The organism is Corynebacterium pollutisoli (assembly GCF_900177745.1).
Taxonomy (GTDB): Bacteria; Actinomycetota; Actinomycetes; order Mycobacteriales; family Mycobacteriaceae; genus Corynebacterium; species Corynebacterium pollutisoli.
This window is the reverse complement of sequence record NZ_FXAR01000002.1, coordinates 1-56035: the sequence shown is the minus strand read 5'-3', so window position 1 is coordinate 56035 and position 56035 is coordinate 1. Positions and strand designations below refer to the sequence as shown.

Annotated in this window: 55 protein-coding genes and 1 tRNA gene (1 of these 56 cut by a window edge); 34 read left to right on the top strand and 22 right to left on the bottom strand. The window is 68.5% G+C overall.

Features of this window, described 5'->3' with window-relative positions; translation table 11 throughout:
- Nucleotides 1–844, top strand: the 3' portion of a protein-coding gene (locus B9Y70_RS03525; protein WP_085548888.1) for a MarP family serine protease. It extends 350 nt beyond the left edge of the window; the window shows 844 of its 1194 coding nt (coding positions 351–1194); its start codon lies off the left edge, out of view; its stop codon occupies nucleotides 842–844.
- Here the strand turns inward: B9Y70_RS03525 and B9Y70_RS03520 are convergent.
- Both B9Y70_RS03520 and B9Y70_RS03515 read right to left on the bottom strand, forming a co-directional pair.
- The gene (locus B9Y70_RS03520; protein WP_085548887.1) at nucleotides 841–1749 is read right to left on the bottom strand and encodes an alpha/beta fold hydrolase; all 909 of its coding nucleotides are present in this window, start codon (nucleotides 1747–1749) and stop codon (nucleotides 841–843) included. The genes B9Y70_RS03525 and B9Y70_RS03520 overlap by 4 nt on opposite strands.
- 73 nt (nucleotides 1750–1822) lie before the next feature.
- Complete coding sequence (locus B9Y70_RS03515) at nucleotides 1823–2350, bottom strand: phage holin family protein (RefSeq protein ID WP_205410407.1); 528 nt, start codon at nucleotides 2348–2350, stop codon at nucleotides 1823–1825.
- 86 nt (nucleotides 2351–2436) lie between these two features.
- On the opposite strand from B9Y70_RS03515, the gene B9Y70_RS03510 reads away from it, so the two are divergent.
- Entirely contained in the window at nucleotides 2437–3129 is a 693-nt protein-coding gene (locus tag B9Y70_RS03510) for a hypothetical protein (RefSeq protein WP_085548885.1), read from the top strand.
- A 23-nt stretch (nucleotides 3130–3152) separates the two neighbouring features.
- Here the strand turns inward: B9Y70_RS03510 and B9Y70_RS03505 are convergent, their stop codons facing one another.
- Nucleotides 3153–3989, bottom strand: coding sequence for an HAD family hydrolase (locus tag B9Y70_RS03505; protein WP_085548884.1), 837 nt, complete (start codon nucleotides 3987–3989; stop codon nucleotides 3153–3155).
- A 451-nt stretch (nucleotides 3990–4440) separates the two neighbouring features.
- Between B9Y70_RS03505 and ssd the strand changes: the two genes are divergently transcribed.
- From ssd to B9Y70_RS03470, 7 genes are read left to right on the top strand one after another with little or no spacing between them, the layout of a single operon-like run.
- Complete coding sequence (gene ssd, locus B9Y70_RS03500) at nucleotides 4441–5511, top strand: septum site-determining protein Ssd (protein ID WP_085548883.1); 1071 nt, start codon at nucleotides 4441–4443, stop codon at nucleotides 5509–5511.
- Nucleotides 5508–6647 (top strand): TadA family conjugal transfer-associated ATPase, encoded by a 1140-nt coding sequence (locus B9Y70_RS03495; RefSeq protein WP_085548882.1) that lies wholly within the window; start codon nucleotides 5508–5510, stop codon nucleotides 6645–6647. The genes ssd and B9Y70_RS03495 overlap by 4 nt, the downstream gene beginning before the upstream one ends.
- On the top strand, nucleotides 6644–7408 hold the full coding sequence (locus tag B9Y70_RS03490) for a type II secretion system F family protein (protein WP_085548881.1): 765 nt from the start codon (nucleotides 6644–6646) through the stop codon (nucleotides 7406–7408). The genes B9Y70_RS03495 and B9Y70_RS03490 overlap by 4 nt, the downstream gene beginning before the upstream one ends.
- On the top strand, nucleotides 7405–7959 hold the full coding sequence (locus B9Y70_RS03485; RefSeq protein ID WP_240309122.1) for a type II secretion system F family protein: 555 nt from the start codon (nucleotides 7405–7407) through the stop codon (nucleotides 7957–7959). Before B9Y70_RS03490 ends, B9Y70_RS03485 begins: the two co-directional genes overlap by 4 nt.
- 10 nt (nucleotides 7960–7969) lie before the next feature.
- Nucleotides 7970–8155 (top strand): DUF4244 domain-containing protein, encoded by a 186-nt coding sequence (locus B9Y70_RS03480; RefSeq protein WP_085548880.1) that lies wholly within the window; start codon nucleotides 7970–7972, stop codon nucleotides 8153–8155.
- Nucleotides 8152–8424 carry a hypothetical protein gene (locus B9Y70_RS03475; RefSeq protein ID WP_085548879.1) on the top strand — a complete coding sequence of 91 codons (273 nt, stop codon included), beginning with the start codon at nucleotides 8152–8154 and terminating at the stop codon, nucleotides 8422–8424. Before B9Y70_RS03480 ends, B9Y70_RS03475 begins: the two co-directional genes overlap by 4 nt.
- On the top strand, nucleotides 8424–8717 hold the full coding sequence (locus tag B9Y70_RS03470) for an Rv3654c family TadE-like protein (RefSeq protein WP_085548878.1): 294 nt from the start codon (nucleotides 8424–8426) through the stop codon (nucleotides 8715–8717). The genes B9Y70_RS03475 and B9Y70_RS03470 overlap by 1 nt, the downstream gene beginning before the upstream one ends.
- Here B9Y70_RS03470 and B9Y70_RS03465 read toward each other — a convergent pair.
- Nucleotides 8692–11073 (bottom strand): DEAD/DEAH box helicase, encoded by a 2382-nt coding sequence (locus B9Y70_RS03465; protein WP_085548877.1) that lies wholly within the window; start codon nucleotides 11071–11073, stop codon nucleotides 8692–8694. The genes B9Y70_RS03470 and B9Y70_RS03465 overlap by 26 nt on opposite strands.
- A 267-nt stretch (nucleotides 11074–11340) precedes the next feature.
- On the opposite strand from B9Y70_RS03465, the gene B9Y70_RS03460 reads away from it, so the two are divergent.
- Complete coding sequence (locus B9Y70_RS03460) at nucleotides 11341–11544, top strand: cold-shock protein (protein WP_040084711.1); 204 nt, start codon at nucleotides 11341–11343, stop codon at nucleotides 11542–11544.
- Between the two features lie 125 nt (nucleotides 11545–11669).
- Here B9Y70_RS03460 and B9Y70_RS03455 read toward each other — a convergent pair whose 3' ends face one another.
- Entirely contained in the window at nucleotides 11670–12269 is a 600-nt protein-coding gene (locus B9Y70_RS03455; protein ID WP_085548876.1) for a DedA family protein, read from the bottom strand.
- A gap of 198 nt (nucleotides 12270–12467) precedes the next feature.
- Between B9Y70_RS03455 and topA the strand changes: the two genes are divergently transcribed.
- The 3 genes from topA to B9Y70_RS03440 are packed head-to-tail and all read left to right on the top strand — an operon-like array spanning nucleotide 12468 to nucleotide 16813.
- The gene (topA, locus tag B9Y70_RS03450; RefSeq protein WP_085548875.1) at nucleotides 12468–15455 is read left to right on the top strand and encodes a type I DNA topoisomerase; all 2988 of its coding nucleotides are present in this window, start codon (nucleotides 12468–12470) and stop codon (nucleotides 15453–15455) included.
- On the top strand, nucleotides 15456–16073 hold the full coding sequence (locus tag B9Y70_RS03445) for a lysoplasmalogenase family protein (protein ID WP_085548874.1): 618 nt from the start codon (nucleotides 15456–15458) through the stop codon (nucleotides 16071–16073).
- A gap of 14 nt (nucleotides 16074–16087) precedes the next feature.
- On the top strand, nucleotides 16088–16813 hold the full coding sequence (locus B9Y70_RS03440; RefSeq protein ID WP_085548873.1) for a lysoplasmalogenase family protein: 726 nt from the start codon (nucleotides 16088–16090) through the stop codon (nucleotides 16811–16813).
- 2 nt (nucleotides 16814–16815) lie between these two features.
- Here B9Y70_RS03440 and B9Y70_RS03435 read toward each other — a convergent pair whose 3' ends face one another.
- The 3 genes from B9Y70_RS03435 to B9Y70_RS03425 form a co-directional block, all read right to left on the bottom strand.
- Nucleotides 16816–17352: a hypothetical protein gene (locus tag B9Y70_RS03435; protein ID WP_085548872.1), complete on the bottom strand. Its 537-nt coding sequence runs from the start codon at nucleotides 17350–17352 to the stop codon at nucleotides 16816–16818.
- Between the two features lie 153 nt (nucleotides 17353–17505).
- Nucleotides 17506–18171, bottom strand: a complete 666-nt coding sequence (locus tag B9Y70_RS03430) for a YczE/YyaS/YitT family protein (protein ID WP_205410406.1) — start codon at nucleotides 18169–18171, stop codon at nucleotides 17506–17508.
- A 1-nt stretch (nucleotide 18172) separates the two neighbouring features.
- Nucleotides 18173–19699, bottom strand: a complete 1527-nt coding sequence (locus B9Y70_RS03425) for an adenylate/guanylate cyclase domain-containing protein (protein ID WP_085548871.1) — start codon at nucleotides 19697–19699, stop codon at nucleotides 18173–18175.
- A 71-nt stretch (nucleotides 19700–19770) separates the two neighbouring features.
- Between B9Y70_RS03425 and B9Y70_RS03420 the strand changes: the two genes are divergently transcribed.
- The 7 genes from B9Y70_RS03420 to B9Y70_RS03390 all read left to right on the top strand — a co-directional run bounded on the left by B9Y70_RS03420 (nucleotide 19771) and on the right by B9Y70_RS03390 (nucleotide 25308).
- Complete coding sequence (locus B9Y70_RS03420; RefSeq protein ID WP_338025216.1) at nucleotides 19771–20982, top strand: DNA polymerase III subunit delta'; 1212 nt, start codon at nucleotides 19771–19773, stop codon at nucleotides 20980–20982.
- Nucleotides 20983–21049: 67 nt separating this feature from the next.
- Nucleotides 21050–21125 (top strand) — tRNA-Thr (locus B9Y70_RS03415).
- Nucleotides 21126–21553: 428 nt separating this feature from the next.
- Entirely contained in the window at nucleotides 21554–22450 is an 897-nt protein-coding gene (locus tag B9Y70_RS03410; protein WP_085548869.1) for a transporter substrate-binding domain-containing protein, read from the top strand.
- An 81-nt stretch (nucleotides 22451–22531) separates the two neighbouring features.
- Complete coding sequence (locus B9Y70_RS03405) at nucleotides 22532–23344, top strand: amino acid ABC transporter permease (RefSeq protein ID WP_420838426.1); 813 nt, start codon at nucleotides 22532–22534, stop codon at nucleotides 23342–23344.
- A gap of 110 nt (nucleotides 23345–23454) precedes the next feature.
- Complete coding sequence (locus tag B9Y70_RS03400; protein WP_240309136.1) at nucleotides 23455–24060, top strand: amino acid ABC transporter permease; 606 nt, start codon at nucleotides 23455–23457, stop codon at nucleotides 24058–24060.
- 34 nt (nucleotides 24061–24094) lie between these two features.
- Nucleotides 24095–24862, top strand: a complete 768-nt coding sequence (gene ehuA, locus B9Y70_RS03395; protein WP_085548866.1) for an ectoine/hydroxyectoine ABC transporter ATP-binding protein EhuA — start codon at nucleotides 24095–24097, stop codon at nucleotides 24860–24862.
- Between the two features lie 20 nt (nucleotides 24863–24882).
- Nucleotides 24883–25308, top strand: coding sequence for a rhodanese-like domain-containing protein (locus tag B9Y70_RS03390; protein ID WP_085548865.1), 426 nt, complete (start codon nucleotides 24883–24885; stop codon nucleotides 25306–25308).
- A gap of 210 nt (nucleotides 25309–25518) precedes the next feature.
- Here the strand turns inward: B9Y70_RS03390 and B9Y70_RS03385 are convergent, their stop codons facing one another.
- On the bottom strand, nucleotides 25519–27168 hold the full coding sequence (locus B9Y70_RS03385) for an AMP-binding protein (protein WP_085548864.1): 1650 nt from the start codon (nucleotides 27166–27168) through the stop codon (nucleotides 25519–25521).
- A 217-nt stretch (nucleotides 27169–27385) separates the two neighbouring features.
- On the opposite strand from B9Y70_RS03385, the gene B9Y70_RS03380 reads away from it, so the two are divergent.
- Entirely contained in the window at nucleotides 27386–28255 is an 870-nt protein-coding gene (locus B9Y70_RS03380) for a GDSL-type esterase/lipase family protein (protein WP_085548863.1), read from the top strand.
- A 75-nt stretch (nucleotides 28256–28330) separates the two neighbouring features.
- Complete coding sequence (locus B9Y70_RS03375) at nucleotides 28331–29269, top strand: NAD-dependent epimerase/dehydratase family protein (protein WP_085548862.1); 939 nt, start codon at nucleotides 28331–28333, stop codon at nucleotides 29267–29269.
- 47 nt (nucleotides 29270–29316) lie between these two features.
- Here B9Y70_RS03375 and B9Y70_RS03370 read toward each other — a convergent pair whose 3' ends face one another.
- Both B9Y70_RS03370 and B9Y70_RS03365 read right to left on the bottom strand, forming a co-directional pair.
- On the bottom strand, nucleotides 29317–29691 hold the full coding sequence (locus tag B9Y70_RS03370; protein ID WP_084602700.1) for a DUF2304 domain-containing protein: 375 nt from the start codon (nucleotides 29689–29691) through the stop codon (nucleotides 29317–29319).
- Complete coding sequence (locus B9Y70_RS03365) at nucleotides 29688–30398, bottom strand: glycosyltransferase family 2 protein (protein ID WP_085548861.1); 711 nt, start codon at nucleotides 30396–30398, stop codon at nucleotides 29688–29690. Before B9Y70_RS03365 ends, B9Y70_RS03370 begins: the two co-directional genes overlap by 4 nt.
- 156 nt (nucleotides 30399–30554) lie before the next feature.
- Here B9Y70_RS03365 and B9Y70_RS03360 point away from each other — a divergent pair, with 156 nt between their 5' ends.
- Entirely contained in the window at nucleotides 30555–31619 is a 1065-nt protein-coding gene (locus B9Y70_RS03360; RefSeq protein WP_085548860.1) for a glycosyltransferase family 2 protein, read from the top strand.
- A gap of 19 nt (nucleotides 31620–31638) precedes the next feature.
- Here the strand turns inward: B9Y70_RS03360 and rfbA are convergent, their stop codons facing one another.
- From rfbA to B9Y70_RS03325, 7 genes are all read right to left on the bottom strand, one after another.
- Nucleotides 31639–32505 carry a glucose-1-phosphate thymidylyltransferase RfbA gene (gene rfbA, locus B9Y70_RS03355; RefSeq protein ID WP_042620626.1) on the bottom strand — a complete coding sequence of 289 codons (867 nt, stop codon included), beginning with the start codon at nucleotides 32503–32505 and terminating at the stop codon, nucleotides 31639–31641.
- Nucleotides 32506–32523: 18 nt separating this feature from the next.
- Nucleotides 32524–33879, bottom strand: coding sequence for a sugar nucleotide-binding protein (locus B9Y70_RS03350; RefSeq protein ID WP_085548859.1), 1356 nt, complete (start codon nucleotides 33877–33879; stop codon nucleotides 32524–32526).
- Entirely contained in the window at nucleotides 33880–34890 is a 1011-nt protein-coding gene (rfbB, locus tag B9Y70_RS03345; protein WP_085548858.1) for a dTDP-glucose 4,6-dehydratase, read from the bottom strand.
- Between the two features lie 9 nt (nucleotides 34891–34899).
- Nucleotides 34900–36165: a hypothetical protein gene (locus B9Y70_RS03340; RefSeq protein ID WP_085548857.1), complete on the bottom strand. Its 1266-nt coding sequence runs from the start codon at nucleotides 36163–36165 to the stop codon at nucleotides 34900–34902.
- Between the two features lie 19 nt (nucleotides 36166–36184).
- Nucleotides 36185–37567, bottom strand: coding sequence for a M1 family metallopeptidase (locus tag B9Y70_RS03335; protein WP_085548856.1), 1383 nt, complete (start codon nucleotides 37565–37567; stop codon nucleotides 36185–36187).
- Nucleotides 37564–39561 carry a prolyl oligopeptidase family serine peptidase gene (locus B9Y70_RS03330; protein ID WP_085548855.1) on the bottom strand — a complete coding sequence of 666 codons (1998 nt, stop codon included), beginning with the start codon at nucleotides 39559–39561 and terminating at the stop codon, nucleotides 37564–37566. The genes B9Y70_RS03335 and B9Y70_RS03330 overlap by 4 nt, the downstream gene beginning before the upstream one ends.
- Before the next feature lie 72 nt (nucleotides 39562–39633).
- Nucleotides 39634–40686: an alpha/beta hydrolase gene (locus tag B9Y70_RS03325; RefSeq protein ID WP_085548854.1), complete on the bottom strand. Its 1053-nt coding sequence runs from the start codon at nucleotides 40684–40686 to the stop codon at nucleotides 39634–39636.
- A 528-nt stretch (nucleotides 40687–41214) separates the two neighbouring features.
- On the opposite strand from B9Y70_RS03325, the gene lpdA reads away from it, so the two are divergent.
- Together lpdA and B9Y70_RS03315 are read left to right on the top strand one after the other, a co-directional pair.
- Nucleotides 41215–42624 (top strand): dihydrolipoyl dehydrogenase, encoded by a 1410-nt coding sequence (lpdA, locus tag B9Y70_RS03320; protein ID WP_085549141.1) that lies wholly within the window; start codon nucleotides 41215–41217, stop codon nucleotides 42622–42624.
- A 66-nt stretch (nucleotides 42625–42690) separates the two neighbouring features.
- Entirely contained in the window at nucleotides 42691–43764 is a 1074-nt protein-coding gene (locus B9Y70_RS03315; RefSeq protein ID WP_085548853.1) for a hypothetical protein, read from the top strand.
- Here the strand turns inward: B9Y70_RS03315 and ramB are convergent.
- Nucleotides 43761–45188, bottom strand: coding sequence for an acetate metabolism transcriptional regulator RamB (ramB, locus tag B9Y70_RS03310; protein WP_085548852.1), 1428 nt, complete (start codon nucleotides 45186–45188; stop codon nucleotides 43761–43763). The two genes, B9Y70_RS03315 and ramB, sit on opposite strands and share 4 nt — an antisense overlap.
- 410 nt (nucleotides 45189–45598) lie before the next feature.
- Between ramB and B9Y70_RS03305 the strand changes: the two genes are divergently transcribed.
- The 8 genes from B9Y70_RS03305 to B9Y70_RS03270 all read left to right on the top strand — a co-directional run bounded on the left by B9Y70_RS03305 (nucleotide 45599) and on the right by B9Y70_RS03270 (nucleotide 52647).
- Complete coding sequence (locus B9Y70_RS03305; protein ID WP_085548851.1) at nucleotides 45599–46354, top strand: succinate dehydrogenase cytochrome b subunit; 756 nt, start codon at nucleotides 45599–45601, stop codon at nucleotides 46352–46354.
- Between the two features lie 25 nt (nucleotides 46355–46379).
- Nucleotides 46380–48389 (top strand): fumarate reductase/succinate dehydrogenase flavoprotein subunit, encoded by a 2010-nt coding sequence (locus tag B9Y70_RS03300; protein WP_085548850.1) that lies wholly within the window; start codon nucleotides 46380–46382, stop codon nucleotides 48387–48389.
- Nucleotides 48389–49138 (top strand): succinate dehydrogenase/fumarate reductase iron-sulfur subunit, encoded by a 750-nt coding sequence (locus tag B9Y70_RS03295; protein WP_085548849.1) that lies wholly within the window; start codon nucleotides 48389–48391, stop codon nucleotides 49136–49138. The genes B9Y70_RS03300 and B9Y70_RS03295 overlap by 1 nt, the downstream gene beginning before the upstream one ends.
- 43 nt (nucleotides 49139–49181) lie before the next feature.
- Nucleotides 49182–49559, top strand: a complete 378-nt coding sequence (locus B9Y70_RS03290) for a hypothetical protein (protein ID WP_085548848.1) — start codon at nucleotides 49182–49184, stop codon at nucleotides 49557–49559.
- A gap of 190 nt (nucleotides 49560–49749) precedes the next feature.
- Nucleotides 49750–51066 (top strand): DUF445 domain-containing protein, encoded by a 1317-nt coding sequence (locus B9Y70_RS03285; RefSeq protein ID WP_085549140.1) that lies wholly within the window; start codon nucleotides 49750–49752, stop codon nucleotides 51064–51066.
- 23 nt (nucleotides 51067–51089) lie between these two features.
- Nucleotides 51090–51782 (top strand): CGLAU_01105 family protein, encoded by a 693-nt coding sequence (locus B9Y70_RS03280; RefSeq protein ID WP_085548847.1) that lies wholly within the window; start codon nucleotides 51090–51092, stop codon nucleotides 51780–51782.
- 8 nt (nucleotides 51783–51790) lie between these two features.
- Entirely contained in the window at nucleotides 51791–52078 is a 288-nt protein-coding gene (locus B9Y70_RS03275) for a DUF2516 family protein (RefSeq protein WP_085548846.1), read from the top strand.
- The gene (locus tag B9Y70_RS03270; protein ID WP_085548845.1) at nucleotides 52075–52647 is read left to right on the top strand and encodes a hypothetical protein; all 573 of its coding nucleotides are present in this window, start codon (nucleotides 52075–52077) and stop codon (nucleotides 52645–52647) included. The genes B9Y70_RS03275 and B9Y70_RS03270 overlap by 4 nt, the downstream gene beginning before the upstream one ends.
- Here B9Y70_RS03270 and B9Y70_RS03265 read toward each other — a convergent pair.
- Genes B9Y70_RS03265 through B9Y70_RS03255 form a run of 3 tightly spaced genes read right to left on the bottom strand, consistent with a single transcriptional unit; the run spans nucleotide 52610 to nucleotide 54733 of the window.
- Entirely contained in the window at nucleotides 52610–53365 is a 756-nt protein-coding gene (locus tag B9Y70_RS03265; RefSeq protein WP_085548844.1) for an LmeA family phospholipid-binding protein, read from the bottom strand. The two genes, B9Y70_RS03270 and B9Y70_RS03265, sit on opposite strands and share 38 nt — an antisense overlap.
- A gap of 20 nt (nucleotides 53366–53385) precedes the next feature.
- On the bottom strand, nucleotides 53386–54201 hold the full coding sequence (locus tag B9Y70_RS03260; protein ID WP_085548843.1) for a class I SAM-dependent methyltransferase: 816 nt from the start codon (nucleotides 54199–54201) through the stop codon (nucleotides 53386–53388).
- Nucleotides 54202–54229: 28 nt separating this feature from the next.
- Nucleotides 54230–54733, bottom strand: coding sequence for a DUF2505 domain-containing protein (locus B9Y70_RS03255; RefSeq protein WP_085548842.1), 504 nt, complete (start codon nucleotides 54731–54733; stop codon nucleotides 54230–54232).
- 24 nt (nucleotides 54734–54757) lie between these two features.
- Between B9Y70_RS03255 and B9Y70_RS03250 the strand changes: the two genes are divergently transcribed.
- On the top strand, nucleotides 54758–55876 hold the full coding sequence (locus B9Y70_RS03250) for a UDP-N-acetylmuramate dehydrogenase (protein ID WP_085548841.1): 1119 nt from the start codon (nucleotides 54758–54760) through the stop codon (nucleotides 55874–55876).
- Nucleotides 55877–56035 lie beyond the last annotated feature (159 nt).

Here is a 56035-nt window from a genome sequence, read left to right as displayed (position 1 = left end):
GCTCATCTCGATTCCGCTGGCCACGGGCCTGACGGGCAGCGTCAGCCAGGGGATCCGCAACTCGACGATCCTCGGGTTCGTCGACCGCAACACCCCGCCGGGGCTCGAGCAGCTGCCCGCCCGGATCACCGTGCTTCTCGACGAATCGGGTCTCCCGCCCATCTTCGCCCCCTTCGACGAGCCACCCGCCCGGGACGTCGCCGCCCCCAACATCCAGATCGACGACCACGCCCTCGTCGAGCGGGTGCGCCCCTCGGTGGTGCACATCCAGGGCGATTCGGACCAGTGCTTCCGCCGCCTCATGGGCTCCGGCTTCGTCACCGAGCCCGACTACGTCATCACCAACGCGCACGTCGTCGCGGGCACCCAGTCGGTGCGCCTGGACACGGTGCTGGGCGTCAAGGAGGCCGAGGTCGTCTACTACAACCCGGGCGTGGACATCGCCGTCCTGCACTCCCCGGGCCTCAACCTGCCCGCCCTGCCGTGGGCACCGGCCCCGGCAGAGTCGGGCGACGACGCCATCGTCATGGGCTTCCCCGAGTCCGGCCCCTTCGAGGCGGCCCCCGCGCGTATCCGCGAGCAGCTGCTCATCGCGGGCCCCGACATCTACGCGGAGGGGCGCGTCGAGCGTGACGCCTACACCGTCCGCGGCACCATCCGCCAGGGCAATTCCGGCGGCCCGATGCTCGACACCCAGGGTGCGGTGCTCGGCGTGGTCTTCGGTGCCAGCGTGGATCAGACCGACACCGGTTACGTCCTCACCGCCGAGGAGGTCCAGCGCCAGGTCGGCGACGTCGCGGCCCTCACCGCGCCGGTGGGCACCCAGGAGTGCGTCGCCCGTTAGGCGTGGTTGTCGGCGTTGTCGGCGTTGTCGGCGAACTCCGCGACCGTCTCGACGAAGGCCGACGGGTTCTCCACGTGCGGCAGGTCCCGCGTCCGTGCTACGTGCCGCACGGCGACGTCTCCGGAGATCCGCCGCAGGGAACGGCGCGCCAGGTGCCGCCACATCGGCAGCGGGGGCTGCAGGAGCAGGGTGGGGGCCGCGACGGTGGTGTGGAGCCAGCGGGCCGACACCGACGCCGTGAGCAGCCGGTTGGCCCGCAGCATCCCGGGGCGGGCGTTGCTGATCCGCGCCGACTGCAGCCGGAGGTGAAGCTCCTCGGCACACTCCGGGGAGTGCCGGAACTCCGGGGCGGTGGAGGCGAGGAGGTGGCGTCGATAAGCGGCGGTGCCGAGCAACGGCAACCCGGGCCGGGCCATGGTGCGCACGTGGTACCACGGGCGCGCCGCGATGGCGCGCCGCAGGTCGACGGGGTGGGCGGCGCTGACGGACACGAGCCCCGCGACCATGTCGGGGTAGTTCGCGGCCAACGCCCAGGCGACGGTGCCACCCGAATCCGCCCCGACGACGATCGCCCGCTCGTGGCCCAGGGCGCGGATGAGCCCGGCGATGTCCCCGGCGGCGGTGCGCAGATCATCCCCGGCCGTTGACGGCGGCTTGTCGCTGAGGCCGTAGCCGCGGGCGTCGACGGCCGCGACGTGGAACCCCCGGGCCGCCAACGGGGCGATGACCCGGCGGTACTCGAACCAGCCGCCGAAGGCACTGTGCAGCAGCACCACCAGCGGGTCCTGCGGGCGGCCGGCCACCGCCGCGTGGAGCCGGATCCCGCGGGTGTGCACGAGCTGGTGGCGGAAGGGGCCGTCGAGCTCCACGACGGACGGCGACAGCGGGCGGCGGCGCGGGAACACGGGGACTCCTCTCCGGTTGAGCAAAGAAAAATCCGCCCTCGCGGTGACTGCGCGGGCGGATGCGGGGGACGGGCTAGCTGTACATCCCGCGGTTGCGGGCCTCGAGCTTCTGCGTGGCCTGCCCCGGAACCAGGTTCTTCAGTTCGTTGACCGAGTTGATCGTCTTCTGCGGGGCGCCGACCGTCTTGACCTTCTTCCAGCCGAACAGGGCCAGCAGCGCGGCGAGCAGCAGCATGAACAGGAAGACAATGAGGAAGGAGGCCCAGCGCTCCAGCCAGGTGCTCAACAGCTCCGCGGCGAAGAAGAAGAAGAAGAAGGAGGAGTAGAGGGCGATAACACCGGCGACGCCGAACAGGCCGCCACCGATGGCGCCCTTCTTCGCCTCGCCGGCGAGCTCGGTCTTGGCCAGCTCCAGCTCGGCGCGGAACAGGGAGGACATCTGCGCGGTGGCGTTGGAGACCAGGTCGCCGATGGAGCCCTCGCCGGCGCGGGTCGTGTCAACGTCACTCAGCGGAATCGAGCTGACCCGCGGAGTGAAGTCCTTCGGTCCGTCGGTGAAAAGTCCCTTGTTGCTCACGATGTGCCTTCCTGCTGCTGTCATGCTGTCATATGGTGTCGGCTATTCCTGACCATGGTGCCACGGATTCACAGTGAATGTGCAACCCTCACAGCGCTATCGTAGTGGATATGTCCGCGGCTGACCCCCTGCAACCTCTTCTCCGACTCGGCGACGTCGCCTCGCTGGCCGACTCCGCGCAGCAGGCCGTCGCCGCCGTCCACCGGCGACCCGTGTCGCTGCGCCGCGCGGAGGTCACCGGATCGGAGTCCGTGCTGCGGGGTGCCCGCACGTCCGCGCTCATCGACGATCCCACCGTCCGCCTCGGCGACGAGCCGGTCGGGGTGCTCGGCGCGTCCATCTCGGTCTCCAGCATGCTGGCCCCCGATTCCCTGCAGGCGTCGGCGCGGGTCTTCGGGCGGGCACCACTGCAGATCCTCGCGCGGATGTCCGTCCTCGCCGGAGGCGGGGGCCGTCCGGAGGGCTCCCCGGAGCGGCTGCAGCGCCTGGCCGGGTGGTTGGCGGGCGGGACGCACGACGTGCTGCTGCCGCAGGTGGTGCACGCCGAGATCCTGGCGCACGAGCTGTTCGGGAACCGGTCCGGGCTGGTGGCGCGGGCCGCCGGGCGTCTCGCGGCGGTGACGACTGGCCTGGATCCGCGCGGGCTGGCCGTGCCGGAGACCTACCTTCTGCGGCACCGGGACGAATATCTGGCGGCGGCGCGGGCGTGGGCGCAGGGCAGTGCCGGGGAGTTCCTCGAGCTGTCGCTGCGGTCGTGGATCGCGGGCGCCGAGGAGGCGGAGGCCATCGCCCGGGCGCTGTAGCGGCAGGTGCTGTAGCGTCAGGTTCAGGCGGAGCCGCGGCGGCCGCGCTGCGCCCACCAGATGCCGCCGGCTGCGGCGGCGGAGATGACAGCCACGATCGACGCGCCGATGCTGATCTCGCGGGGCGAGGGCATCTGGAACAGCGGCACCGGGTCGCGGAAGGTGCGGATCTCCCACCCGTTCTCCAGGGCGGCCTTCTTCATGGCGCGGTCCGGATTGACGGCGATGGGATTGCCCACGGCCTGCAGCATGGGGATGTCGGTGGCCGAATCGGAGTAGGCGTAGCTGACGGAGAGGTCGTAGTTGTTCTCCGCCGCGAGGTCCGTGATGGCCTGTGCCTTGGCGTCACCCTTGCAGTAGAAGAGGATCTCACCGGTGAAACGGCCGTCCTCGACCTCCAGCTCGGTGGCGACGACCTGGTCGATGCCCAGCTCCTCCGCGATGAGATCGACGAGGTGGGAGGCGGAGGCGGAGATGATGATGACGTCGTGGCCGGCGCTGCGGTGGAAGGCGATGAGCTCGCGGGCCTCGGCGTAGATGGCCGGGGTGACCACGTTGTGCATCGTCTCGGAGGCGATGGTGCGGACCTGCTCGACGGACCAGCCGGCCACGAGGGCGGCGAGCTGGTCGCGGGTGGAGTCCATCTGCTCACTCGACTGGCCGGCGATCATGTAGGTGGCCTTGGCCAGGGACATCTGCAGGGCCTCGGAGGTGGTGATGAGTCCGTTGTGCATGAACTCGCGTCCGAAGGCGAAGGCGGAGGAGGTGGCGATGATGGTTTTGTCCAGGTCGAAGAAGGCCGCCACGCGCGGGGTGTCTGGCGTGGTGGCCTGCTTGCGTGCAGGAGACCCGGGGTTCATGAGGACACAGTGTAGACCTCCACCCTGTGAAACGTAAGGTGAATGTGGTGCAGGTGATACTGGTGGGGTGAAAGTGGTTGTCGAGTTGTGCTTGTCGGAAACGATTCGCGGCATAGAAAGCCTTTTCGAGAAAGTCGTCGCCCCGGTATTGTCATGAGCCGAAAGGTGTGCCATAATTCCTCTTGCAAGGCCCCGATATACAGTGCGGCCTGCCCCGGCAATCCCCCCCGATGCCGGGTTACAGACGGCCCGCGCACACCCCCCCCGAGGCGCGGGCCGTCCCTTATTTCTCCCCCGGGCGCCGTCAGTGTGACATGCCCACCGGCGCGCGACCACTCGGTGGCGGTGGTTATCCACAGAACGATGATGATCCGTCATCAGTCACCCAAGTTATCCACAGGCCGGGCGTCGTCCTCTTGTCCGGGGCCACGGCTCAGGCGATGGTGGGGCCATGACCAGCACCTTCATCCTCGTCGCCGTGAGTGATCCCGTCATCCACCCGGAGGCCACCCACGTGGCGGCGGCCACCGGCCACGACGTCATCGACACCATCGACCCCCGCGAGATCACCCGCCTGCTGCCCCGCGCGCACGCCGTGCTCGTCGACGCCGACACCGCCCGCCACGTCGCCACCCTCGACCGGCGGCCCGGCATCCACTTCCTCGCCGCCGACCCCGGGCCGGTCGACTGGCAGACCGCCCTGCAGGCCCACGCCGAGGACGCCTGGGTGCTGCCCGCCCAGGCCCCGGACCTGCTCGCGGCGGTGGGACACAGCCGGGTGCCCGCGACGCCGGGACCCGCCCCGGGCTCCCCGGGTGTCCTCCTCGCCGTCTGCGGGGCGGCCGGCGGGGCCGGGGCGTCGACTCTCGCCGCCGCCATGGCCCGGGTCGCCGCCGGCGCGCACCCGGTCACGCTCATCGACGCCGACGACCGCTCCGGTGGACTCGATCTGCTGCTCGGGCTCGAGGAGACCCCGGGGATCCGCTGGCCGGAACTCCGGTTGGGGGAGGGCACGGTGGACGGGGCGGATCTCCGGGCGGCCCTGCCGACCACCTCCGACGGCATCGCCTGCCTGTCCGCCGCCCGCAGCACCATCGCCGACCCCTTCCGCCTCACCCCGGGCCTGGTCGGGCCGGTGCTCGAGGCACTCCGGGCCGCCCCCGGGGTGACCATCATCGACATGCCCGGCGGCGGGGAGGTGGCGGACGCCGTCGCCGACGCCTGTCGGCACGTGGCGATCGTCGTCCCGGCCGAGGTGCGGCCCGCCGCCGCGGCCGCCGGACTCGTCGCGCGCTTCACCGCCCGGCGCTGCACCGTCGCCGGGGTGGTGCGGCACCGCCACTGGTCGGGCCTGGGCACCGGGGACCTGGAGAAGATCACCCACTGCGACATGATCACGCCCCTGGGCAACGTCCCCCGTCTGTCCCGCACCGTCGAGCTCGGGGGCCTGCCGGACCGCCTCCCCGGACAGCTGTCCGCCACCGCCCGCCTCGTGCTGGAGCACGCCGGGGTGACGCTGTGAACGACCTCTTCGAGAAGGTGCAGCGCCGCCTCGTCGACTCCCCCGCCGGCGCGGACGCGGCCGACATCGTCCGTCTCATCCGGGAGGAGGCCGGGGTCATCTCCGACGTCGACGTCCTCGACCTGCTGCGTCGGCTCCGCCACGACTCCACCGGCGTCGGCCCCCTCGAGCCCGTGCTCTCCACCGAGGGCATCACCGACATCGTGGTCAACGGGCCCGACGAGGTGTGGTTCGACCGGGGTCGCGGACTGGAACGCGCGGACGTGAGTTTCGGCGACGACGCCGCAGTCCGCCAGTTGGCCACCCGCCTCGCCACCTCCTGCGGGCGACGTCTCGACGACGCGCAGCCCTTCGCCGACGGCCGCCTCACCCGCGACGACGGCTCCATCATCCGCCTCCACGCCCTGCTGGCCCCGCCGTCCGCCCGGCACACCTGCCTCAGTCTGAGGGTTCTCCGTCAGGCCACCACCACCCTCGACGAGCTGGTCGCCCGCGGCACCGTGAGCGAGGAGATCGCTGCCGTGCTGCGTGGCCTCGTGCGCTGCCGCCGGGCCTTCCTCGTCGTCGGCGGCACCGGCACGGGGAAGACCACCCTGCTCGCCGCGCTGCTGGCCGAGGTGGGCCCGCAGGAACGCATCCTGTGCATCGAGGACACCGCCGAACTCCAGCCCCGGCACCCGCACGTGCTCAACCTGGTGGCGCGCGGCCGCAACGTTGAGGGTTCGGGGGAGATCACCATGGCCGACCTGCTCCGGCAGGCGCTGCGCATGCGCCCCGACCGCATCATCGTCGGGGAGATCCGCGGGGCGGAGGTCGTCGACCTGCTCGCCGCACTCAACACCGGCCATGAGGGTGGCGCCGGCACCATCCACGCCAACGCCCTCGCCGAGGTCCCCGCCCGCATGGAGGCCCTGGCCGCCCTCGGCGGGATGACCCGCACCGCGCTGCACTCCCAGCTGGCGGCGGCGATGGACGTGGTCGTCGTCATGCGCCGCGGCAGCGACGGCCGCCGCCGGGTCCACCAGATCGGCCTGCTGCGCGGCAACCCGGTGGAGGCCCACCCCGTGTGGGACGCCGACCACGGCGCGCTGCCCGGTTTCGCCGAGCTGCAGGCGGAGGTGACCGCGTCCACATGACCCCGCTCCTGCTGCTCGCCGCCCACCTGGCCCTGCCCGCCCCGTCGCCGTCCGGCCGCCTGCATGCCGTGGCACCCGACGCCCGCCTGCTCGGACTCCCCGTCCTCGGGGCCGGGGCCGTGCTGTTCATCCTGCTGGGCAGCGCCTCGGGCACCGTCGCCCTGCTCCTCGTGCTGGGCACCGCCGCGTGGGTCGGCCGGGACATGCGGGAGCGGGGGAGGAGGCGGCGTCGAGAAGCACACACCGCCGCCTTCCTCGGACTCCTCGACGGCGAACTGCGCGCCGGGCACACCATGTCCATGGCCGTCGATCACGCGGCGGGGAACCTGCCCGCCGACACCCCCACCGAGCTGGCGACCACCCTCAACCAGGTGCGCACCCGGGTCGGCCGCGGGTTGTCCGGGGCGGCCGTGCTGCTCGACGGCCCCGCCGAACTGGCACCCCTCGGCACCCTGTGGTCCCTGTCGGAACGCCACGGGCTGCCGCTCGCGCCGTTGGTGGAGCAGGCCCGCCTGCGTCTCGACGCCCGCCTCCGCCACCGCGCCGCCACCACCGCCACGCTGCAGGGACCGCAGGCCACCGCCGTCATCCTCACCCTCCTGCCGCTGGCCGGCGTGGGCATGGGCACCGCGATGGGGGCCGACCCCGTCGGGTTCCTCACCGGCGGCGGGCTCGGCGGGATCCTGCTGGTCACGGGCACCACCCTGGCCGCCGGCGGTTTCCTCTGGTCCCGCCACATCATCGGGAGGGCCGCCCCGTGACGCTGCTGATCCTCGCCGCCGTGCTCCTCCTGCCGCCCCCGCAGCTCATCCTGCGCCTGCGTGACCTCGGACCGAAGACCCCGCGCGACGGCCCGCGCCGCCGCGGGGACCCGGACCTGCTCGCCGTGGCCGCCGACATCGACCTCTACGCCGCCTGCCTGCAGGCCGGGCTCACCCCGGCGGCAGCCGCAGCCGCCCTCGTCGACGCCGGGGCCGATACGGGCAGCCGGGGCGCGTGGCGCACCATCGCGGCGCTGCTCGCCATCGGGGTGCCCGCCCGGCGCGCCTGGGCGGAGGCCGCCGACCTCCCCGGACTCCGGGACCTGGCCGGCCCGGCCGCCCTGTCGGGGCGCTCCGGCGCAGCCCTGTCCACCGCCGCCGGCCGCATCGCCGCCACCCTGCGCGACGACGCCGCCGCCCGGGCCACCGCCCGGGCCGAACGCGCGGGAGTGCTCATCGCGCTGCCGCTCACCCTCTGTTTCCTGCCCGCCTTCCTCATCCTGGGCCTGGCCCCCGTGGTCATCAGCCTGGGCACCCAACTACTCACCTAGGAGAAACACCATGACCCTCATCAACCACCTCACCACCACCCTCCGCGACGACAAGGGCATGTCGACGGTGGAGTACGCCATGGGCTCGCTCGCCGCGGCCGCCCTCGCCGCCGTGCTCTACGGCGTCATCAACGCCCCCGCGGTCGTCTCCGCCATCGAGGGGATCATCACCGACGCCCTCTCCTCCGCCCCGTGACCACGATCGAGACGGCGCTCGGCATCGGCAGCCTCGTCACGGTGTGCGGCCTCATCGTGGCGGGCATCGCGACGATGTCCGCGCACCTGGTGGCCGTCGACACCGCCGGGGCGGCGGCCCGCGCGTACGCCATCGGCGCGGACTTCACCCCACCCCGGGGCGACGTGGCCGTGAGCGAGTCCTCCGGACTGGCCACCGCCGTGGCGAGCGTGCCCTCCCCGCTGGGACCGCGCCGCCACGCGGCCGTCTTCCCGGTCGAGGTGCCCTGATGCCCACCATCGTCACCGCCGGCGCGGCGGCCGCACTTCTCAGCCTGTGCCTCGTGGTCATCGGGGTGGCCGGCCAGGTCGAAGCCCACCACCGGGCGCGGGTGGCCGCGGACCTCGCGGCCGTGGCGGGGGCCTTCGCCGTCTACCGCGGGGAGGACGGCTGCGTCGCAGCCACGCAGGTGGCGGGGCACAACGGGGCGTCGATAAGCACCTGCCGCGTGGCGGGGGCGGATCTCACCGTCACCGTTGACGTGCGCGGAAGGGAGGTCAGGGCGACGGCGGGCCCGGTGTAGCGCCCGTCATGGTCACCAGCGCGCCGAGCAGCTTCAGCGCGCCGGCCTTGTCCAGCGGATTGTTCCCGTTGCCGCACTTCGGTGACTGCACGCACGAGGGGCAGCCGGACTCGCAGCCGCAGGAGCGCACGGCGTCGAAGGTGGCCTCGATCCACTCCGGGAAGCGGGCGAAACCCTCGTCTGCGAAACCCGCGCCGCCGGGGTGGCCGTCGTAGACGAACACCGTCGGCAGCATCGTGTCCGGGTGCAGTGCCGTGGAGACCCCGCCGATGTCCCAGCGGTCGCACGTGGCGATGAGCGGCAGCAGCCCGATCGCCGCGTGCTCCGCCGCATGCAGCGTGCCCGGGGTGTCCCCCGCGGTGACCCCCATCGCGTCGAGCGCCAGCGGGTCGATCGTGTACGCCACCGCGCGGGTGACCAGGGTCTGCTCCGGCATGTCCAGCGGCACGTGGTCGGCGGTGGTGCCGTCGGGCAGCTTGACGATGTACCCCGTCACCCGGTCCGTCACCTCCACCTCGACGTTGGCCACCCACAGGCCGGGGGAGTAGTTCACCAGCTCGTCCGGCCCCGGGCGGCCGAGGATGCGGATGTCCGTCTCCGAGCGGGCGATCGTCGAGTACTCGGGCGTCTCCGGGCGGGCGAGGGCGATGCGGTCGTCGAAGTCGAGGTCGTCGATGACGAAGCTCTCCCCCTGGTGCAGGTAGACGGCGCCGGGGTGGACCTGTGCGGCGGCGCGGGCGGCGTCGATGGTGCCCAGCAGCCGCCCGTCGGTGACGTCGACGATGAGCACCTCCTCCCCGCTGCCGCCGCGCAGCTGCACGGCGGCGTGGGCGGTGTCGGGGGTGAGCGGGGCGTCGATGAGCGGGGCGGGGAACCAGCCGCGCGGGCGACGGCGCAGCAGCCCGGCATCGGTGAGCTCCGCGACGACCTCGTGCGCACCGAGGGCGTCGACGTCGGCCTCCGTGAGAGGCTTCTCGACGGCCGCGCAGTACACGTGACCCCGCAGCACATAAGGGTTGCGCGGGTTGAACACCGCGCGTTCCACCGGCCGGCCCAGCAGGGCCTCGGGATGGTGGACGAGGTAGGTGTCCATCGGCTCGTCCCGGGCGACGAGCACCACCACCGAGCCCTGGCCCCGGCGTCCGGCCCGGCCCGCCTGCTGCCAGAAACTGGCGACGGTGCCGGGGAAGCCTGCGGTGACGACGGCGTCGAGGCCCCCGACGTCGATGCCCAGCTCGAGGGCGTTGGTCGTGGCGACGCCGAGCAGGGTGCCGTCGTCAAGCTGCTGTTCCAGGCGGCGGCGGTCCTCCGCCAGGTAGCCGGCCCGGTAGGCGGCGATGCGGCGCCCGAAGTCCGGCCGCCCCAGGGAGGACAGCTCCTCCATCGTGCGGAGGGCGACGAGCTCGGCGGAACGGCGGGACCGGACGAACGTCAGGGTGCGCGCGCCCTCGGCGACGAAGGTGGCCATGATGCCGGCGGCCTCGGTGGCCGCGGCCCGGCGCACCGGCGCGCCGTTCTCCCCCTCCACGCCGTCGAGGAACCCGGGCTCCCACAACAGCACCGTCCGCGCGCCGGTGGGGGCACCGTCCTCGGTGACCGCCGTGACGGGGCGACCGAGCAGGTTCGCGGCGTGCGCGGCCGGGTCATTGGCCGTGGCGGAGGCGAGGATGACCGTCGGCGCGGACCCGTAGTGCTCCGCGATGCGCAGCAACCGCCGCAGCGCCAGGGCGACGTGCGCGCCGAAGACGCCGCGGTAGGTGTGGCACTCGTCGACGACGATGTAGCGCAGACGGCGCAGCAGACGGGCCCAGCGCTGGTGGTGCGCCAATAACGAGACATGGAGCATGTCCGGATTGGTGAACACGAAACGCGAGGTGTCCCGTATTCCGCTGCGCGCCTCGGTGGGGGTGTCACCGTCGTAGGGGGCGGGGTGGACGGTGTTCAGGCCCCCGATCGAGCGGGTCAGTGCGCTGACGGCCTGCAGCTGGTCGGACCCCAGTGCCTTCGTCGGCGTGAGGTAGAGGGCGCAGGCGGTGGGGTCGGCTGCCAGGTCGCTGAGAATCGGGAGGAGGTATCCCAGCGATTTCCCCGACGAGGTTCCCGTGGAGACGACCACATCCTCACCCTCGTGGGCCCGGTTCGCGGTCTGCGCCTGATGGGTAAACAGCGAGCTGATGCCGTGGTCCTCCAGATACCCCCGCAGCCCCGGATGGACCCACTCCGGCCACGGCGCGTGCCGGGCCGGACGGGCATCCTGGACGGTGGAGTATGTGCAGGTGGAGGCGGAGAAACGACGGGTGATCGCGGCGGCCAGCTCGGCGCCGAGGTCACTGCCCGGCGAGGAGGGAGTCGTCATTGTGATCACCCCTGTATGTGGGAGAGCGCAGGGATATTTCCCGCCCTGAAATGTGGTTAGACTATCGCGCCGGGCTAATCCGTGACACACTGGGTGCCGGTCGCTGTTTCTGTGCGTTACGTTTACGTGCTCGCAAGGGATTTATACGCGAGCACCCGAATCACCGCTCCAACCTGGGGATGGTGGTCCATCGGGGGTTCGATACGACCCGGCCGTCGGCAGATGTCGGCGCCGTACCACCTCCACATCAAGAAATAGGTTTAAAACATGGCACAGGGAACTGTGAAGTGGTTCAACGCTGAGAAGGGCTTCGGCTTCATCGCTCCGGCCGATGGCTCCGCTGACGTCTTCGTCCACTACTCCGAGATCCAGGGCTCCGGCTTCCGTACCCTCGAGGAGAACCAGCAGGTCGAGTTCGAGATCGGTGAGGGCGCCAAGGGCCCGCAGGCTCAGGCTGTTCGCCCGCTCTAAGCCTCACACCGAGCACTTCAAGAAAACTGGCGGCCGCCCAGGCTGAGTGAAAGTTTTCTCGCAGGACCGTCCACCCGTGACACGGGAGGGCGGTCGTTGTTGTTTCCGGGGTCGGTGCGGACTGCTTATCGACGCCCCGCCCACCGCGCCTGCAGCCGCTGAATAGCCACGCCCACCAGGCCGCCGACGGCGATGCCGACGATGACGCCCAGCAGCGGGTAGTCGGAGAAGTACCAGCCGCCCGCGTACCCGATGAGCACGGCGAGCAGGGCCCACAGCACCACGCCGATCGTGTCGTAGAGGAAGAACCACCGCCAGGGGTAACGGACGGAACCGAGCATGATCGTCATGAACCACCGGGCCCAGGGGATGAACCGGGCGATGATGATCGTGGCGGCCGCGTTGCGGCGGATGTTCTCCCGCACCCACGCGATGGCCTGCCCGCGGGCGGAGTCCTCCGGGGTGCGTTCCACAATGCCGATGAGCCGGGTACCCGCCAGGTAACAGATGTTGTCGCCGATGACGGCGGCGGTGACCGCGACGAGGATGATCATCCCCAGGTCGGGCACCCCGCGCGCGCCGGACCAGCTGCCGGCCAGGGTGAGGACGGCCTCGCTGGGGATCGCGGGCACGAGGGAGTCGGCCACCACCAGGGCGGCGAGGACCGGGTAGAAGACGGGCAGGGTGAGCAGGGTCTCCACCCACGTGATGATCTGCTCGGTCATTGTCGACACGATAATGAAGGCCCGCCCGGTGGGGCAGGGGAGACGGCTGTGAGGTTCCTGCGAATGGGTCGGCCACAGGAGGGCCATTAAATACTGTGTAACGTGTTGTCAGGAACCGGGTCTGGGCTAAAGTCTCCCGGAAGGACTGTTTTGTCCGTCGAATCGTGTCATCCAGCAGACGAGAGGGAAGATTCCCTAGTGGCAGAAGCGAAGGGATCAGGGAAGAAGACCCTGGTCATTGTGGAGTCGTCGACCAAGGCGAAGAAGATCCAGCCTTACCTGGGCAACGACTACATTGTCGAGGCCTCGGTCGGACACATCCGTGACCTCCCGCGCGGTGCTGCTGACGTCCCCACGAAGTACAAGAAGGAACCGTGGGCGCGACTCGGCGTGGACACGGAGAACGGCTTCACGCCGCTCTACGTCGTCAGCCCCGACAAGAAGAAGAAGGTCGCCGACCTCAAGGCGAAGCTGAAGCAGTGCGACGAGCTGCTGCTCGCGACAGACCCCGACCGCGAGGGTGAGGCCATCGCGTGGCACCTGCTCGAGGTGCTCAAGCCGACGGTGCCGGTGCGCCGCATGGTGTTCAACGAGATCACCAAGCCCGCCATCCTCGCCGCCGCGGAAAACACCCGTGAGCTCGATGAGAACCTCGTCGACGCGCAGGAGACCCGCCGTATCCTCGACCGTCTCTACGGCTACGAGGTGTCCCCGGTGCTGTGGAAGAAGGTTATGCCGCGACTGTCGGCGGGCCGCGTGCAGTCGGTGGCCACCCGCGTCATCGTCGAGCGTGAGCGCGAGCGCATGGCGTTCATCTCCGCTGAGTACTGGGACCTGTCCGCCGACCTCGACACGGGTAGGGACGGGGATGATCCGGAGAACCCGCGCACCTTCCAGGCGAAGCTGGCCACCATCGACGGTCAGCGTGTCGCCCAGGGCCGTGACTTCGATGACCGGGGCCGGCTCAAGGGTGAGGCGGTGGTCGTCGGTAAGCAGCAGGCGGAGGCTCTCGCCGAGGCGCTGCAGGGTGTCGACATGCAGGTGTCCGGGGTGGAGGAGAAGCCCTACACCCGCCGTCCGTACGCGCCGTTCATGACGTCGACCCTCCAGCAGGAGGCCGGCCGCAAGCTGCACTACACCTCGGACCGCACGATGCGTATCGCGCAGCGTCTGTACGAGAACGGCCACATCACCTACATGCGTACCGACTCGACCTCGCTGTCCGAGCAGGGCCTCACCGCCGCCCGCCAGCAGGCGAAGGAGCTCTACGGTGACGCCTTCGTCGCGGACTCGCCGCGCCGCTACGACCGTAAGTCGAAGAACTCGCAGGAGGCGCACGAGGCGATCCGCCCCGCCGGCGAGCGCTTCGCCACCCCCGGTGAGCTGCACGGACAGCTCGACGCGGAGGAGTTCAAGCTCTACGAGCTCATCTGGCAGCGCACCGTCGCCTCCCAGATGTCGGATGCGAAGGGTACCTCGATGAAGGTGACCATCGCCGGCACCGCCCGCACCGGTGAGCAGACCGAGTTCTCCGCGACCGGCCGCACCATCACCTTCCCCGGCTTCCTCCGCGCCTACGTGGAGACCACCCGTCTGGCCGACGGTCGAGATGTCGCCGACAACGCCGAGAAGCGCCTGCCCAACCTGTCGGAGGGTGACGCCCTCACCGCCACCGAGATCACTGCGGACGGTCACTCCACCAACCCGCCGGCCCGCTACACCGAGGCCAGCCTGGTGAAGAAGATGGAGGACCTGGGTATCGGTCGTCCGTCGACGTATGCGTCGATCATCAAGACGATCCAGGACCGTGGCTACGTCGTGCCGCGCGGCAACGCGCTCGTGCCCAGCTGGGTGGCGTTCGCCGTGGTCGGCCTGCTGGAGAACAACTTCACCCCGCTCGTCGACTACGACTTCACCTCCTCCATGGAGGATGAGCTGGACAACATCGCCGCCGGTGAGGAGGACGGCACCCACTGGCTGACCGGCTTCTACTTCGGTGACGCCGAGGCCGACGACAACACCGCGGAGTCCATCGCCCGCCACGGTGGCCTCAAGGCTCTGGTCGGCGAGAACCTCGAGCACATCGACGCCCGCGCGGTGAACTCCCTCCACCTCTTCGACGACGAGGAGGGGCGGGCCGTGTTCGTCCGCGTCGGACGCTACGGCCCCTACATCGAGCGCAAGGTCGGCGAGACCGCCGAGGGGGAGCCGGAGTACCAGCGCGCCAACCTCCCGGAGTCGACCACCCCGGACGAGCTCAACCTGGAGCTCGCGGAGAAGCTCTTCGCCACCCCGCAGGGCGGCCGTGAGCTGGGGGTCAACCCGGCCAACGGGCGCATGATCGTGGCGAAGGAGGGCCGTTACGGCCCGTATGTCACCGAGATCGTGCGTGACGACGAACGCGCCACCGCCGAGGCCGCCGCCGAGGACATCGTGGCGCAGGAGCGTGCCGAGGAGGACGCCCAGCGCGCCGCCGACGGCATGCGCGCCAAGAACTGGGGCACCAAGACCGCGGCGGCGCAGAAGGAGAAGCGCATCAACGCCCTGGTCGAGGAGAACCTCAAGCCGGGCACCGCCTCGCTGTTCAGCTCGATGGAGCCCGCCAGCGTCACCCTCGAGGAGGCGCTCAAGCTGCTCAGCCTGCCGCGTGAGGTGGGCGTCGACCCCGCCGACAACGAGGTCATCACGGCCCAGAACGGCCGCTACGGCCCGTACCTGAAGAAGGGCAGCGACTCCCGTTCCCTGGCCAGCGAGGACCAGATCTTCTCCATCACCCTCGACGAGGCGCGGCGCATCTACGCCGAGCCGAAGCGCCGTGGTCGCGCCGCCGCGCAGCCGCCGCTGAAGATGCTCGGCGACAACGACGTCTCCGGCAAGCCGATGTCCGTCAAGGACGGTCGCTTCGGCCCGTACGTCACAGACGGCACCACCAACGCCTCGCTGCGCAAGGGTGACAGCCCGGAGACCATCACCGACGCGCGCGCCAACGAGCTGCTCTCGGAGCGTCGCGCCAAGGAGGCCGCCGACGGCGGGTCCCCGGCGAAGAAGACCACCAAGAAGACCACCAAGAAGTCGGCGAAGAAGACGGCGAAGAAGACGGCCAAGAAGACCACCAAGAAGACCACCCGCAAGGCCCCGTCCCCGGGCACGAAGCGCGTGGTCAAGGCCGGTAACCGCAAGAAGTAGATGTCCCGGATCCTGCGCGCGGCGTACTGGCTCGCCGGCGGAGCCTACGCCGCCTCGCGGGCGGTGGGGTCGCGCCGTCTGCTGCTCGCGTCCAAGCCGGCGGTGGTCCCGTTGCTTCTCGACGCCCCCCTCGCCGCCCCCTTCCCGGAGCGGGAGGTGGGCCTGGTCGGTCTGGCCGGTGGCTGGGCCGGGGACGTGGTGTTGCTGCGGGAGAACAGCCTGCCGCAGGGGGCGGCGGCGTTCGCCGTCAATCAGGCGGCCTACCAGTGGCTGCTGTGGCGGCGCGGAGCCCGCTTCCGGCCGGGGCCGGTGGCGCTGCGGGCGGTGCCGTTCGCGGCCGCCGCGTGGCTCGGTAGGAGACACCTGGGCCTGGTGCTGCTCTACGGCGGCATGGTGACCGCGACGGCGGCGCTGGCCGCGGACCCGCGGCTGCGCGGGCGGGGTCTGGCGGGTCTGGCTGTCGGTGGTGATCTCTTCCTCCTCTCGGACTCACTGATCCTCGTGCGGATGCTGCTGCCGTCCCGTGATTCCGGGCTGGCGCGGGGTCTGGATGTGGCGGTGGCGGGCACCTACGTCACGGCGCAGCGGCTGATCGTCGACGGGTTGTTCCGCCGCTGACTACGCTGGAACCCATGACTTCCCCCGCCACCTCTCCCGTGAATGAACTGGTCACCCGCACCCGCGAGGGCGTCGACGCGCTGCGTGACTCCCTGCTCGCCTCCTTCCAGGAACCGGAGCGCATCGCCTACCTGGCGGCCGGTGAGCTGAGCATCTGGTCGCGCCTGTTCGGGTGGGAGAAGCCCGCTGCGGTGGCGATCTCGGCCACCATGCCGCCGCTGGCCGGAACCGTGGCCCGCCACGACGCCTCCCCGGTGCTGCTCGCGGGCCTGGCCGGCGGGTGGGTCGGCGATCTGGCCAAGCTGCGCAAGCCGGACCACACCCCGGTGATGGGCATGTTCGGCATCGCCGCCCAGCACGCCGCCTACTCCGCGAAGCTCTACGACCGGGGTGCCCGCCCCTCCCCGGCGCGTGTGGGGCTGCGGGCCGCCGCCTGGGCCACCGGCCTGGGGCTGGCGACGTGGCGGAAGAAGTCGCTCATCGCGCCGTCCGCGCTGGCCGGCGTGTTCGTCGCCGCCACCTCCACCCTGGCCGATGACCGCTCCCTGCAGGACGGCACCACCGTGCGCCAGGGACTCGGGCACGGCGGCAATCTGCTGCTCGTCGCGGAGGGCATCGCCCTGCTGCGCGAGACCGTCCTCACCGGTGATTCCCTTGGCCACCGGGCCCTGGACGCCGGCATGCGGGCCTCGCACGTCATCGGCAACATGCTGCTCGTCGACGGGCTGACGCGGGAGTAGCCTCACGCGGCCTGCACGGCGGCCGGCGGCCCGAAGACCACGCAGTGACCGATGAGGGCCTGCCGCGAGTATCCGGGGATGACCGCCGACTGCAGCCGGTACTCCGCCGCGGACAGCTCCGTGGCCAGGCGCGCCTCGTCCGCCGGGACCTCGGGTGGCCAGAAACCGAAGAGTGCGCCGCCGCGTTCCTGGATGCGGCAGGCTCCGTCGTCGTGCCAGTCGTCGGTCGCCTGGTCGACGAACTCCCCGAAATGGTGGCGGCACAAGGCACCGTGGATCCCCACCTGGGTGAGTGTCCCCTCGCGCAGCCGGACGATGCCGCTGAGGTAGCGACGGCCGTCGGCCCCGGAGGCGCAGCTGACCACGTCGCCGGAGACGAGCCCCAGGTCGAGGGCGTCGCCGAGCAGCTGGAAGGAATCCCCGCTGCGGCGGGCACGCAGGGTGCGGACGCGGGGTGGGGAGGTGGCGTCGGTCAGGGGGAGAGGGCGAACGGTGACGGTGGTCGTGGGTGGGGTGGTCCGCTTCTGTTTCTTGGCCATGCCCCCACTTTCGCAGCACTGTTCGAGGGGGTCCAGGCCCCGTGGTGTGGCCTGTGGATAACTCGCCCGAAGGGTGATGTGTCAGCGAAAATCTGTGGATAAACCCCGGAAAGTGCGCAGTTGCGCACTGCGCGGGCGTCGATAGGCAAGGGATCAGCGGCGGAAACGCTCCAGCGGCGGGCCGAGCACCGGCTGCAGCCGTTTGACGCAGATGCCGATGAGCAGTGCCGCAGCGACCGTGCCCTCGCGCACACCCACCACCTGGCCGGCGAACGCCAGACCCAGCACCACGGCGGAGAGCACGAGCGCGACGTCGAAGGCGATCTTGACGTAGCCGAAGACGAAGAGGCGACGCTCGCCGAACACGCGCGCCAGCTCGGTCGCGATGGTGAGCACCGTGGCCTCACCGGCCAGCATGATGGACCGCGCCGCGATCTGGAAGACGATGCCCACCGCGAGCACGACGATCGCCAGAAGAACCAGCACCCACTGCTGCCAGTACGCCGTGTGGCCCACCCACGACGTGGCCCACAGCGCGATGTCGTTGAGCACGCCGAACACCAGCAGCACCGGCAGCTGGAGCAGCTGGATCGGGCGGAAACGGCGCCTCAGCAGAAGAAACTGCAGGAACACGAGGCCGGAATTCACCAGGATCGTCGCCGTCCCCAGACTCAGCGCGGAGATGAGGCTGAGGACGTACGGGAGGGAGGAGATGGTCGTGGTACCCAGGTCGGAACGCACCGACAGGGCGATGCCGAACGACATGACGGTGAGCCCGGTCAGCAGGAGAAGCAGCCGCCGGGGAGCAAGGATCTCCACCTCAGGACCGGTCCGCCATGGTGGGTCGGATGGGGCGGGCCAGCTGGGTCATTTCCCGCCGCCCACGCAGCTCCACCGACTTCATGACGGTCCACCGCGCCTGCTCGGCCTCGTTGGCGCCGCGCAGGGTGGCGGCGTTGGTGAGCACCCGGCCGTCAGTGTCCTTGGCCAGCTCGGTGAGGCGGGCGGCCGAGTTCACGGCGTCGCCGATGACGGTGTACTCGAAGCGGTCGGAACCGCCGATGTGACCGGCGACGACGTGCCCGGCGGCCACCCCGATGCCGGCCTGCAGGGCCATGCCCTTGAGCTCCTGACGCAGCTCGCGGGCAGCGGTGAGCGCGTGGGAGGTGGAGTCGGGCAGGGAGATCGGGGCACCGAAGACGGCGAGCGCGGCGTCACCCTGGAACTTGTTGATGATGCCCTTGTTGCGGTGCACCACCTCGACGACGTGCTCGAAGAACTGGTTGAGCGCCTCGACGACCTCCTCCGGAGTGTGGTTGACCGCGAAGGTGGTCGAGCCGATGACGTCGACGAACAGGACGGCGACCTTGCGGTCCTCACCGCCCAGGGTGGGACGCTCCTCCAGGGCGCGCTTGGCCACCTCGGCGCCGACGTAGCGGCCGAAGATGTCACGCACGCGCTGACGCTCCTTGAGGCCGCGCATCATCTCGTTGAAACCGGCCTGCAGGACACCCATCTCGGAGCCGTCGTAGATGTCGACCTGCACGTTCGTGTCACCACGACGCACCCGGTTGATCGCCTCCTGCAGCTCCAGGACGGGGTCAACGACGCTCATGATGGCGAACGTCGTCCCCACGAAACCGGTGACCAGCGCCGTCAGTGACAGGGCGACGATGCCCGGGATGAGCTCGCCCGCGTTGCCCATGAAGAACCCGGCCCGCTGCCCCAGGGCCAGCAGCAGGATGCCCAGGACGGGCAGGGCGGTGGTCATGATCCACGTCAGGCGCAGACGCTGCGTGATCGGCGGCTCCAGCGTCGAATCCTCGAAGCGCCGCGCCAGGGCGGACGCCGCCACCGGTCGCACCAGACGCTCCGCCAGCAGGTAGGTGATGAGCACCACCACCATGCCTGCCAGGGCCGTCGCCAGGCCGATGACCAGCGCCAACCGCCCGCTTGCCGACGCCGCCGTCACCACCGCGATCGCAATACCGATCACCCACACCGCCGCGCACACCACCGCCTGATAGACGGGCAGCCGCATGACGAGGTTGCGCACCATGTTGGGGTCATGGTCATCCGGGTGCCGCTGCCACTCCAACACCGGCCGGAACAGGAACAGTGTGGCCACCACGCCGACGATCACCGCGAACGCGAGGTACGTCAGGCCGATGACCTCCAGGTGCGGGACCTCCGAGGTGAAGCTGCGGACCTCCGGCATGGGCACGAGGAAACGGATGAACGCCATGATCGCCAGGGCACCGATGAGGTTCGCCGCGAGCACCAGTGCGGCATACAGGGGCCACGACGTGCCCCACAGCCACTTGAACGCCCGCAACAGTCGACTCATGGTTCACTACTTTAACCCCCTCGGCCCTCCCGCGGGGGCACCGCATGGCCAGGGTGAATAGGGTGGGTGAGGTGAACAGCGTTGCCGAGCGGCTCTCCGACACCCCGACCGTCCGGGACACCGTCCTGGGTGCCGCCACGGCGGCCCGGGCCTTCGCCCGCGGGGAGGCCGCCGACCTCGGCAGCGCCATGGCACACGCCTGGATCCTCACCGGCCCGCCCGGGTCCGGCCGCTCCGTCGCCGCCCTCGCCTTCGCCGCCGCCCTCCAGTGCTCCGATCCCGGGGAGGTGGGGTGCGGGCGCTGCCAGGACTGCCGGGACGTGCTCGCCGACGCCCACACCGACGTCCTCCACATCGTCCCCGCCGGCCTGTCCATCGGCATCGAGGAGATGCGCGACATGCGCAGCGAGGCGTCGAAACTGCCCACCGTCGCCGATTGGCGCGTCATCATCATCGAGGACGCCGACCGTCTCACCGGCCCCGCCGCGGACGCCATCCTCAAGGTGGTCGAGGAGCCGCCGGAGCGCACCGTCATTCTCATGTGCGCCCCGTCGATCGACCCGGAGGACTTCTCCCCGACGTTGCGCTCCCGCTGCCGCCACCTCTACGTCCCCTACCCGTCGGTGGACAAGATCGTCGCCCTGCTTATCGACGACACCGGTGCGTCCCCCGCCGACGCCCGCCTCGCCGCCGTCGCCTCCGGGCGGCACATCGGGCGTGCCCGCCGCCTCGTCACCGACCCGGAGGCGCAGAAGCGCCGCGCCTCCGCCCTCAACCTCGCCGAGATGGTCTTCCACCGCGACGAGGCCTTCAAGGCGGCGACCGCGTTCCTCAAGAGCGTCGACAAGCAGGTCAAGGAGATGAGCGACGACGAGGACGCCACCGAACTGGCCACCCTCGAACGCTCCCTCGGCAAGGGCGGACGCGGCAAGGGCACCCAGAAGGCCATGGACGGCTCCGCCGGTGCCCTCTCCGAACTGGAGAAAGCCCAGAAGACCCGCCGCAACCGCCGCAAGCGCGACTTCATCGACCTCGCCCTCGTCGATCTCGCCGGCCTCTACCGCGACGCCCTCATGCTCTCCACGGGTGCCGACGTCGGCCTCACCCACCCCGACTTCGAGGGCCTCGCCCGCGAACTCGCCGACAAGGTCAGCGAACCCGGCCTCGTCGAATGCCTCGACGCCGTCACCACCGCCCGCGAACACATCACCGTCAACGTCACCCCCACCATCGCCATCGACGGCATGCTCGGCCGCATCCGCCTCGCCTCCCAGGTGTCCTGACCTCTGATTTCTCCGCGTGATCGGCGTGCGCTAAAATGACGCATCGGTGCTGTTTGCGCTGCACCACGCCGCCTTAGCTCAGTCGGTAGAGCATCTCACTCGTAATGAGAAGGTCGCGAGTTCGATTCTCGCAGGCGGCTCCACGACACCCACCTCCCTCCCCGGGGAAGTGGGTTTTTCCGTGCCGCTGATCCCTCATGTTGGGGAGACGGGGAGACTGTGACCATTCTGTTGCCATGGGGCCGGGCGGATGCTTCCCGGGGCGACTGTTCGGGTGGGGAACTCACCTGGGGCGGAACTGTCCGATTTCTGCGACGGCGCATGTCACCGGGGGTAAAACGCGCCGGTAGGGAGCGGGGACCGTCGTGCCGGAAGGGTGGGGGAAGGGCGCCCGCTACGGGGCCGGTCCGCGAGCCGGCCTCGGGCCCGGGGGCCGAAAACCGGTTGAGGCTGCCCTTTATGTGTGTCACGGTGGAAGAGTTCCCGGACCTGTCACGGGTCTGGAAAATTTCTGGGAATTCGCTTTGATCTGCGTCTTCCAGTTGCCCGCCACCGAGATGAGGAAACCGGAATGTTTGCACGGACCAAGAAGACCATGACCACCGCCGCCGTCGGCGCCGCCACTCTCCTGGTGCTCAGCGCCTGTGGAGACACCGGTAACGGGAACGGGGACGGCGACGGGGGAGAGACCTTCACCATCGGCATCGCCGGTGAGGTGCCGTACTCCTTCCTCAGCGATTCCGGCGATCCCGAGGGCGCCACCGTCGCCTTGGCCGAGCGCATCTTCGGCGAGGAGATGGGCTACGAGGTCGAGGCCGATCTCGTCGACTGGGACAACCTCATCCCGGGCCTGCAGGCCGAGCGTTTCGACGCGATCTCCGCCGGCATGTCGATCACCCCGGACCGCTGCTCCGAGGCAGCGTTCGCAGAGCCCGAGATCATGTACACCACCGCTCTGGTGGTTGCGGAGGGCAACCCGTACGACGTGCACACCCTCGACGATGTCCAGGCGGCCAGGGACGCCGGCGAGGACATCACCCTCGCGGTCCTCACCGCCGGCATCGAGGCCAACTACTCCACCGAGATGGGCCTGGAGTACATGGGCGTCGGCAGCGCCGACGAGGGCATCGAGATGGTCGAGGGCGGCCGCGCCGACGCGTTCGCCATGACCGCGATCTCCCTCAACCAGATGGCCGCCGACAACCCCAACGTCGAGGTCACCGAGGGCTTCGTGCAGGAGATCGACGGCGTCAAGCAGTACGGTGCCGGTTCGACCGTCTTCCGTCTCGACGACGAGGAGACCCTCGACGAGTACAACACCCACCTCGCCGAGCTGAAGGAGTCCGGTGAGCTGCTGGACATCCTCAGCGAGCACGGCTTCACCGAGGCCGAGATCCCGCCGCTCGAGATGACCGCTGCGGACCTGTGCGCCGGCGACCTGGAGGCGCTCCAGGACATCGAGAACTAGCCCCCACGCTGACCGCCGTCAGCCAGGCCTGCGGTCCCCGCAGATCTTCGCCGACGGCGCCCCGACCGTCTGGAAGCCCTCGTGGACAACCTTGAACAATTTCTCTCCCGGGCCCCGTTGCTGTGGGAGGGAATGTGGCTGACCATCCAACTGACGGCGCTGAGTGGAATTCTCGCATTCGTCATCGCCATCATTCTCGGCATCGCCGGCGGCAGCTCGAAGCGCCTCATCCGGTACCCGGCGCGCGCCGTCGTCGAGTTCTTCCGCGGTACCTCTCTGCTGGTGCAGCTGTTCTGGCTCTACTACGTCCTGCCGCTGTTCGGCCCGCAGCTCGACGCCTTCACCGTCGGCGTCGCGGCGCTGAGCCTCAACTACGGCGCCTACGCGGCGGAGGCCGTACGAGCCTCCCTCACCTCCGTTCCACGGGGCCAGTGGGAGGCCACGACGGCGCTGTCGATGTCCTGGGCCCACAAGATGCGCCGCATCATCTTCCCCCAGGCATGGGCGCTCATGCTGCCCTCCCTGACGAACCTGTGGGTCCACCTGCTCAAGGCGAGCTCCATCGTCTACGTCGTGGGGCTCAGCGAGTTCACCTTCCAGCTCCAGCAGCTGCGCCGGGGAACCGACTGGTTCTTCGCGTTCGCCGTCGTCGGCCTCATCGGCTACTTCCTGTTCGCGCTGCTCATCACCTGGGGCATGCACCTGCTGGAGGTGCGCGCCAAGTTCCGGCTGGGCCGCGGACCGAGCCTGCGGGAGGTGCTCTCGTTGGAGCCCACCCTCCGTCCGGGCGCGCCGGACAAGGTCGGGGTGGGTGGCGCCGACGCCGGCGTCGATAAGCGGGGCGGTGACGCGGCCACCGTCGCCGTGGGCGGCGACCGGAAGGGAGAGCAATGATGACACTGACAGACAACCTCCTGCTTCTCGCGCAGGACGTCGACGCCCCGGACATCCGGGACCGCACCAGTTTCTGGCGGTGGGACTTCGCCTGGGAGGTCCTCCCGGAGATGCTCAAGGCCTTCGTGCAGGTGACGCTGCTGGTCACCGTCGTGGGCACCCTCATCGCGGCGGTCCTGGGGCTGATCATCGCCATCCTCATCCGCGTGCTGCCCCGGCCCCTCGCGGCGATCGTGCGGTGGATAGCCAACTTCATCCGGATGACGCCGCTGGTGGTCCAGCTGCTCCTCGTGTTCTACGGGATGGTGTGGTTGGATCCGCTGGTCATCGGCATCGCCGTGTTCGGCGTGCACTACGCCACCTACATGTCCGAGGTGTACCGCGCCGGTATCGAATCCGTCCCCAAGGGGCAGTGGGAGGCCATCACCGCCCTGTCGTTGTCCCCGCGCCGTGCCTGGATCCGCGTCATCATCCCGCAGGCCCTGCGGTCGACCGTCCCGGCACTCGGCAACTACGCCATCTCCATGTTCAAGGAGTCCCCGTTCCTCATCGCTATCTCGGTGATGGAGATGGTCAACACGGCCCTCGCGATCGGCGGTTTCACCTACCGTTACAACGAGGTGATCACCATCGCCGGAATCATCTTCCTGGCGGCCAGCTACCCCACGGCCCTGCTCGTGAACCGATTGGAGAAGAAGCTTGTCTACGCCCATTGATCCCGCCGGCACCCCGGTGAACAGCGAACCCCCGGTGATCGAGTTCCGTGACGTGGTCAAGTCCTTCGGTGACCACACGGTGCTCAAGGACCTCAACTTCAGCGTGAAGCGGGGCGAGAGGGTCACGCTCATCGGGCCGTCGGGTTCCGGCAAGACCACCATTCTGCGACTGGTGATGACCCTGGAGAAGCTCAGCGACGGCTACATCTTCATCGACGGCGAACCCCTCACCCACACCGAACGCAACGGAAAGCGGGTGCCGGTCAGCGCGAAGGAGCAGAAGCGCCTGCGGACGAAGATCGGCATGGTGTTCCAGCAGTTCAACCTCTTCCCCAACATGACGGTGCTGGAGAACATCATCGAGGCCCCCATCCACGTGCTGGGGATCCCCAAGCAGGAGGCCGTGGCCAAGGCGAAGGACCTGCTCGAGCAGGTCGGACTGCCCGACAAGGCGGACGCCCACCCCACCTCGCTGTCCGGCGGTCAGCAGCAGCGCGTGGCCATCGCCCGAGCGCTGGCCATGGACCCCGAGATCCTGCTTCTCGACGAGGTGACCTCCGCGCTGGATCCGGAGGTCGTGGTCGAAGTGCTGGGTATTCTCCGGAAGGTGGCGGAGACGACCGACGTGACCATGCTCATCGTCACCCACGAGATGTCCTTCGCCCGCGACGTCTCGCACCGGGTGATGATGCTCGACGGCGGCAAGATCGTCGAATCCTCCGACCCCGCGACCATCTTCACCGAGCCGAAGGAGGAGCGCACCCGCCAGTTCCTCTCCGCAGTGCTCAGCAGCGGACTCTGACGGGCGACTACGCTCGTGTCATGAACCACATCACCCGCCGCCCCGGTGACCCGCTGCCGGTTCCCGCCGCGGAACTCGTTGCCCGCGCGAATGCCCGCGTCCGTACGTTGAGTCTCGACGAGGCCGGAGAGCTTGTCGACGACCCGGGCCACCTCTTCGTCGACATCCGCGATCCCCGCGAGTGGGAGGCTAACGGCGTCATTCCGGGTGCTTTCCGGGCCCCGCGCGGGATGCTGGAGTTCTGGGTCGATCCGGAGAGCCCGTACTACAAGCCCGCGCTTGACGACGGCCGCACCCTCGTCCTCTACTGCGGTTCCGCGTGGCGTTCCGCGCTGTCGACGGCGGCGCTGCACGATATGGGCCGCACCGACGTCGCCCACCTGGAGGGCGGGTTCAGCGCCTGGGCCAGGGCGGGCCTGCCGACGGAGGAATACCGGGCGTCGTAATTACGATCGTCGTATTTACGACCATAAGCGCCGCGCAACGTCAGAAGCGACCTGGCACTATAGGGGTCTGCTTATGGTTTGGCTGGTCGTAATTACGAGCGCCGCCCTTCCGCCCGGCCGCCGATCGGTGGCCGGGGTCAAGGTGATGTCGACCTCCCGCACACTAGGCTCCGGTGCGGACACGGCCTCCCCGGGAGCAGAACACCTGCGCTACCCCTCCAGTCCGGGCAGGAAGCGGGGCATGACCTTGCCCGTGGGGTTGCGGGGGAGTTCGTCCAGGAAGTGGACGTCGCGGGGGATGGAGTGCTCGGCGAGGTTGTCGCGGACGAAGTCGCGGACGTCGTCCTCGGTGAGCGACTGCCCGGCCTCGCTGTCGTCGCGGACGATCCACGAGGCGACGCGGCGGAAGGTGTCCGGATCCGCGACGCCGTGGGAGTAGACCTCGCTGATGCCGGGCATGGCGTCGAGGATCTCGTCGACGGAGGCCGGGTGGACGTTCTCGCCGCCGACGATGATCATGTCGTCGATACGCCCGAGGACGCGGAGGTGGCCCTCGTCGTCGATGAAGCCGAGGTCGCCGATGCGGACCAGGTCGCCGGACTTGTCCAGGGGGATGTCGGGGTTGGTGTAGCCGGTGAGCGTGGTGGAGTTGCGCAGGTGGATCTGGCCGACGGTGCCCTGGGGGACCTCATTGCCGTCCTCGTCGAGGATCTTGAGGTCGGTGCCCAGGGCGACCGGGCCGGAGGTGGTCGGGTCGGCGGCAAGTTCCTCGGCGGAGGCCACGGAGGCCAGTGTCAACTCGGTGGAGCCGTAGACGTTGCACAGGATCGGGCCGAAGCGTTCGATGGTGTGCTCGACGAGGGTGGGGGTGAGGGCGTGGCCGGAGGAGACGATGAACTCGAGCTGCGAGGTGTCGTAGCGCTCGTTGTCCTCGACCTCGAGGATCTGCTTGAGGAAGATCGGGGAGGTGACCATCGCCTCGAGCTGGTGGGTGTCGATGTCGCGGAGGACCTGCTCGGCGTCGAAGATGCGGTGGCAGACGACCGTGGCGCGGGCGGCGAGGGCGATGTTGATCGCGCTCCAGCCCCAGGTGTGGAAGATGGAGGCGTGCATCTGGACGCGGATGTTCGCCCGCCACGGCACCTTCTTCAGCATGCCGGCGAGCACGAGCGGCAGCTTCGGCTCGGGGCGCATGACGCCCTTGGGGATGCCGGTGGTGCCGGACGACATGAGCACGATCGGGCCGTGCTTCGGCAGCACCGGCAGGGAGATGTCCTCGGTGACCCAGGGGCGTTCGACGATGTCGCGCAGGGTGATGTGCGCGGAGTGCTCGCGGGTCTGGTGGCCGATGATGACGTGGACGCCCTGCTTCTCGACGACCGCCGGGTCCAGGCGGTCGATGAACTCATCGTCGATGACCAGGACGTTGATGCCGTTCTCCTCGATGCAGCCGGTGAGCTGCTCGGGGGAGGAGGCGACGTTGAGGAGGTAGATGCCGGCGCCGACGTAGCCCTTGGCCGCCAGCGGGTAGATGATGCCGCGGCCGTTGCGGGCCATGACGCCGAGGCGGATGTCGTCGAGGCCCAGGCCGGCGATGTGGCGGGCGAGGGTCTGGGAGTTCTCGCGGAGCTGGCGGTAGGTGATCTCGCCCTCGTCGTCGATGACGGCGACGCGGTGCGGGGTGGCCAGGTTGCCCTGCTCGACCTCGCGGGCGGTGGTGAACCAGTAGCGGCCCAGTGCCGCTCCCTGGCCGAGTCCGCCGCGGGAACTGAGGATGCCGGTGCGCAGCACGGCGGGGGCGAACTCCCCGAGGGCGCGGGCGGTGATGGCGGGGTAACGGAATCGGGCGGCAAGGGACACGGTGGACGGACTCCTTCGGCTGGGTTCTGTACCACCATAGTTTCACACGGCTAAGAACATTCCCGGATGGCGTGACGTTTCCATCACAGACGGCTAAAGTACTCCGTGATCGTTCCGTGATCTACCAGAGTGGCTGAAGTGGTTATTGTGACAAAACCGCCTCGGTGGGACAAACTGGTAGTCACGTAACCCGGCACCACAGGACCGTAAGGACCCCATGCTCAACCTCACCCTGACCACCCGCCGCCTCTGGGTGGCTCTGGCCTCGCTGATCATGCTCACCGGCGTCGTGTCCGTCGCTGCCCCCGGCGCCGACGCGCAGCAGCGCAACCTCGTCGTCTTCGGCGACTCCATCATCGCGGACACCCCCACCCCGGAGTACCTGGTCAACCGCATCGGCTCCGCCAGCTCCAACTCCTCGCTGAGCTCCGGCTCCTCCGACGGCAGCAGCTTCCAGCAGTGCCCGACCTCGCAGAACAACTACGGCATCCGCGCCGGCCACAAGCTGGGCCTGCCCGCCTGGGACTACTCCTGTGCCGGCACCACCGCCATCTCCCCGGGCCCGCAGTTCTCCGGTCAGGTCGACCGCGCCCTCGGCGACGGCGCGCTGACCCCGGCCACCGCCCGCGTCATCATCACCACCGGGTTCAACGACACCTACAACAACGGCAACCTCAGCGAGGGTGACATCCGCGCCCGCTTCGTCGGTGCCATGCGCCCGCAGATCGACCGCATCCGTGCCGCCGCCCCGAACGCACGCATCCAGATCGTCGGTTACTCCACCATCACCGACCACGACCACGTGTGCCTCGTCCACCTGGGCGGCAACATCCACGACCGCACCTACGCCCCGCAGGTCGGCTACTGGGAGCGCCTGTCCCAGGGCATGCTCAGCGATCTGGCGCACTCCACCGGCACCCAGTTCATCGACATGAAGCCCTCCACCCGGGACCGCGGCATGTGCGCCCCGGATCACCTGCGCAGCTGGGCCGGCCTCATCGACTTCCACGCCGGCCCGGGCAACATGCCCATCCACATGACCGACCGCGGCCACGAGCACGTCGCGAACGTCATCGCCGCCTCCTGACCCGGCGCACACCGACCCCGTCCGTTCCGGGCGGGGTCGCACTGATTCCACAGGGGGAGGCGTTACAGTGTCGGTATGCACACTCTCGTCACCGGCGGTGCCGGTTTCATCGGCTCGCACCTGGTAGATCTGCTCATCGACGACGGCCATGACGTCGTCGTCGTCGACAACCTCTCCCATGGCCGCCCGGAGAACCTCGCGCAGGCGCAGGAGAGCGGGAAGCTGACCTTCCTCGAGGCGGATGTGCTGGAGGTGGACTTCGACGCCCTCGTCGAGAAGCACCGCCCCGAGGTGATCTTCCACCTGGCCGCGCAGATCGACGTCCGCGAGTCCGTCGCCGACCCGCTGCACGACGCCGAGACGAACATCCTCGCCACCATCCGGCTGGCGGACGCCGCGCGCCGTCACGGGGTGCGCAAGATCGTCCACACCTCCTCCGGCGGCTCCATCTACGGCACGCCCGAGGAGTTCCCCGTCGACGAGTCCGTGCCGGTCGACCCGCACTCCCCGTACGCGGCCAGCAAGTACGCCGGCGAGGTGTACCTCAACACCTTCCGCCACCTCTACGAACTCGACTGCTCGCACATCGCCCCCGCGAACGTCTACGGCCCGCGCCAGGACCCGCACGGGGAGGCCGGCGTCGTCGCCATCTTCGCCCAGCGTCTCCTGGCCGGTGAGTCGACCCGCGTGTTCGGCGACGGCGGCAACACCCGCGACTACGTCTTCGTCGGTGACGTCGTCCGCGCCTTCTACCTGGCGTCGGGGGAGAAGGGCTCCGGGATGCGCTTCAACATCGGCACCTCCGTGGAGACCTCCGACCGGCAGCTGCACTCCCTCGTGGCCGAGGCCGCCGGCGCCCCGGACAACCCGGAGTACGCGCCCGCCCGCCTCGGCGACGTGCCGCGTTCCGCGCTGTCCTACGAACGGGCCCGCGAGGTCCTCGGCTGGGAGCCGTTGACCCCCATCGAGGAGGGCGTGGCCCAGACCGTGGAGTACTTCCGCTCCCGGGCTTGATCGGGCGCGATCGCGTAAACCCGCGATCGGTGGTGAGAGGGACCGGGCTATCGCGCAGCACGGTCCTCATCGGCCCCCGACACTGCCGGAAGTACCACGGTCTGCAGTGCCACCGCCCGGGCGAGGCGGGCGTAGCGCAGCTCCTGCTCGCGGAAGCGGATCCACGTGGACAACGTGGTGAACAGAAACGCGACCACCACCACATAGAGAAGCAGGTCCGTGCCGCGGTCCACACCGACGAAGTTGGCGAGGACGGTCAGGTCGTCCGGGCGCAGGACGGCCCACACGGCGGCGACGATGAAGAGGACGAAACCGAGTTTCACCCCGGCTTTGGCGCGGGCCTTGCGTCGGCGGGACAGGAAGTACACGACCAGCATGAAGGTGGCCAGCAGCAGCAGGATCTGGAAGAGGATGATGGTCACGGGAGCCTCCTGGCCAGAAGTCCGTCGGCGAGGATGTTCACGCCGTTGATGAGCGACTGGCCCTTGCTCATCGAGTATTCGGTGTAGAGGATGTCGACGGGTTCCTCGGCCACCCGCCATTTCTGCTCGGCGATCATAGAGACCAGCTCCGAAGCATGTGACATACCGTTCATCCGGATGTTCATCTCGTCGGCGACTTTCTTATTGAACACGCGCAGTCCGTTGTGGGCATCGGTGAGACCCAGTTTACGGGTCGTGGGGGAGAGCAGGACTACGGTCTTGAGCACCACTCGTTTGATCCAGGGCACCTGATCGCCCTCGGCGCGCGGGCGGCCGAAGCGGGTGCCCACGATGATGTCCACGGGTTCTTCCCGTAGGCGGGCGATCATCCGCACGACGTCCTTGACCTGGTGCTGGCCGTCGGCGTCGAAGGTGACAAAGTACTGTGCACCGGGCTGGCTGCGGGCGTACTCCACCCCTGTCTGTATGCTGGCGCCCTGCCCCAGGTTAACGGGGTGATTGACCAAGTGAGCGCCGGCTGTGTGGATCTCCTGGGCCGAGTTGTCGGCGGAACCGTCGTTGACGGCGACGATGTTGGGAAAAGTCTCGCGGGCGTGGCTGAGGACCTCCCGGATCACGGTGGCTTCGTTGTAGCAGGGGACGATTAGCCACGTGTCCGAGAAATCAGGGGGAATTGTGACATCCATGATGGGGCTGAGCCTAGTGCAGTCCCGGGGAAAAGGAGTGCAGGCACCCGGGGCGACCCTGGAGCAGGGTGGGCGGGGTGCCGAGTTACCTCGGCCCGGTGTACCGGCGACGGTATGCTACCTGGAGAATATGCCGCATACTTGAAGGGACCGTAGATGTCGGAGAACACCGCAGCTGCCCGGATCGGGGTGGTCATCGTCTCTTACGGCCATGAACGCGATGTCGTGAGACTTGTTGATTCCTTCGCGGATCAGTTGCGCGAGGGCGACCGTGTGGTGGCCGTGGACAACAAGAGGCCGTGGGTGCTCGAGGGGGTTGCCGGGGAGGCTCTCCGCGAACACGGAGTGATTATCGTCGAGCACGACAACGGTGGTTTCGCCGCCGGCTGCAATATCGGTGCGGAAGCGGTCGTCGACGACGTCGATCTGCTCTTCTTCCTCAACCCTGACACCCTGGTGGAAGATCCGAAGTTGCTGGACACGCTGCGCTCGGGCGTCGACACAGATTACGCCGCATGGATGCCGTACCTGCTGTTGCCGGACGGCACCATCAACTCTGCCGGCAACGCCTTGCACATCTCTGGGTTGTCCTGGGTGGAGGGGCTCGGGGAGCTGCCGCAGCTGTCGGAGGGGTGGTCGGACATCTCCGTCGCCTCCGGCGCGTGCCTGGTGGTCCGCACTGAATGGTGGCGCAGGCTTGGAGGCATGGAAGAGACCTACTTCATGTACCACGAGGACACGGACTTCAGCGCCCGGCTCCTGCTGGCCGGTGCCCGGGTCGGGTTGTGCCACGGGACGTCGGTCACCCACGATTACGACTACGCCAAGGGCGACTACAAGTGGATCTACATCGAACGCAACCGCCATGTCCTGATCCTCAGCGTGTGGCCGACGTCGGTCATCGCAGTATTGGCACCCCAGATCCTCGCGGTGAACCTGGCGCTGTGGCTGATCGCCGCGAAGGAGGGGAGGCTGCGGTTGAAACTGAAGTCGCTGGGGCTTCTGTTGCGGGGTCTGCCGGAAACTTTCCGGCTCCGGAAGAAGGTACAGCCCGTGCGCAAGGTGTCGGGCGCTGAGTATCTCGCGCATATGGAGCACCGGATCGACAACCCGAACCTGGGTGCGATGTCCGAATCCCGTGCGGTCGCCGCTGTCTACCGCGCTTATTACGGGTTGAGCATGCTTCTGCTGGGCGTCTTCGCTTCCCGACGCCCCCGCTGAACGTGCGGGAGAGTGCGCATTAGGCCTCGCGCACGGCGTTGCGCAGGTAGCGCCCATACCCGGACTTCAGCAGGGCGCCGGCGAGCTTCTCCAGCTGCCCGGCGGTAATGAAGCCTGAGCGGTACGCGGCGACCTCGGGGCTGCCGATGATGTTGCCGGTGCGCTTCTGAATGACCTCGACGTAGGCCGACGCCTCGCTCATCGAGTCGATGGTTCCCGTGTCCAGCCACACATCGCCCCGGTCCAGGCGCTTGACTTTGAGTTCCCCCAGTTCCAGGTATGCCTCGTTGACACTGGTGATCTCCAGCTCGCCGCGCGCGGAAGGCGTGATCGACTTCGCGATGTCGACGACCCGGTTGTCGTAGAAGTACAGCCCGACCACGGCGTAATGTGATTTCGGGCGGGCGGGTTTCTCCTCGATGGATACGGCAGTGTCGTTCTCGTCGAACTCCACGACGCCGTAACGCTCCGGATCTGAGACCTCGTAGGCGAAGACGGTGCCACCCTGCGGATCGAGGCAGCCCCGGAGAGAGGAGGAGAACTGGTGGCCGTCGAAGATGTTGTCGCCGAGGACCAGCGCGACGGAATCATCGCCGATGAAGTCCTCGCCGATGAGGAATGCCTGGGCTAGACCGTCGGGGGAGGGCTGAACGGCGTAACTGAGCCGGATTCCCCAGTCGGAGCCGTCCCCGAGCAGACGGCGGAAAGCATCGGAGTCCTCCGGCGTGGTGATGATCATGATCTCGCGGATGCCGGCCTGGATGAGCGTGGTCAGCGGATAGTAAATCATCGGCTTGTCGTAGATGGGCATCAACTGCTTCGAGATGCCCCGGGTGATCGGGTAGAGCCGGGTGCCGGAACCTCCGGCTAGGATAATGCCCTTCATGACGGGGAAAGGTTCCTTTCAGTCGCGGTTGGCCAGGTGCAGCGCCAGCCCCACCCGCCAGTCGGTGGGGGTGAAGCCGGTGGCGGTGATCTTCGACAGATCCAAGGTGCTGTCGGCCGGGCGCGGGGCATGCGGTGTATCCCTGAAGTACTGCGCAGTGGTCACCGGGGTGACATCGGCCGGATCGTGGCCGGTGGAAGCGTAGACGGCCATGGCCACCTCCGCCCAGGAAGCCGGATGCCCGGAATTGCTGAGGTTGTAGGTGCCGTAGTCCGGCCGGGTGTCGAGCAGGTGCCGGATGCCGGCGGCGATCTCGCCGGTGAAGCTCAGACGCCCGACCTGGTCATCGACCACGCTGGGGGCGATGCCGCGTTCGGAGAGGCTGGCCATGGTGTCGACGAAGTTCTTGCCCTCCCCGACCACCCAGCTGGTGCGCACGATGTAGTGGCGCGGCGCAACAGCGGCGGCTAGGTCGCCGGCGGCCTTGGACTGGCCGTAGACGCCCAGTGGGCTCAGCGGGTCGCTTTCGCTCCAGTTCCCGCGGGTGCCGTCGAAGACGTAGTCGGAGGAGACGTGCACCAGGGTGAGGTTGTTCTCCGCCGCCACGCGGGCCAGGTTGGCCGGTCCTGCGGCGTTGACCGCCCAGGCGGCGGCGCGGTCATCTTCGGCGGCGTCGACGCCGGTGTAGGCCGCGGCGTTGATGATCGCGGAATAGCTGCGCCACGGGCGGGTATCGGCCAGCTCGGGTGAGGTGATGTCCAGTTCAGCACGGGTGCAGAATTCCGCCCGCGGGAAAACCTTGCGCAGGGCGCGGCCGAGCTGACCGTCCGCGCCGGTGACCAGGATCTTGCGGGGCGGGACGGCAACGGCATCTGCCAGGGCCGGATGACTTTCGTCCTTGGCGGAGAGCTCCGTGGGCTCAAGCGGCCAGTCGATCATGTCGAGGTTGACGTTGGAGTACAGCGCCTCGGGCGACCAGTGGTCGTTGACCAGGTAGGTGTAGGCGGTGTTCTCTGCCAGCGCCTGGAAACCGTTGGCTACCCCGCGGGGGACGTAGATGGCCACGCCGGGGGTGATCTCCTGGGTGTGGGTCCGCCCGAAGGTCGGCGATCCTTCCCGCAGGTCGCACCAGGCGCCGAAGACCGCGCCGGTGGCCACGGAAACATACTTGTCCCACGGCTCGGCGTGCAGCCCGCGGGTGACTCCCTTGGCCGCGTTGAGGGAGATGTTGTTCTGCACCGGGCCGAAATCCGGTAGACCCGCGGCGGTCATCTTCGCCCGCTGCCAGTTCTCCTTGAACCAGCCGCGCTCATCGCCGTGAACGTCGAGGTGGACGACCAGCAGCCCCTCGACCGGGGTGGATTCGATCCGCATCTACTGGCCCCGCTTCGCGTACTGCTTCTCGACGCCGTCCTTGGCCGTACGCCACCAGTCCTCGTTGTCGCGGTACCACTCAATGGTCTGGGACAGCCCCTCGCGCATGCCGGTGTCGTTGTCGGTGTACTGCGGGGCCCAGCCGAGCTCCTCGCGGAGCTTGGTCGAGTCCATGGCGTAACGCAGGTCGTGGCCGGGTCGGTCGGCGACATGCTCGTAACCGTCCTGGCCCATCAGCTCGCATATCAACTCGATGACCTGCTTGTTGTTCACGTGGTCGTTGTCCGCGCCGATGATGTAGGTCTCCCCGAGGCGGCCCCTGTCCAGGATGAGGTGGACGGCCGTGTTGTGGTCGTCGACGTGAATCCAGTCCCGGACCTGCTCGCCGGTACCGTAGAGCTTCGGGGTCAGTCCGGAGAGGATGTTGGTGATCTGTCGGGGAATGAACTTCTCGATGTGCTGGTACGGGCCGTAGTTGTTGGAGCAGTTGGACACGGTCGCCTTGATTCCGAAGGAGCGGATCCAGGCACGCACTAGGTGATCCGAACCGGCCTTGGTCGCCGAGTAGGGCGAGGAGGGGGCGTAGGCGGTGGTCTCCGTGAAACGGTGGGGGTCGTCGAGCGCGAGGTCGCCGAAAACCTCGTCGGTGGAGACGTGATGCAGCCGCACATCATGGCGGCGGACCGCCTCGAGGATGGTGTAGGTGCCCACGATATTGGTGTTGACGAAGGGCCAGGGGTCGTCGAGGGAATTATCGTTGTGCGACTCCGCGGCGAAATGGACCACCAGGTCACTTTCGCGGACCAGCTGATCCATCAGGGGGGCGTCGCAGATGTCGCCTTCGACGAAGCTCACCTTGTCCTCGGGCAACCCGGCGAGGTTTGCTCGGTTGCCCGCGTACGTCAACTTGTCAACCACAGTGACCGAGTAACCGGGGTGATGCGCGAGCGTGTGCCGCACAAAATTCGCCCCGATGAACCCGGCTCCACCGGTAACCAGCATTCTTGTCATGCCTTCACACTATACGGGCAGCTCCGCTGCTCCGCGGGGCGCGCGCAGCAGGCCCACCGCGTGGATGAACAGACCGCTCAGTGGGCCGACGATCAGGGCCAGAGCCGCAGCGGTAGCCAGTTCCCAGGGCCCGAGCAGCAGGCTGACGGCGACGACGGTGGCTACTATCCAGCCGCTCAGGTAGAAGTCGTGCCGTTTCACGGCGATCGCGGCCGCACCGGTGACCATGAGCGTTCCGGTGCATGCCGCACCAAGAGTGAAAGCGGCCAAGAGGTGGCCGGGCACCGCGAATATCTCGTTGCGCAGGAGGGTCTCCATCAACCATGGACCGAGCAGCCAGGCCGCGCCGGAGCCAGTCAGGCCCACCGCCCACACCAGGCCCACCGGAGCGGCGAGTGCTGCGAAGGGGTGCCCCTGATGGCGTACGAAACGGACGATGATCGCCGACTGGAACTGCTGCAGAGGAACCAGTAGCGGGGCACGGGTGAGCGTCACAGCGTAGATGACGGCGGCGGCGGTCACCGCCTGCCCGGTGGTGTCAGGGTTGGTGACCCGCACGAGCGTGGGAAAGCCGGTGATGAGCACCGCCGTGGCGCCGGAAGCGGCCATCGCTGTGCCACCCTGGCGCAGGAACTCCCGGGGAGAGACGTCGGTGACCGCGGAACGCAGCGTGGCCCGCACCTTCGACGAGGAGGCGGCGATGAACACCCACGTGCCTGCCCCCACCACCGTGATCACCAGGAAGGCCAGGATTCCCCACCCCGCTAGCCAGGCGATAATCGCGATCACCATGCGGATTCCCGAGTCGACCGCGACCAGCACTGCGTACTGCCTCCATAACTGGCAGCCCGACAGCACGCCGGAGACTGCCGCCTGCATTGCGTAGCTGGCCAGACCGACCGCGAGGAGCCCCACTCCGATTCCCTGGTGGGTACCCAGAACTAGGTGCATCCAGGCCGGGGCGGTCACCGCGATCAAGACTCCGGCGAGCAGCGCAATTCCGGCCGCCACAAGCAACGGTCGGGCGTAGCCCTGCTTGTCGACGTCCGTTCCTCCCGCCGTTTTTCCGGTCTCGTCGCGACGGGAGACGGACACCGCCCGGGTGGTTTCCTGCATGAAGCCCGTGAGCACGCCGGTGCCAGCGAAGAACAGGCCCCAGTAGGCGTTGAAGTCAGTCGTCAGGTCGGCGTCGTCGCCTAGCGCCCAGGCCGCGACAATAATCACGACGAAGCCGGAGATTCCCGCGATCGCGGTGGCGAGCGTCAGGTATCTCATCGCTGGTGGCTCAGCGATCTCATCTGCGGGGCTCCGGGAAGGGGGGCAGCTCGAGCTGGTGGAGCCACGCGCGCCAGAGGTTCTTGACCTCGTCCTCCGGAACGCCGACGGCGCGGGCCTCGGCGAGCACCTCCCGCTTGAGGTCGATCGGTTCGACGACGGAGTGACGGCCGGTGGCGACGTAGCGGCGGACCATGCGGAAGAAGGCGTCGTCGCCGAGCAGGACGCGCAGCGCGTGGACGGTCAATGCCCCGCGCTTGTAGACGCGGTCGTCGAACATGTCGCGCGGGCCGGGATCCGCCAGGAGGATGGTCTGCGGCTGAGCGGCGATCTCGGCGTAGTGCTCGCGGGCAGAGTCGGCGGCGTGGCGGCCGGTGGAGTGCTCGAACCACAGCCATTCGGCGTAGCAGGCGAAGCCCTCGTTGAGCCAGATGTCGTTCCACTGCGCGAGGCCGAGGGAGTTGCCGAACCACTGGTGGGACAGTTCGTGGGCGATGAGGCGTTCCCAGGCGTGGTCGCCGCGGATGTGGTTGGCGCCGAAGATGGACAGGCCCTGGGCCTCGAGGGGGATCTCGAGGTCGTCCTCGGTGACCACGACGGAGTACGAGTTGAACGGGTACGGCCCGAATAATCCGGTGTAGAGCTCCAGCATGCGGGCCTGGTCGGCGAACTCCTCGCGGGCACTGTCGCGCAGGGCGGGCGGCACCCAGGCGCGGACGGGCACGGCGGCGCCCTCCTCCGAGAGCAGCAGCGGCACGTAGTCGCCGATCTGGACGGTGGCCAGGTAGGTGGCCATGGGGTTGCCCACCTGGTAGCGCCAGGTGGTGCGGGAGCCGGCGGTCTTCTTCGACAGCAGGGTCCCGTTGACGGCGACGACGTACGGGTTGTCGGTGGTGACGATGATCTCGTACAGCGCCTTCTCGTCCGGGGTGTCGTCGCAGGGGAACCAGCTGGGTGCGCCGTTGGGCTGCGAGGCGACGAGCGCGCCGTTCTCCAGTTCCTCCCAGCCGAGGGTGCCCCACGGCGTGCGGATGGGCCGCGGCGTGCCGGCGTAGCGGATGACCAGGGTGAACTCCGAGTCGACGGGGATCTCCTGCGCGAAGGTGATGCGGAGCTTCCCGCCGGACTGGCGGAAGCGGGAGACGCGGACTTCGACACCCGCGGAGCCCTGCGCGGTGATCCGCTGGACCCGCAGTGACGGCGCGAGGTCGAGGGTCATCGCGGTGAGGGGTTCCCAGTTGTCCAGGCGCAGGGTGGCGGTGCCGTCGAGGCGGTTCGGTCCGACCCGGTAGCTGAGGTCCAGGTGGTAGGCGCGGACGTGGAATCCGAGGTTGAAGTCGATTCCCGTGTACGCGTCGCGGACGCCGGGCACGGGGGTGGAACGCAGCCTGTTTCTGGTCATGATCCTGCAGATGTTACCTGTTGCCTCAACCACTCGTAGATGAGCGCCTCCACTCGCGCGACCTGAGCGTTGTCGGCCGCGCCGGCGTGCCCGCCCGCCATGTTCTCGAAGTAGTCGACCGGCTGCCCGGCCTCGCGCAGCGCGTGCGCGAAGAGGCGGGCGTGCGCCGGGTGGACGCGGTCATCCCGCGTCGAGGTCGTCACGAGTGCGGGCGGATACCGCTTATCGACGCCAGCCGCGACGTTGTGCAACGGAGACCACCGTTCCAGCGCCGCCCGTTCGGCGGGGTCGTCGGGATCGCCGTACTCCGCCATCCACGACGCCCCGGCGGACCAGGTGTGGTAGCGGAGCATGTCGGTGAGCGGGACCTGGATGACGGCCGCGCCGAGGAGTTCGGGGTACTGCACGAGGGCCCCGGAGGTGAGCAGGCCGCCGTTGGAACCACCGCGGACCGCGATCTGCGAGGGGGAGGTGTAGCCGCGTTCCACCAGGTCGGCGAGGACGGCGGCGTGGTCCTCCCACACCTTGTGACGGTTGGTCTTGACCACCTGAGTGTGCCATTCGGGACCGAACTCACCGCCGCCGCGCAGGTTGGGTTGGACGAAGAAGTGGCCGTCCTCGAGCCAGCCGATGCCCTGCACCGCGGAGTAGCCGGGGGTGAGGGACACCTCGAAGCCGCCGTACCCGCCGACGAGGGTGGGCCGGGGGCCGCGGGAGAAGTCTCCGGTGATGAAGTAGGGGACGCGGGTGCCGTCGGCGGAGGTGACCCAGTGCTGGCGGGTCTTAAGGCCGGTGGCGTCGAAAAGCGCGGGGGAGCGGCGGACCACCTGCGGCGCGAGGCCCTCGTCGAGGTCGAGGCGGTAGAGCGTCGTCGGTTCGGTGAAGGAGGAGGTGGTCAGCCACACCTCGTTGCCGTCGAGGGGGCTGGTGGCCACGACGGAGGCGGTGACCAGCGGCGGGAGGGCGAGGTCGCGGCCCGGCTGCGTCGGATCCGACAGGGGGTGGACGGTGAGGCGGGTGGCGACGTCGTCGAGGAGCGTGAGCACCAGGTGATCGGCGGTGAACGCCGTCGCCTGCAGGGAGACGTGCGGGGTGGGCAGGAAGACGGGGCGGATGTCGCGGCCGCCGTCGAGGAAGTCCCGCAGCCGGATGCAGCCCAGGCCGCCGGATGGGATGCCGGCGAAGGCCTCGCGCGGGGCGAGGAAGAGCCACTCGCGGTGGAGGATGGTGTCGCAGTCCTCCGGCACCTCGAGGACCTGGAGTGAGGCGTTCGGGTCGAGCGGGGCGACGGACTGGCGGGTGCGGTAGAAGTCCAGCGCCCGGGAGACGATGATGCGTTCGTGGCCGGGGGTCGTGTCGGCCCAGGCGCCGACGGCGACGTCGTCGCGGCGGCCGGAGGTGTAGACGGGGGCGTCGAGAAGCGGGGTGCCGCGGCGCCACACGCGGACCTGCGCGGGATAGCCGGAGGCGGTGAGGGAGCCCTCGCCGGTGTCGGTGCCCACGAGCAGGGTGTCGACGTCGAGCCAGCTGACGTCGGTCTTGGCCTCGGGGATCTCGAATCCGTCGGTGACGAAGCCCCCGGTGAGTAGGTCGAACTCGCGGATCACGGTGGCGTCGGCGCCTCCCCGGGACAACCGCACGAGCGCGCGGTCGACGTCCGGGGTGCGCACGTGCGCACCCTTCCACACCCAGTTCTCGTCCTCGGCGGCGGCGAGGGCGTCGACGTCGATGAGCACCTCCCAGTCGGGGGCCGCGGAGAGGTAGGAGTCCAGGGTGGTGCGCCGCCACACGCCGCGGACGTGGCGGGCGTCGCGCCAGAAATTGTACAGGTGCTCGCCGCGGCGGATGACGAAGGGGATGCGGTCATCGATGTCCAACGCCGCCCGGATCCGCTCCCGCAGGCCGGGGTTGTCCAACCCGGACTCGGTCGCCTCCGACCAGGTGCGGGCCCAGTCGAGGGCCTCCGGGGCGTCGACCGACTCAAGAAAGCTCATGCCCCCAAGGCTACGCGGGGAAAGCGAAAGCACCGCCCACCCGCAGGTGGACGGTGCTTGAGCCGGGGCGAACTAGAAGAGTGCGCGCTCCAGGGTCGGCCAGGACGCGGTGACGTCCTCGATCCAGTAGTTCCAGGAGTGGGTGCCGGTCGGACGCAGGTTCCAGTCGGCCTCGATGCCCAGGTTGTCCAGCTTGGCCTTGAGGTTGTGGGTGCAGATGTTGGTGGCTGCCTCGATGGCGCCGCCCTCGACGATGAGGGTGGCGGCACCGGCGGAGGCCTCGGCCGGGTTGACGCCCTGGGCGGTGTAGTAGCCCGGCATGTCGTACTCGCCGGCCAGGCCGGTGGCGTTGGAGATGTAGAGCTCGGTGTCGCGCAGGCCCTCGGCGTGGATGAGGGCGTCGTTGGCGCGGTTGTGCTCGGAGCCCATCGGGCCGAGCATGTCGACGACGTTGGAGCCGGCACGGTTGACGGTCAGCTCGGCGGACTTGTAGCCGATGAAGGAGGAGGTCTCGGCGCAGCCGGAGAAGGAGCCGACGCCGGCGTAGAAGCCCGGGTTCTTCTCTGCCAGCAGCAGGGAGGAGGTGGCGGACATGGAGAAACCGGCGATGGCGCGCTTGTCACCGGCGCCGAGGTAGCCCTCGATGGCGTCCGGCAGCTCCTTGGTGAGGAAGGTCTCCCACAGCTGCTTGCCGCCGAGGTAGCCCTTGCTGTTGCCCGGGTTCGGGTTGGCCCAGTCGATGTAGTAGGAGAACGCGCCCTCCTGCGGGATGACGACGTTGACGCCCTTGCCGCGGTAGAATTTGACGAGCTCCGGGTAGCGGGTCAGCCAGTCCATGTTCTGCTCTGCGCCGCCGGCGCCGTTGAGCAGGTAGAGGGTCGGGGCGTTCGGCTGCTCGGCCTTGATGACGGCGAGCGGGATCTTGCGCTCCATGGCGGGGGAGTTGACGTCGAGCTGCTCGACGCCGTGCTCCTCGGCGATGGCACGCCAGGTGCGGTCGCTGTTGCTGCGCTCAGCGGTCTCGACGGTGACGGCCGGGTTGGCCAGTGCTGCCGGGGTGACCAGGGTGGAGGCGCCGATGGCGAGGGCCGCGATCGGGGCGGCAATCGTGCGGAGGAACTTCATGGAGTGGCTTCCTAGATCTTTCGGTGTTATCCGGGCGGGTTTTCCGACCGTGTACACAGGTGTACATCGTAGAGACTGCCGCTTATGTTAACCCCCCACCCCCGGTTGTGCGCGGGAACGGGGGTGGCAGCGCACTCCCTGCGTGAAACCAAAGTTACCTAAGTGATTAGTGGTGGGCAAGTGGTTGTTATGTCATAATGCATTGCAGTTCCCCGGGGTGCCCGCTCCGGGGCCGACGCGTAACGTTATGCGGCGCGCAACCGCTAAAGACACTGAAGAGCCACCAAGCCACAGAAAGAGCAGAGCATGACCATCTTCGAGCAGATCATCGTCGCCATCAACACCTTCATCGGCCCCGGCATCCACGCCATGTCCTCCGCCTCCTCCCAGGCGGCCCTGATGGCGGGCCTGTTCTAACCCCCGCTTATCGACGCCCCGGTACCCACCGGGGCGTTTTTTCTTTCCGGTTTCCTTTTGTGGGGGCACTCACCGGTGACACCGGGCATACGGTGCCCTATTCTGGTGATCGTGACTGAACATTATGACGTTGTTGTACTCGGCGCGGGCCCCGGTGGCTACGTCGCCGCCATCCGTGCCTCCCAGCTCGGCAAGAAGGTTGCCGTCGTCGAGAAGCAGTACTGGGGCGGTGTGTGCCTCAACGTGGGCTGCATCCCCTCGAAGTCCCTCATCAAGAACGCCGAGGTCGCCCACATCTTCACCCACGAGAAGAAGGTGTTCGGCATCAACGGCGACGTCTCCTTCAACTACGAGGACGCCCACAAGCGTTCCCGTGGCGTGTCCGACAAGATCGTCGGTGGCGTCCACTACCTGATGAAGAAGAACAAGATCACCGAGATCGACGGCTTCGGCACTTTCCAGGATGCCTCGACCATCGAGGTGACCGAGGGCAAGGACGCCGGCAAGGTCATCACCTTCGACGACTGCATCATCGCCACCGGCTCCGTGGTCAACAGCCTGCGCGGCGTCGAGTTCTCCGAGAACGTCGTCTCCTACGAGGAGCAGATCCTCAACCCGGTCGCCCCGGAGAAGATGGTCATCGTCGGTGCCGGGGCCATCGGCATGGAGTTCGCCTACGTGCTCTCCAACTACGGCGTCGACGTCACCGTCATCGAGTACATGGACCGCGTCCTGCCGAACGAGGACGCCGAGGTCTCCAAGGTCATCGCCAAGGCCTACAAGAAGCTCGGCGTGAAGCTGCTGCCGGGCCACGCCACCACCGCCGTGCGCGACAACGGTGACTCCGTCGAGGTCGACTACCAGAAGAAGGGCTCGGACAAGACCGAGACCATCACCTGCGACCGCGTCCTGGTCTCCGTCGGCTTCCGCCCGCGCGTCGAGGGCTTCGGCCTGGAGAACACCGGCGTCGAGCTCACCGAGCGGGGCGCCATCGCCATCGACGACTTCATGCGCACTAACGTCGAGCACATCTACGCCATCGGTGACGTCACCGCCAAGCTGCAGCTGGCCCACGTCGCCGAGGCCCAGGGCATTGTCGCCGCCGAGACCATCGCGGGCGCCGAGACCCACGAGCTGGGCGACTACATGATGATGCCGCGCGCCACCTTCTGTAACCCGCAGGTCGCCTCCTTCGGTTACACCGAGGAGCAGGCCAAGGAGAAGTGGCCGGACCGCGAGATCAAGGTCGCCTCCTTCCCGTTCTCCGCGAACGGTAAGGCAGTCGGCCTGGCCGAGACCGACGGTTTCGCCAAGATCGTCGCCGACGCCGAGTTCGGCGAGCTGCTCGGCGGCCACGTCGTCGGTGCCAACGCCTCCGAGCTGATCAACGAGCTGGTCCTCGCGCAGAACTACGATCTCACCACCGAGGAGATCTCCCGCGCGGTCCACATTCACCCGACTCTGTCGGAGGCCGTCAAGGAGGCCGCCCACGGCATCTCCGGCCACATGATCAACTTCTAGCTCGACCACGCAGCAGGGGCCTCCGCGGAGGCCCCTTTCTGCATGTCAGGGAGGGGAAAGATCCAGATGAAACCGATCGGAATCCTGGCGGACTCGGGTCAGCCGACCGCCGACGTGTCCCGCATCCTGCGGTCCGTGCTCATCGACGCCCGCCTCATCACCGCCGACGACGGCAGCGAGGTGCTGCAGGGCACCTGGCCCGACGTCGGCCCGGTGGAGGTGCGCAAGGGGACCGTGCCCATGTCCCCCGACGGGGACGTGCAGCTCAACGACCACGCCGGTGAGCTGCTCGACGCCTACGGCTGGGAGCGCCTCATCTACGTCACCGACCTGCCGCTGTCCGCGTGGGAGAAGCCGGTGGTCACCCAGCGGGCCACCGGACAGAAGGCGGTCCTCATCTCCCTGCCCGCGCTCGGGGCCTTCGGCGTGCGCCGCCGCCTGCGCCGCGAGATCACCGGCCTCGTGGAGCGCGACGAGCAGGTCAGCGGTGTGCTGCGCTCCGGGCCGGACCCGGCGGAGGGGGAGGATTCGGCGGATGCACCGGACGTCGAGACCCATGTCCTCGAACACCCGGGGCTCACCCTGCGCATGGTGCTGGGCATGGTGCGCAGCAACGAGCCGGGGCGGTTGCTGCCGGTGCTCTCGTCGTCGCTGGCGGCGATGACCGCGACCGGTGGTTTCGGTATCTTCTACGGTTCGATCTGGAAGCTCGCCGAGGAGCTGACGTTCTGGCGGCTGCTGCTCATCAGCGTCTTCGCCACCGTCGCCTTCACCGCCTGGCTCATCGTGCACAACCGGCTGTGGCAGCGGAAGAACACGCAGGAGTCCCGGTGGCGGGAGAACGTCGACAACCTGGCGACGATCGGCACCATCGGCATGACCGCCGTCATCCTCCACACCACCGTGTGGCTGGTCATGGTGCTCGCCTCCGTCGTGGTCATCCCGCGGGCGTACCTCGAGGGGGAACTCGAGCGCGACGTCGGCATCATCACCTACCTGTCCATCGCCTGGCTCAGCGCCTCCCTCGGCGCGATGGCCGGGGCGCTGGGCTCCAACTTCGACCGCGACGTGGAGATCCGGTCCGCCACCTACAACCTGCGCGAGCACGAACGGCGCGCGCAGAGCTGGGCGGGGGACTAGTTGTAGGGGGCGACCGACGAACGGTGCGCGTCGATGGTGATCTCCTCGTGGATCGGCGGGAACGCGCGCTGGGCGCAGTTCTCGCGGGGGCACACGCGGCAGCCGGCACCGATGGGGGTGGCGCTGGAGAGATCGTCGAGGTTGAGGCCCTGCGCGTACACCGTGCGGTCGGCGTGGCGGGCCTCGCAGCCCAGGCCGATGGCGAAGAGCTTGCCCGTGTCCCCGAAACGACCCCGGTGATGACGCACCGTGCGGGCGATCCACAGGTAGTTCCGCCCGTCCGGCATCTGCGCCAACTGACGCAGGATCGTGCCCGGGTTGGTGAACGTCTCGTAGATGTTCCACAGCGGGCAGGTGCCGCCGGAGTTCGCCAGGTGGAAACCCGTCGCCGACTGGCGCTTGGACATGTTGCCCGCGCGGTCGACGCGGACGAACGTGAACGGGATGCCGCGCAGGTTGGGGCGCTGCATCGTCGACAGGCGGGAGGCGACCGTCTCGTAGCCGACGCCGAAGACGTGGCACAGGAAGTCGACGTCGTAGCCCGAACGCTCCGCCTCCGAGTGGATGCCCTTGTACGGCAGCAGCACGGCGGCGGCGAAGTAGCTGGCGATACCGCGCCGGGCCAGGTTGGCCGACGCCTCGGAGGTGAAGCTCTCCGCGGAGATGAGCGCCTCGATGTCGTCGCCGGCCTCGAGGTAGGCCAGCTCCATGCCCATGCGGAAGGCCCGCTGCCCGGTGTTGAGGCGGCTGGCCAGCTGGAGATGACCGGTGCTGCGGTCGAGGCTGTGCAGCGTGCCGTCGAGATCCTCCGATGTGGAGATCTCGATGCCGTGTCGCTCCCGGAGGCGCTCGGCGAGGGACTCCTCGGTGGAACGGATGGAGAACCGCTGGATGTCCAGGTCCGCCGAGATCGCTTCGGCGTTGGTGTCCAGGTCGTCGAGGTAGTTCTGGCGCGCGTAGAAGAAGTCGCGCACCTCGTCATGCGGCATGGACAGGGCCTGCGGGCCGGCGGCGTTGAGGGGGCCGGCGTGGCGGCGGGTGTCCGTGGCGATGGACAGCTTGTCGCGGACGTTGCGGTATCGACGGTGCATGTCGACCATCGTCCGGGCGATAGCCGGGTGGTTGTAGACCAGCTCCGAGAGCTCCTGCAGCTCGACCGGGCTGGGGCACAGTTCCTTGTCCAGCACCACGTCCTGAATCTCGGCGAGGAGGCGGGAGTCGTCGTCCCGGGAGAAGAAGGTGGCGTCAACGCCGAAGGCCTCGGTGATGCGCAGCAGGACGGGCACGGTCAGCGGACGGACGTCATGCTCGATCTGGTTGACGTAGCTGGCCGAGAGCCCGAGCGTTGCGGCGAGTGACGCCTGGCTGAGGTCGCGTTCGCGGCGCAGCTGGCGCAGGCGCGAACCCACATAGGTCTTTCCCATGCCCGACATAGTAGCGTGACGGGCCTCACTCATAAGCCAAATTGCGAACTTTGCGTGGGAAGACTGTTGCGTGCCGTGAATCGAGTGGAGAAAAACCCTGACACGTGAGTAATTAGCCGAAAGTTTGATACCTAACGGGGTGGGATGCGTCGGGGGTCGGGAACCGGGTGAGCAACCTCACAATATTCTGGGAACTCCCCCGAAACGGGAACAAAACCGCCCCCATAGCCTCTCCGGACCGTGGCTGGCGACGTTTTATGCACATTTCGGCGCGGATCAGTTGAGGTTAGGCTCGCCTTACGCGGCCCCTGGTGCGGGTGTGACAACGGGGGGAAGTGCTCGACGAGGTTGTCCGAAAGTGGTCGCGACCGGGGGAGTGACCGTAAAGTATGAGCGACACTGGAGGTGCCATGACTGTTAAGAACGCAGACCGGGACGCAATCGTCCACGGCAAAATCACTGAGAAGCCGCTGCGCGAGCGGCCGTCCTACCCGACCTGGGCCATCAAGCTCGTGATGGCCATCACCGGCCTGATCTTCGGACTGTATGTCCTGGTTCACATGGTCGGTAACCTGAAGATCTTCATGCCGGACCACAACGGCGTCGCCGCGATCAACGAGTACGGCGAGTGGCTGCGCACCATGGGTGCGCCGATCTTCCCGCGTGAGGGATTCCTGTGGATCTTCCGCATCGTCCTGCTGGCAGCCGTCGTGCTCCACATCCACGGTGCATTCGCCCTGCACGGCCGTTCCCGCGTCTCCCGCGGCAAGTTCGCCCGTACCAACCTAGTCGGCGGCCTGAACACCTTCTCCAGCCGCACGATGCTCATCACCGGCATCATCCTGCTGCTGTTCATCGTCTTCCACATCCTGGACCTCACCATGGGCGTCACCCCGGCCGCGCCGGAGACCTTCGCCCACGGCGAGATCTACGCGAACCTCATCGCCAGCTTCTCCCGCTGGCCGGTCGCCATCTTCTACATCCTCGCCATGGTCGTCCTGTTCCTGCACCTGTCCCACGGCATCTGGCTGGCCGTGTCCGACCTCGGCATCACCGGCCTGCGCTGGCGCAAGGTCCTGCTCGTCGTCGCCTACCTGGTGCCGGCGATCGTCATGATCGGCAACATCTCGATGCCGCTGTCCATCGCTCTGGGCTGGCTCAGCTAGGTCCTGAAGGGAAGTTCTGAAAAATATGAGCAACACCGAGACTGCTTCTCGTCCTGAGTTCCGTCACCCCGCCTCCATCGTCGAGGGCGTCGTGCCGGGCACCGTCCTCGACAACGCCGAGCCCAAGGGCGTCCCGACCAAGGAGATGTGGGACTACCAGAAGGAGCACATGAACCTTGTGTCTCCTCTGAACCGCCGCAAGTTCAAGGTCCTGGTCGTCGGCACCGGCCTGTCCGGTGGCGCCGCCGCCGCCGCACTCGGCGAGCTGGGCTACGACGTGAAGGTGTTCACCTACCACGACGCCCCGCGCCGTGCGCACTCCATCGCCGCCCAGGGTGGCGTCAACTCCGCCCGCGGCAAGAAGGTCGACAACGACGGCGCGTACCGCCACGTCAAGGACACCGTCAAGGGCGGCGACTACCGCTGCCGTGAGTCCGACTGCTGGCGTCTGGCCATCGAGTCCGGCCGCGTCATCGACCACATGAACGCCATCGGCGCCCCGTTCGCCCGCGAGTACGGCGGCACCCTGGCCACCCGTTCCTTCGGTGGTGTGCAGGTGTCCCGCACCTACTACACCCGTGGCCAGACAGGTCAGCAGCTCCAGCTGTCCACCGCTTCTGCGCTCACCCGCCAGATCGGCCTGGGCAACGTGGAGATCTTCACCCACGCTGACGTCGTCGACCTCATCGTCACCAACAAGGACGACAACAAGCGTTGTGAGGGCATCGTCACCCGTAACCTCATCACCGGTGAGCTGACCGCTCACACCGGCCACGCCGTCATCCTGGCGACCGGCGGTTACGGCAACGTGTACCACATGTCCACCCTGGCCAAGAACTCCAACGCAGGCGCCCTCATGCGTGCGTACGAGCACGGTGCCTACTTCGCCTCCCCGGCCTTCATCCAGTTCCACCCGACCGGCCTGCCGGTCAACGCGACCTGGCAGTCGAAGACCATCCTGATGTCCGAGTCGCTGCGTAACGACGGCCGCATCTGGTCCCCGAAGGAGCCGAAGGACGACCGCGATCCGAACACCATCCCGGAGGAGGAGCGCGACTACTTCCTGGAGCGCCGCTACCCGGCGTTCGGCAACCTGGTCCCGCGTGACGTCGCCTCCCGTGCGATCTCCCAGCAGATCAACGCCGGTCTCGGCGTCGGCCCGCTGCACAACTCCGCCTACCTGGACTTCCGCGACGCCATCGAGCGCCTCGGCAAGGACACCATCCGCGAGCGTTACTCCAACCTCTTCGAGATGTACCAGGACGCCATCGGTGAGGATCCCTACACCACCCCGATGCGCATTGCCCCGACCTGCCACTTCACCATGGGTGGCCTGTGGACCGACTTCAACGAGATGACCTCCCTCAACGGCCTGTTCGCCGCCGGCGAGGCCTCCTGGACCTACCACGGTGCCAACCGTCTGGGCGCCAACTCGCTGCTGTCCGCCTCCGTCGACGGCTGGTTCACCCTGCCGTTCACCATCCCGAACTACCTGGCCAACCACCTCGGCGAGGACGTTCTGCCGGCTGACTCCCCGGAGGCCGCCGAGGCCGTCGAGCGCGCCCAGGCACGCATCGACCGCCTGCTCAACATCAAGGGCCCGAACCCGCACGGTGCCGAGTACTACCACCGTCAGCTCGGCGAGCTGCTGTACTTCGCCTGCGGCGTCTCCCGTAACGTCCCGGACCTGCAGGACGCGATCGTGAAGATCCGCGCCCTCCGCGAGGACTTCTGGACCAACGTCCAGATCCCGGGCGAGCAGAACTACATGAACCAGGCTCTCGAGTACGCCGCCCGCGTCGCCGACTACATCGACCTGGGCGAGCTCATGTGTGTCGACGCACTCGACCGCGACGAGTCCTGTGGTGCACACTTCCGTGACGACCACCTGTCCGAGGACGGCGAGGCCGAACGCGACGATGAGAACTGGTGCTTCGTCTCCGCGTGGGAGCCGGCAGGCGAGGGCAAGTTCATCCGCCACGCTGACCCGCTCTACTTCGAATCGATCCCGCTGCAGACAAGGAACTACAAGTAATGAAGCTGACACTTGAGATCTGGCGTCAGGCCGGACCGACCCACGAGGGTGCCTTCGAGACCGTCGAGGTCCCGGACGCCGTGCCGCAGATGTCGGTGCTGGAGCTGCTCGACCACGTGAACAACCGTCTGGTCGAGGAGAACAAGGAGCCGTACATGTTCGCCTCGGACTGCCGTGAGGGCATCTGTGGCACCTGTGGCCTCATGGTCAACGGCCGCCCGCACGGCCCCGGCCAGAACACCCCGGCCTGCCAGCAGCGCCTGGTCGGCTACAACGACGGTGACGTGCTCAAGCTGGAGCCGATGCGTTCCGCTGCCTTCCCGGTCATCAAGGACATGGTCGTCGACCGTTCCTCCCTGGAACGCGTCATGCAGAAGGGTGGCTACGTCTCCATCAACGCCGGCACCGCCCCGGACGCCGACACCCTGCACGTCAACCACGAGACCGCCGAGTTCGCTCTCGATCACGCCGCCTGCATCGGCTGTGGCGCCTGCGTCGCCGCCTGCCCGAACGGTGCTGCGCACCTGTTCACCGGCGCGAAGCTGGTCCACCTCTCTCTCATGCCGCTGGGCAAGGAGGAGCGTGGCAAGCGCGCCCGTCACATGGTCGACGAGCTCGAGACCAACTTCGGTCACTGCACCCTCTTCGGTGAGTGTGCCGACGTCTGCCCGGCGGGTATCCCGCTGACCGCCGTCGCCGCCGTCACCAAGGAGCGCGCACGCGCCGCCTTCCGCGGCAAGGACGACTAAGCTCGGGGTCACCCGAGTCACGAGAGACGAAAGCGAGTAAGCAATGGCTTCCAACAACTTTGCGGTCGCCGATCAGGCATCCGAGAGCTTCCCGGACTACGCTCCGAAGCTCCACGACTCCTACATCGACGGTTACGAGCCCAACTCCCTGAGTGCGCCGCACTCCTCCCTGGAGCGCTCCTCCACCTGGATCGGCATGGGTCTGGTGCTCACCTCCCTGGCGGGCTTCGGCATCATGATCTGGATGGCCGCGACCCTCATCTGGGGTCAGGGCGTCACCGTCGCCGAGTACGACACCACGCTGTACATGATCATCGGCGCCGTCATCGCAGTTGTTCTGCTGGCCGCCGGCTTCGGTCTCATCCACCGCGGTCGTCGCTACTACCGCGAGTACCGCGACACCACCGGACGCATCAACTAACTTCAGCTGACGTCTTTCGGCCCGTCTGGCCCGTCCCCACCCCGGGGGCGGGCCTTCGCCGTTGTCGGGTCCGTAGGCTGGGGGACGTGCGTCGCAACATCATCATCGTCCTCATCACGCTGATCACGATCCTCACGTCGATCAACATCCTCATGCTCGCCTTCGAGATGCTCTGAGGATAATGGTCGACATGGGTAGGCACAGTCAGCTCGAGCTTCGCGACGCCCGCTCCGTCCCCGGTCCCAGCCCGGAGGTCGAGGCGCAGCGTCGCCGCACGTTGCGGAACCACAAGATCTTCGTCACCAGCCTCCTGGTGGTGGCGGCGGTCATCTTCCTGGCGTGCAGCTGGTGGCAGAACCAGCCGGGTGGGGCCCCGGTGTGGGTGGGGTACGTCCGCGCGGCCGCGGAGGCTGGCATGGTGGGTGGTCTGGCGGACTGGTTCGCGGTGACCGCCCTGTTCCGCCACCCGATGCGGATCCCCATCCCGCACACGGCGCTCATCCCGAAGAAGAAGGACCAGCTGGGTCAGGCGCTGTCGGAGTTCGTGGGGGAGAACTTCCTCAACGCGGAGCTCATCACCGAGAAGGTGTCCTCGGCGAACATCCCCGAGAAGCTCGGCTCCTGGCTGGCCCAGGAACCCAATGCGGAGAAGGTGTCCCGGGAGGCCGGGCGGCTGACGGCCAACGCGGTCCGGGCCCTCGACCCGAAGGACGCGGAGCTGCTCATCCAGACCCAGCTCATCGACCGGTTCACGGAGCCGCAGTGGGGTCCGCCCGCCGGCCGCCTGCTCGCCGACCTCATCGAGGACGGTCGCACGGAGCCGGTGGTGCAGGAGGTCGTCACCTGGGCGCACCGGAAGGTGCTGGGGATGGAGGAGACCGTCATCAGTCTCATCGACGAGCGGACGCCGCAGTGGGCACCGAAGTTCGCGAAGGATCTCGTCGGGGCGAAGGTGTACAAGGAGCTGGTGGGGTTCACGGCGGCCGTCGCGAATGATCCGGAGCACGAGGCCCGGCACGCGATTCGCCGGGCGCTGCAGGATCTGGCCGAGGACCTGCAGCACGATCCGACGATGATCGCGCGCATCGAGGGTCTCAAGCACGACCTGCTGGGTTCGACCCCGGTGCAGGGGGCGGCGGCCGCGATCTGGGCGACCGCCTCGGCCTCGCTCATCGACGCCGCCGAGGACGAGACGTCCCTGCTGCGCACCAAGATCTCCGAGTTGTGTGTCACATGGGGCACGAACATCCAGACGGATCCGCAGCTGCGCGCCAGCCTCGACCGGCGTATCACCGGCGCGGCGGCCTTCCTGGCGGACAACTACGCGGGCGAGGTCACGGCCATCATCTCGGAGACCGTGGAGCGCTGGGACGCGGCGGAGGCGAGCGACAAGATCGAGCTCATGGTGGGCAAGGATCTGCAGTTCATCAGGCTCAACGGAACAATTGTTGGTGCGCTCGCCGGATTAGCTATTTACACTGTGAATCACCTGCTCTTCGGAGCGTGACCGACACAGAAAGGGACAGTCCCGTGACCTCCCCGAACGACAACACCAACACCACCCCCGAGCAGAACAACTCCGTGCTGGACAACCTGCGTGAGCCCTTCCAGGCCTGGGTCTCCGCCGGTGCCCGTCTCGGCGACGTGGTCTCCGACTTCGGGGAGCGCTTCCGCGCGGACCGTGAGCGCACCGACGCCCCCTCCGACGTGCACAGCGTGTACTCCGGTGACGCGGCCAACGTGGGCAAGGAGTCGGCGAAGGAGCGTTTCCGCACGGCCACCCAGGAGGCCCGCGCGGGTCTGTCGGGTGCCAAGTCCACCGAGGACTACAAGAACGTGTCCCTCAACTTCGCCAGCCGCGCGGAGGAGATCATCCGTGATCTCGCGGGTTCCGCCCGTCGCGCCGCGGGTGAGACGAAGGACTCCACCTCCGCCACCGAGGCGAAGTCCGCCTTCCACAGCGCCGTCGCCTCCGTGCGTGCCACCTTCGACGAGACCGTCGAGCAGGCCCGCGCCCGCCGTGCCGCCACGGAGACCGAGGGTGAGCGTTCCTTCATCGACGATCTGCGCGCCCGCCTCGACGACCTCATTGCGCGTGCCGGCACGGTCGTCGACAAGGATGAGACCCCCTCGACCACCACGGAAGAAGGCGTGCCGCATATGATTGACGGCGAGGTCGTCAGCACCGAGGACGTCCCGCCCCCGAACACCAAGGACAATTAAGAACCATCATGTCGCTGATCGCCGGTCTCAATCTCTTCGAAATGATCCTCTACGCCCTCATCGCCCTGTGCGGTGTGGTGGGAGCCGCGTTCGCGGTGACGACGCGCGACGACGCCTACCAGGCGGGTGACCGGCAGTCGAAGTGGATCTGGGTGGCCATCCTCGTCGGTTCCGCCTTCGTGGTGATCACCCGCGTGCCGTTCCTGTCGTGGGCCGGCATCGTGGCGATCGGCGTCTACTGGTTCGATGTGCGTCCGCACCTCAAGTCCATCGTCAACGGCAACTACGGCTGGTGACCAGTGACGCAGCGTGGCTTTCGGGCCACGCTTTTCTTCTGCTTGTCGACGCCCCCGTCGTCGGCGACGGCGTCGACCGGGCCCGCTCCGCGGGCCTGCGGGGCGTGGTGCTCGCCCCCTCCACCCTGCAGTCGTCGGGGGACACGGAGGGTCTGACGGTCGCCGCGGTCGTGGGCTGGCCCTCCGGGCGTCATCACACGCTGGTGAAGGCGGCGGAGGCCCGGCTGGCCGTCGCACAGGGGGCCACGGAGATCTGGTTGGCCACCGACCCCCACATCGCGGACCCCAACGCCCTGCTGGCGGAGATCGTCGCCGTGCGGGAGGCCGTGCCGCCGCCGGTCACCCTGGCCGTCCACCTCGATGCGGGGCGTGGCGCGGATTCCGCCCGCGCCCTGGCAGACGCGGCCGCGCTGGCGGGGGCGGAGCGGTTGGTGGGGACGTCGATGAGCGGGGATCTGCCGCACACCCTCCTGGCCGATTCCCTCGACGCCGTCATCGACGCTCTCGACGCGGGCGCGGACCGGGTCGCGGTCAGCGACGTGGCAGCTGTGTGTCCGCCACCTCGCTGAGGGCCACGTTCTCGCCGCTGAGCTGCAGGCGGGCACCGCCGTCGATGACGTCGAAGGCGTCGATCCGGAAGTCACCGGCCTGCTCCTGCACGCCCTGCTGCAGGCCGCGGGTGATGAGGTCGGAGACCTGCTGGGGCAGGCCGAACCCGAACAGTGACGCGCCGGCCGCCTCGAAGGTGAGGTTGCCGTCGACGGGGCGGGGGATGAGGTTGAGCACGGCTGCTCCGCCGTTGAACTCCAGGTCGAGCGTGTTGTCGACGGTGTTGGCGGTGAGGCCGGTGATCTGGACGAGACCGCCGTCGGCACCCTCCTCCCGCATGGCGCGCTGGACGGTGTCCAGGAGGAACTCGTCCGGCACCTCGGTGGTGGCCACCATGTGGGCGGCGACCGGGTTGTCCGTGTCGGAGATGTCGAGGTCGGTGAGGACGACGTGCGCGCGCGGCTGGCCGAGGAAACCCTGGTCGGTGGCCTGCAGGGTGGACGGGGTGGTGATCTCCACGTCGGGGATCGTGCCCTGCACCGCGGACAGCACGAGCGGGGTGCTGCCGAAGGCGATCGTCGGATCCTCCTCCATGGTCACCCCGTCAGCGGCGGCCTGCTCCTCGAAGCTGGAGCGCAGCTCGTTGCCGATGAACCAGCGCAGGCCGAACTCCACCACGAGCAGCAGAACGAGAAGGCCGACGAGCACGCCGACGAGGAACTTCCAGACAGATGCCATGACAGACAGTGTGGCGCAGCCTAGGGGGTGGGGGCAACCGCAGCCCAGGGGATCGTCAGGAGATTGTCACGCAACGTCCGGCGGACGGGGTCGACGGGCCAGCCGTCGTCGATGAGCATCTGCCGGGCCTGCCGCCACCGCACGCGCGGGCCGTAGGGCTCCCAGCCGGCGGCCCGGAACCAGGCGTCGTCGGCGGCGGTCAGCAGCGCGTGGATCCGCTCGCCCGGTACGTTGCGGTGGATGAGGATCTTCGGCAGGCGTTCCGCCACGTCGGACGGCTTCTCGACGTCCCACGGCTCCCACGCCAGCGTCAGCGACACCGGGCCGTCCGCGTCGAGGAGCAGCCACGCCGCGCGGCGCCCGATCTCGTCACACGTCCCCTCGATGAACAGCCCGCCGGGCGCCAGGCGGGTGAGCACGGATTCCCAGGCGGTCTCGACCTGGTCGACGTCGTACTGGCGCAGCACGTTGAAGGCGCGGACCAGCTGCGGTCGGTGGCCCGCCAGCTCGAAACCACCGAGCTCGAAACGCACCCCGTCCCGCGGGGGCAGCACCCGCTCCGGGTCGATCTCCAGGCCCACGACCTCCAGGTCCGGGCGGATCGTGCGCAGCCGTTGCGCCCATTCGACGGTCGTGGTGTGGGAGGCACCGTAGCCGACGTCGACGGCGAGCGGGGGAGAGGGGGCGTCGAGAAGCAGGCGCCGGAGGCGCGGATGATGCACCGCCCACCGGTCGGAACGCCGCAACCGGTTGAAGCCGGTCGTGCCGCGGGTGATGACGCCGAAAGGCCGACCACGCCCCGCCTCCGCACGGAGGTTGTGGGCATGGTCGGCCATGGGTGGAGCAGTGGGAAACGAGGAACGCCTAGGCGTTCTCGCCGATCCAGCGGTTGGTCAGCTCGCCCTCGTTGTTGAACAGGTCACCGAGCGCCTCGGCGACCTTCGGCTCGATGGCCGGGCCCATGAACGGGATGTTCACGGAGACCTCGTTGTTGTAGGCGAGAGTGGTGGTGGCGTCATCGCCGGAGACGTTGATGTCACCCGAGAAGTCCACCGGGGTGCCCTTGACGTCGGCGGTGTAGGTGACGGCCGACGCGTTGTCGGCCAGCGGGCCGACGGTGACGACACGCTTGACCTTCAGCGCCTGGGAGATCATCGCGCGGACGGCCTCCGGGAGGATGTCCAGCGGCAGGACCTCAAACAGGGTGGCGACAGCGCCGCCCTCGGTCTGCTGGAACTCATTGACCTCACCCGGCTCAGGGGAGAGGTTCTTGGCGATGAATGCCCAGTAGTCGGGATTCGTCAGCGCGGCATGGACCTTCTCGACCGGCTGGTTGATGGTTACGGTGTTCTCACTGCGGGTTGCCATAGATAACAGACTACCGTTAAGCACGTGAGCGACTCATCTCTGACCCACGACATTCAGTCACGTCTCAGCGAGCTGGCAGACGTCACCCTCGACGACCGCCTGACCTTCGCCGATCTCACCACCCTCCACCTCGGCGGGCGGCCCCGCACTGTGGTGCGGTGCGCGACCGCGTCGGCGGTGGCCGAGGTCGTCACGCTTCTCGACGCCCACTCAGTCCCCCTCCTCGTCGTCGCCGGGGGATCCAACCTCGTCGTCGCCGACGGAGACCTCGACCTCGTGGTCGTCCTGCTGGAGAACGACTCACTCGACGTCGACGTGGCGACCGGCCGCGTCGTGGCGGGGGCCGGCGCCGTGTGGGACGACGTCGTGGCGGCCGCAGTGTCCGCCGGACTCGGCGGCATCGAGTGCCTGTCCGGCATCCCCGGCTCCGCCGGAGCCACCCCGGTGCAGAACGTCGGGGCGTACGGCGCGGAAATCGCTGACGTCCTCGTGCAGGTGCAGCTGCTCGACCGCCCCACCGGCACCGTCTCGTGGGTGCCCGCATCCTCCCTGGACCTCGCCTACCGCTACTCCAACCTCAAGTTCACCTCCCGGGGCGTCGTGCTCGCCGTCGAGCTGCACCTGTCCACCGACGGGCTGTCCGCACCGCTGCGCTTCGGTGAACTCGCGCGTCGAATGGGCGGGACCGCACGCTGGCCCGTGGCCGCCGTCCGGGACGCCGTACTTGAACTGCGCCGCGGCAAGGGCATGGTCGTCGTCGAGGAGGACCACGACACCTGGTCGGCCGGCTCCTTCTTCACCAACCCCGTGGTGGATCCCGCGGTGGCCGACGCCGTGCAGGCCGCGGTCCGCGCCACCCGCGGTGACGACGACGCCGACCGCATGCCCCGCTTCCCCGCCGACGGGGGCGAGAAGCTCTCCGCCGCCTGGCTCATCGAAAGGGCGGGCTTCGCGAAGGGCCACCCCGGTGACGGGGCGCCCGTGCGCCTGTCGACGAAACATACCCTGGCCCTCACCAACCGCGGGGCGGCGAAGACATCCGACTTGGTCGCCCTGGCGCGGGAGGTCCGCGACGGGGTGCGCGAGGTCTTCGGCGTGACCCTCGTGCCCGAGCCGGTGTGGATCGGAGTATCCATCGACTGACTCTGTCAACCGGTAGCTAGGCAGAAATGCCGGTTTCTGTGGATAGACGGTGGTTATCCACAGACCGGGTTGGTTGCTTGTCGACGCCGCGTTGTTTCCGGTTTAGTGTCCGGGGCATGAACACCGTTGCTGCGTTGCAGGCCCTGCGGGCCATGACCG

Bases quoted from the DNA above. Each gene is read 5' to 3' on its own strand.
- B9Y70_RS03455 (WP_085548876.1), bottom strand. From the start codon at position 12,269: ATGACCGAGCAGATCATCACGTGGGTGGAGACCCTGCTCACCCTGCCC.
- B9Y70_RS03400 (WP_240309136.1), top strand. From the start codon at position 23,455: ATGCTCAAGGCCTTCGTGCAGGTGACGCTGCTGGTCACCGTCGTGGGC.
- B9Y70_RS03290 (WP_085548848.1), top strand. From the start codon at position 49,182: ATGGCTTCCAACAACTTTGCGGTCGCCGATCAGGCATCCGAGAGCTTC.
- B9Y70_RS03470 (WP_085548878.1), top strand. From the start codon at position 8,424: ATGCCCACCATCGTCACCGCCGGCGCGGCGGCCGCACTTCTCAGCCTG.
- B9Y70_RS03465 (WP_085548877.1), bottom strand. From the start codon at position 11,073: ATGACGACTCCCTCCTCGCCGGGCAGTGACCTCGGCGCCGAGCTGGCC.
- B9Y70_RS03350 (WP_085548859.1), bottom strand. From the start codon at position 33,879: ATGCGGATCGAATCCACCCCGGTCGAGGGGCTGCTGGTCGTCCACCTC.
- B9Y70_RS03480 (WP_085548880.1), top strand. From the start codon at position 7,970: ATGACCCTCATCAACCACCTCACCACCACCCTCCGCGACGACAAGGGC.
- B9Y70_RS03515 (WP_205410407.1), bottom strand. From the start codon at position 2,350: ATGACAGCAGCAGGAAGGCACATCGTGAGCAACAAGGGACTTTTCACC.
- B9Y70_RS03360 (WP_085548860.1), top strand. From the start codon at position 30,555: ATGTCGGAGAACACCGCAGCTGCCCGGATCGGGGTGGTCATCGTCTCT.
- B9Y70_RS03510 (WP_085548885.1), top strand. From the start codon at position 2,437: ATGTCCGCGGCTGACCCCCTGCAACCTCTTCTCCGACTCGGCGACGTC.
- B9Y70_RS03315 (WP_085548853.1), top strand. From the start codon at position 42,691: ATGAAACCGATCGGAATCCTGGCGGACTCGGGTCAGCCGACCGCCGAC.
- B9Y70_RS03335 (WP_085548856.1), bottom strand. From the start codon at position 37,567: ATGACCAGAAACAGGCTGCGTTCCACCCCCGTGCCCGGCGTCCGCGAC.
- B9Y70_RS03440 (WP_085548873.1), top strand. From the start codon at position 16,088: ATGACTTCCCCCGCCACCTCTCCCGTGAATGAACTGGTCACCCGCACC.
- B9Y70_RS03340 (WP_085548857.1), bottom strand. From the start codon at position 36,165: ATGAGATACCTGACGCTCGCCACCGCGATCGCGGGAATCTCCGGCTTC.
- B9Y70_RS03410 (WP_085548869.1), top strand. From the start codon at position 21,554: ATGTTTGCACGGACCAAGAAGACCATGACCACCGCCGCCGTCGGCGCC.
- B9Y70_RS03505 (WP_085548884.1), bottom strand. From the start codon at position 3,989: ATGAACCCCGGGTCTCCTGCACGCAAGCAGGCCACCACGCCAGACACC.
- B9Y70_RS03490 (WP_085548881.1), top strand. From the start codon at position 6,644: ATGACCCCGCTCCTGCTGCTCGCCGCCCACCTGGCCCTGCCCGCCCCG.
- B9Y70_RS03285 (WP_085549140.1), top strand. From the start codon at position 49,750: ATGGGTAGGCACAGTCAGCTCGAGCTTCGCGACGCCCGCTCCGTCCCC.
- B9Y70_RS03295 (WP_085548849.1), top strand. From the start codon at position 48,389: ATGAAGCTGACACTTGAGATCTGGCGTCAGGCCGGACCGACCCACGAG.
- ssd (WP_085548883.1), top strand. From the start codon at position 4,441: ATGACCAGCACCTTCATCCTCGTCGCCGTGAGTGATCCCGTCATCCAC.
- B9Y70_RS03445 (WP_085548874.1), top strand. From the start codon at position 15,456: ATGTCCCGGATCCTGCGCGCGGCGTACTGGCTCGCCGGCGGAGCCTAC.
- B9Y70_RS03365 (WP_085548861.1), bottom strand. From the start codon at position 30,398: ATGGATGTCACAATTCCCCCTGATTTCTCGGACACGTGGCTAATCGTC.
- B9Y70_RS03435 (WP_085548872.1), bottom strand. From the start codon at position 17,352: ATGGCCAAGAAACAGAAGCGGACCACCCCACCCACGACCACCGTCACC.
- ramB (WP_085548852.1), bottom strand. From the start codon at position 45,188: ATGGGAAAGACCTATGTGGGTTCGCGCCTGCGCCAGCTGCGCCGCGAA.
- B9Y70_RS03375 (WP_085548862.1), top strand. From the start codon at position 28,331: ATGCACACTCTCGTCACCGGCGGTGCCGGTTTCATCGGCTCGCACCTG.
- B9Y70_RS03260 (WP_085548843.1), bottom strand. From the start codon at position 54,201: ATGGCCGACCATGCCCACAACCTCCGTGCGGAGGCGGGGCGTGGTCGG.
- B9Y70_RS03330 (WP_085548855.1), bottom strand. From the start codon at position 39,561: ATGAGCTTTCTTGAGTCGGTCGACGCCCCGGAGGCCCTCGACTGGGCC.
- B9Y70_RS03265 (WP_085548844.1), bottom strand. From the start codon at position 53,365: ATGGCATCTGTCTGGAAGTTCCTCGTCGGCGTGCTCGTCGGCCTTCTC.
- B9Y70_RS03390 (WP_085548865.1), top strand. From the start codon at position 24,883: ATGAACCACATCACCCGCCGCCCCGGTGACCCGCTGCCGGTTCCCGCC.
- B9Y70_RS03300 (WP_085548850.1), top strand. From the start codon at position 46,380: ATGAGCAACACCGAGACTGCTTCTCGTCCTGAGTTCCGTCACCCCGCC.
- B9Y70_RS03325 (WP_085548854.1), bottom strand. From the start codon at position 40,686: ATGAAGTTCCTCCGCACGATTGCCGCCCCGATCGCGGCCCTCGCCATC.
- B9Y70_RS03460 (WP_040084711.1), top strand. From the start codon at position 11,341: ATGGCACAGGGAACTGTGAAGTGGTTCAACGCTGAGAAGGGCTTCGGC.
- B9Y70_RS03305 (WP_085548851.1), top strand. From the start codon at position 45,599: ATGACTGTTAAGAACGCAGACCGGGACGCAATCGTCCACGGCAAAATC.
- B9Y70_RS03425 (WP_085548871.1), bottom strand. From the start codon at position 19,699: ATGAGTCGACTGTTGCGGGCGTTCAAGTGGCTGTGGGGCACGTCGTGG.
- rfbA (WP_042620626.1), bottom strand. From the start codon at position 32,505: ATGAAGGGCATTATCCTAGCCGGAGGTTCCGGCACCCGGCTCTACCCG.
- rfbB (WP_085548858.1), bottom strand. From the start codon at position 34,890: ATGACAAGAATGCTGGTTACCGGTGGAGCCGGGTTCATCGGGGCGAAT.
- B9Y70_RS03275 (WP_085548846.1), top strand. From the start codon at position 51,791: ATGTCGCTGATCGCCGGTCTCAATCTCTTCGAAATGATCCTCTACGCC.
- B9Y70_RS03380 (WP_085548863.1), top strand. From the start codon at position 27,386: ATGCTCAACCTCACCCTGACCACCCGCCGCCTCTGGGTGGCTCTGGCC.
- B9Y70_RS03255 (WP_085548842.1), bottom strand. From the start codon at position 54,733: ATGGCAACCCGCAGTGAGAACACCGTAACCATCAACCAGCCGGTCGAG.